Origin of the sequence: Streptomyces sp. NPDC058872, from assembly GCF_042743065.1 — a bacterium.
GTDB lineage: Bacteria > Actinomycetota > Actinomycetes > Streptomycetales > Streptomycetaceae > Streptomyces.
The window spans coordinates 1-57,509 of sequence record NZ_JBHYMK010000016.1 but is presented as its reverse complement, the minus strand read 5'-3'; the positions used below and the strand labels follow the sequence as shown (position 1 = coordinate 57,509).

Below are 57,509 nucleotides of genomic sequence, written 5' to 3'. Positions count from 1 at the left end.
ACGCTCGCGCGGTGGAACCGCCGCGGTGGGCGCGGTCGGTGGTGGTGGGGGAACTGTGCCGGGCGGCGTTCATGGCTTGCTCCTCAGTGGGAAGGCCAGCGTCACCACGAACATCACGCAAAACGCTGCGCTATTCAATTCGCATCGAATCTGCATTGAAATATGAGGAAAGGTGCGGCTCCGGCATCCCCCCGGGCGGAGTCCGAGGAAGAACAGGAAGAACAGGGGCGGCCCACCTGCGGGGGAGCGGGCGGACCGAAGCGATGCACGAACGATCCGTGACGACATCCACCCCCATCCCTCACCCCTCCTGCGCGCGGAACCGCCCCGCGACCGTCACCCCTTCGCCCGGTCACCCCTTCGCCCGGTCACACGTGCGATCCCGTCCTGCGCATCCGACCGGGCGGCCGGCGCGGTAACCAGAAGGTGGCTCAGTGGTCGGCCGGCTGAGTCCCCTCGTACGCCCGCCGGCCGAAACCCAGGAGTACTGCCATGACCGTTTCCGTGGTCCTGTTCACGTCGGACCTCCGCGTGCACGACCATCCGCCCCTGCGGGCCGCCCTGGAAGGCGCACACGAGGTCGTTCCGCTGTTCGTGCGCGACCCCGCCGTCGACCGGGCCGGATTCGCGGCTCCCAACAGGTTGGCCTTCCTCGCGGACTGCCTGGCCGACCTCGATCGGGCGCTCAGGGACAGGGGCGGTCGGCTGGTCGTGCGCAGCGGTGACACGGTCGCCGAGGTGTGTGCCGTGGTCCGCCAGGTGCAGGCCGACGAGGTCCACGTAGCAGCCGGCTATTCGACCTTCGCCCGCGTCCGCCAAGAGCGGCTCCGCAGCGCGCTCGAGCCGGACGGCTGCCGCTTCTACGTGCACGATGCCGTGACCACGGTCGTGCCGCCCGGTGACCTCACCCCTCAGGGATCCGACCACTATGCGGTCTTCACCCCCTACTACCGCCGTTGGGTCGGGGAACCCCTGCGCAAACCGCTTCCGGCCCCCCGGGCCGTGCAGGTGCCGCATGCGGTCCGATCGGAGGAGGTTCCCCTGCGGTCCGCGGTCGAAGGGGTGTCCGCGGGCCTCGCCGCCGGTGGCGAGAGCCGGGGCCGCAAGCAGCTCGCGGCCTGGATGTCGCACCACGGCGACTCCTACGCGGACCGGCACGACGACCTTGCCGGCGACGTCACGTCGCGCTTGTCCCCCTACCTCCACTTCGGGGCCCTCTCGCCCTTCGAAGCGGTCCACCGGGCGCGGGCGCGCGGTGGGGCGGGGGCCGAGGCGTTCGTCCGCCAGCTGTGCTGGCGCGACTTCTACCACCAGGTCCTGGCCGCCCGGCCGGAAGTCGCGGCCCGGGAGTACCGCTCCCGTCGCGACGGCTGGAGGCGGGGCGAGGACGCCGAGGCCGACTTCCGGGCATGGCGCGAGGGCAGGACCGGTTACCCCGTGGTGGACGCTGCGATGCGTCAGCTCGCCCACGAGGGGTGGATGCACAACCGCGCCCGCCTGATCACGGCCTCCTTCCTGACGAAGACCCTCTATGTCGACTGGCGCGAGGGCGCCCGCCACTTCCTCGACCTCCTGGTGGACGGCGACGTGGCGAACAACCAGTTGAACTGGCAATGGGTCGCGGGGACCGGCACGGACACCCGCCCCAACCGGGTCCTCAACCCGATCCGCCAAGCCCAGCGCTACGACCCCGAAGGCCGTTACGTCCACCGGTGGGTGCCCGAACTCGCGGGTCTGTCGGTGCCCGCGCTCCACCAACCGTGGACCCTCACGGGCCTCGACCGGGCCGGCTACGACTATCCCGACCCCCTCATCGCCCTCGCGGACGGGCTGGCGCGCTTCCGCCGGGCCCGCGAGGCCGACTGACGGTACCGCCCACCGAGCGCCGGAGCCGGCACGGTCGAGGGGGCGACCGTGCCGGCGGTCCGTCCGACGGCGGCCCGGAAACCGAGGCCGAGGCCCGCCGCGGTGCCTGCGGACGGGGAACGCTGCAGCGTTGTTATTCGACGCGGAAACGATGCAGCTTGTTGCGTTCCTCCTCGTCGGAAGAACCTTGAGCAGCAGGCACGAAGAACAGCATCAGCAGCGCGCCCGACCCGTCAGGAAAGGGACACCACGTGGGAACCACCTGAAACCCGCCCCTCCCCGGGGCCCAGTGCCGCTCGAAGCACCGGAATCCGGGGAAGGCGACCGGCGGCCCGAAGCTCCCGTACCACCGGGACCGGGCGGACCGGGGCGCAGCGATGAAAAGCGCGCTCCTGCACGGTGCACCGGGCACGAACCCGATGCGGCCCCGGGAGGGAGTCCGGGGCGGGACCGGTCGAGAACCACGGCCGATCCTGCGGAGCTGCGCTCGAACCGCCCCCATCCGATGGGGGAGCGGCTACGAACAACCCATGACGTGAACGACGGGCACCACGCGCCGAGGCCCGTGGAATGAGGGGCGGAGAACATGAACCGGCGAAGCGTTGCGGTGGTGGGGGCTGGAGTGGCCGGTCTGACGGCAGCCCACGTCCTGTCCCGCATCCACGACGTGGTCCTGTACGAGGCGGACGAACGGCTGGGGGGCCACGCCCACACCCATGAACTACCCACCCGCGAAGGCGGAACCGTCCGGGTCGACACGGGATTCATCGTTCACAACGAGCGCACCTACCCCCATCTCGTCGGACTCTTCCGCGAACTGGAGGTGCAGACCCAGGACTCGGAAATGAGCATGTCCGTCCGGTGCGACGGCTGCGGACTGGAGTACGCCGGAGCCCGTGGCGCACGCGGGCTCCTGGGCGGGGGGAACCTCCTGCGCGGACGCCACCTGCGCATGCTCGCGGACGTTCCCCGCTTCCACCGGTCCGCCCGCGCACTCCTGGAAGCCGGGGACGAGACCATGACGCTCGGCGACTTCCTCCGGGAGCGCCGCTTCACCCCCTACTTCATCGCGCACTTCGCGATTCCGCTCGTCTCGGCCGTCTGGTCCTGCCCCGCGGAGACGTCGCTCCGCTATCCCGCCGCGTACCTCTTCCGCTTCCTCGACCACCACGGCCTGCTCTCGGTGACCGGGTCGCCCCAGTGGAAGACCGTCACGGGCGGATCCGCCGTCTACGTGGAGCGGGTGGCCAAGAGGCTCACGGCCGTCCGCACCTCCACCCCGGTCCGCAGCGTCACGCGCGGAGCACAGCACGCCCGCGTCACCACCGAGGACGGCGAGTCCACCACGCACTCCGCCGTCGTCCTGGCGGTCCACCCCGACCAGGCACTGCGCCTGCTCGCCGACCCCACCGAGCAGGAACGGCGCGTACTCGGCGCGTTCACCTACTCGCGCAACCCGACGGTGCTGCACCGGGACACCTCACTGCTGCCCCGCTCTCCGCACGCTCGGGCGTCCTGGAACTATTGGCTGCCCTCCTGCACCGCACGCCCCGAAGCGGTCCAGGTCAGCTACGACATGAACCGCCTCCAGCGACTGGGCTCCGCCGAACCCCACGTCGTCACGCTCAACCCCGGCGACCGGGTCGACGAATCCAGCGTCCTCGCCCGCATGGTCTACGAACACCCCGTCTACACGCCCGAATCCGTTGCCGCCCAGCGCATGCTCCCCGAGCTGAACACCACCGTCACCGCCTACGCGGGCGCCTACCACGGCTGGGGGTTCCACGAGGACGGCTGCCGCTCGGGAGTCGAGGCGGCCCGTTCCCTGGGGGTGGACTGGTGAGCGGCACACGGAGCACGACCACCGCCCCCGACACCAGTGCCCCACCGGCCGCGGCCCCCGGACCGCCGCACCTCCCCGCGCTCTACCCGAGCGAGGTCGTGCACACCAGGGTCACCCCGATCTCCCACCGGCTCCGCCACCGCACGTACTTCTGGCTCGTCGACATCGACGACCTGCCCGTGCTCCCCCCGCTGCTGCGCCCGCTGGCCCGCTTCGACCCCCGAGACCACTTCGGCGGCGCGGCACCCACCCTGCGCGCCGGCCTGGAGGCCTTCCTCGCCGACCACGACGTCCCCGACGTCGACGGCCGGATCCTGATGCTGGGCCACGCACGGGTGCTGGGACACGTCTTCAACCCGCTCACCCTGTACTGGTGCCACGACCGAGCCGGCCGCCTCGTCTGCGTCGTCGCGGAGGTGCACAACACGTACGGCCAACGCCACTGCTACCTCCTCCATCCCGACGCCCGGGGACGCGACCAGGTCCCGAAGGAGTTCTACGTCTCGCCCTTCCTCGATCTGGAGGGGACCTACCGGATGCGCCTGCCGCTGCCCGGAGACCGACTCGACCTCACGGTCCAACTCCGTCAAGCCCACGGAACCCGCCCCCTGACGGCCACCGTCCGCGGCACCCACCGGCCCGCGGGGACACGCACCCTCCTCGCCGCCGCGGTGCGCCACCCGTGGTCGACCGCAGCGGTCTCGCTCGGGATCCGCTTCCACGGGATCCGCCTGTACCTCAAGGGCTTGAAGATCCGACCCCGGCCCGTCACCTCCATCCAGGAAGACAAGCTGTGACCCTCTCGTTGCCCCCGGTGTCCACGTCCGACCCCGACCTCGACCGTCCCACCACGATCGACCTCGCACGGTGGCCGGACGTCGCCCGACGGCCCCCGGCCTCCGCGCTGCGCACGGCCGTGGCGCGTACCCTCCTGGAACGTGCGTTCACCCGTCTTCCGCTGCGCATAACCACGTCCCTCGTCCCCCGGCCGGCCGCCACCACGGCCCAAGGAGTCGACACCGCCCCCACCCTGACGCTCCACGACCCGGACGCCTTCCACCAGAGGATCGGCGCCGACGGCCTCATCGGCTTCGGCGAGTCCTACATGGCCGGCGAATGGGACAGCGACGACCTCGTCGGTCTCCTCACCGTCCTCGCCCGCCAGGTGGACGACCTCGTCCCCGCTCCGCTCCGCCGACTGCGCGGCGCCTGGGTGCGCAGCAGGCCCCACCTCGACCGCAACTCGATCGACGGAGCCCGCCAGAACATCCACCGCCACTACGACCTCTCCAACGAGCTCTTCGCGCTCTTCCTCGACCCCAGCCTCAGCTACTCGTCGGCGGTCTTCGACGCCCTACCGGCAGACGGCGCGGGCTTCACCGCAGCCCAGCACCGCAAGATCGACCGGCTCCTGGACCTCGCCGAGGTGGGCCCCGGCACACGGCTCCTGGAGATCGGCACCGGTTGGGGCGAGCTCGCCCTGCGCGCCGCGGCCCGCGGAGCCCGCGTCCACACCATCACCCTCTCCGCGGAGCAACGGGCCCTGGCGACGGACCGGATCGCCGCCGCGGGACACGCCGACCGCGTCACCGTCGAACTCTGCGACTACCGCCAGGTGGAGGGTCGCTACGACGCCGTCATCAGCGTGGAGATGATCGAGGCCGTCGGCGCCGAATACTGGCCCGCCTACTTCGGTGCGCTGCGCCGGTCCCTGTCCCCCGGCGGTCGCATCGCGCTCCAGGCGATCACCATGCCGCACGAGAGGATGCTCGCCACCGCCCGCACCCACACCTGGATCAGCAAGTACGTCTTTCCCGGCGGCCTGATCCCCTCCCGGGAAGCGATCGCCGAGCACAGCGCCGCTGCCGGCCTCGACATCGTCCACGACACCGGCTACGGGCAGCACTACGCCGAAACCCTCCGGCTGTGGCGCGAACGGTTCCTGCGCGAGCACGAAGCCGTCGCCGGGCTCGGCTTCGACCAGGTCTTCCGCCGCATGTGGGAGCTCTACCTCGCCTACTCGGAGGCCGGGTTCCGAGCCCGGTACCTCGACGTCCGCCAGCTCCTGCTCACCGAGGCCAGCCAGCCGGAGGCAACCCGATGACCACGAAGCGACCCACTTCCCCGGGGGCCGCTCCGCTCCTCGCGGCAGCCCTCGCCCCCTTCCTGCCCCCCGGCCCCCTGCCCGTACGGCTGGTCGCCTGGGACGGCAGCACCGCCGGGCCGAACGACGCCCCCACCGTCGTCGTCCGCACCCCACGAGCGCTGCGCCGCATGCTCTGGCAACCCGGTGAACTCGGCCTCGCCGAGGCCTACATCGCCGGCGACATCGACACGGAGGACGACCTCCGCACCAGCCTCGGACACGTACGGCAGAGCCTGGGCGAGCAGGCTGCGGCACGGCCCCGCCCCAAGGACCTGGCACGGGCCGGACTGACCGCACTCACCCTCGGAGCGGCCGGGCTCCGCCCCGCGCAACCGGGGGCACCCCGGGCGTCCCTGCGCGGGCGGCTCCACACCGATGCACGGGACCGCGCCGCCATCAGCCACCACTACGACCTGTCGAACGCCTTCTACGCACTCCTCCTCGACGAGTCCATGGCCTACTCCTGCGCCTACTGGACGCGACCGGAGGACCCCGACTACACCCTCGCCGACGCCCAGCACGACAAGCTCGAACTCATCTGCCGCAAGCTCGGACTGCAGAAGGGCATGCGCCTGCTCGACATCGGCTGCGGATGGGGCGCACTCGCCGTGCATGCCGCCCGCGTCCACGGCGTGCACGTCACCGCCGTCACCCTCTCCAGGGAACAGGCCGCACACGTGCGGGCCAGGGTGCGCAGCGAAGGCCTGGACGACCTCGTCGAGGTCGAACAGCGCCACTACCGCCAGATCAGTGGCGGCGGCTATGACGCGGTGACCGCCATCGAAATGGGGGAGCACGTCGGTGACACCGACTATCCCCTCTTCGCGACCCGCCTCCACCAACTGCTCCGGCCGCGCGGCAGGCTCCTCGTCCAGCAGATGTCCCGCGGAGCGGTGGCACCGGGAGGGGGCCCCTTCATCGAGAAGTACATCGTCCCCGACATGCACATGCGTCCACTCGCCGACACCCTCTCCCTCCTGGAGGCCGCGGGCTTCGAGACGCGCTCCACGGAGTCCCTGCGCGAGCACTACGTCAGGACCATCGACGCCTGGCACCGCACGCTGGAGGAACGCTGGAGCGAGTTCACCTCCCTCGTCGGCGAGCCCACCGCACGCGTCTGGCGCCTCTACCTGGTGGGAAGCAGCCTCGCCTTCGCCCAGCACCGCATGGGCGTCGACCAGATCCTCGCCGTACACACCGACCGGCTCGGCCGGGCGGCCATGCCCGCCACGCCTGCCCACTGGTACGCAGGAAGGACCGGCGCATGACCGCCGTCGACGCACAAGGCCTCGTGCTCGTCCTGGGCGCCTCGGCCGGTACGGCCCTGGCGGTCATGCTGGTCACCTTCGCCATCGGCCGCGCCAAGGGCCTCCACCGGATCGTCGACATCGCCTGGGGCGTGGCCTTCGCCGCAGTCGCCGCCGTCTCCTGGGCACTGTCCAGCGGCTACGGCGACGGCGCCCGAAGGACGGCCGTCGCGCTCGCCACCGTCGTCTGGGGGCTCCGGCTCGCCCTTCACATCGCGCGCCGGGGCCGCGGCCACGGCGAGGACCCCCGGTACGCCCGCATGTTGGCCCGGGCCCGGGGCAATCCGACCCTCTACGCCCTGCGCACCGTCTACCTCCTCCAAGGCGCCCTCGTCTGGCTGGTCTCGCTACCGGTCCAGGTGGCGGTGCTGCTGCCCGACCCCTTGGACGGGGTGGCGATCCTGGGCCTCGTCCTGTGGGCCTGCGGCGTGTTCTTCGAAGCGACCGGCGACCACCAGCTCGCCCGTTTCAAGGCTGACCCCGCGAACAAGGGGCGCATCATGGACCAGGGCTTGTGGAGCTGGACCAGGCACCCCAACTACTTCGGCGACTTCCTCGTCTGGTGGGGGCTGTACCTCACCGCGTGCGCCACGTGGCAGACCGCCGCACTCACCCTCGTCTCACCGATCGTGATGAGCGGCCTGCTGATCTTCGGCAGCGGCAAGCGACTGCTGGAGAACCACATGGCACAACGCCCCGGCTACGCCGAGTACCGGGAACGGACCAGTGGTTTCTTCCCCAGGCCACCGCGCCGCCCCGCCACCACCCCGCGCGCCGCTCGGCGATGACGGTGCACGGGGAGGCCCGCCGAGGAGGACAGGGGGCGCCGTCGAAGAGGAACGGTCCGAAGCGCCCCCGCCCCGCGATCCGATGACGTTTCGCACGCGTCACGGAACGGAGGCGGTCAGGCGCGGACGGCGCTCCGCCAACGCGGGTGGCGCGTGGTCCACGGAGCCCGCCCGGCTGCTTCCCACGACGGGAACGCGGACGGGCGGGCGCCTCGTTGGTGGCCGCCCCTGGACGACGGCACGGCCCGCAGGCGTTCTCAGCCGGAGGACCGGCCACCGGATCGGAGGGTGAAGGAGGTCGCGCAGGCGGGTGGTCTCCTGTACACCACTGCGCCCAGTTCACAGCTTCGTCCCACTGCCTCGGCGAAGTGCCGAAGGGGCCGGTGTCCCGGGTGCCCAGGTGTCTCCTCGCGCGGTCGTCGGGGGGATCGTGGCACTCCGGCCACATCGCGGTGCGGTCTGGGACGGAGCGGTCGGGAACGGGTACCGCGACGAACTGCAGCCCAGCTGCCGTGGCTGCCCGGGGTTCGTCTGCGAGGCCGAGTTCGTTGAGTTCCGGTACCGGTGAGCGCGCAGACCAGGATGTCGACGCCGTAGTTCTTCAGCGCGGTCATCTCGTCTTCACGCCAGTCGTTGCCGCGGGGTCGGGCCATGGTGCTCAGTCGTCCGGGACCGGGGAGATCGAGGGCGAAGAGGGCGGGTCGCATGGCAGCGGCACTTTCGGTCGGCGGAGTCGGATGGTGACCGACGGTCAAGGGCAGGGGCCGAGCGGGTTCGGCCAGGAGCTCGCTCGGATTCGGGTCGGCCGGGGTGGCCACCCCGGCGAGGCGCCCGAAGGGACGGCCGACGCCGTCGGCCGCCCCTTCGATTCGCACACGGCCCTTTCAGGGCGCGGCAGACCGGATCACTGATAGGCCGGAACGGCCCAGGTCGCCTTGTAGTGTCGGTCCGACGGCGAGGCCGCCTTGATCGACGCAGTGCCGTTCTCGGCGATGAACCGGATGTACGCCGATGTCCAGAGCGCCTTGGGGTCGGACATCTGGGTCTCCGGGCAAGCGTCGAGGTTGCCCGAACAAGTGGAGAGGACGACGCCGGACGTCGGGTCGTCACCCACGCTCTTGACCAGGCTGCGGCTGTTGATCGCCAATTCGGCGGCATAGTCTTTGCACCAACGGTTCTCCGCGCCCTGAACGAACGAGGCCTTCGGCCAGCGGCTGTCGTTCGTACCGAAGTGGCAGCGAACGGAGCCGCTCTTGGAGAACTGGGTGATGCCCCCGTTGCTCGCCACCCAGAGACGGTCGGAGTTTCCGTACACGGGACTGACGTCGTGCCCCCAGGCATCTCCCGTGGCGCTCTGCTTGGGCAGGTCGAACACGTCGTTCTCCTGCGGGGGCGCGAGTTTCCCTCCGGCGTAGGGGTACTTCACGAGCTGTTTTCCGCCGACGGCCCACAGGGCACCGGAGGCCGGGTCGTACGAGACCTCGTGCGCGTCCTCCAACTCGAAGATCTGGGATGGCGCGGCGTTCCAGGATCCGGGTGCACCCTGGGCCTTGGTGTAGACGGCGACGCCGCCTTGGGGTGCTCCGGGGACGGCCTCGGAGAACGCGACGACGATGCTGCCGTTCGGCAGCATCTCGACGCCGTGGAGGTTTCCGGTGGTGCCCACGTTGATGGCCCAGTGATAGCCGGCGAGCGACGGATAGGGGACCACGCCGACGAAGCCGCTGGCGCCGTCGCCGGTGACCAGCACCGTGCCGCCGTACGGACCGCCGGGGCGCAGCTTGTGCGAGGTTCCCCCCTTCCAGGCGTCGCCCTTTAGGCTCGCGTCGAAGACGGAGTGGTAGGCGTCGGGGATCCAGCGTTGGTACGGCCCGGAGCTCAGCCAGACGGAAGGGGCGGTCGAGTCGAAGAACTCAAGTGCCGAGTGCGTGGTGGGATAGTTGTTCGGGTATGCCGGGCCGAACTCGTTGCCCGAGATGATCGGAGTGTGCCCCTCGTTGAATTCGACCTCGAGGGTGGGAGTGTTGTACGCGGCGTGGCACGCGTAGTCGGACCCCACCGGGTTCATGGAGCAAAAGTCCTTGTAGCCGGACGTGCCGCTCTCGGCGGCGCTGAACCTGATGCCGTAGTTCGGCAGGCTCGTGTCCGCCCAGCCCTTGACCCAGTCGGTGACGTCGATGCGCTTGATGCCGTTGGACGCGGCGGGGTTGGTCTTGTTCGGCACGTCGGGGCACTTCGGGTTGCCGACGCCGAACCAGGTGCCTCTGCCCGCGCCGACAGCGGGCTGGTTGGCCCAGTTGATGGTGGCCTGGTCCCACGCCGAGGTCACCGGGTAGACGCCCATCCACGCGTTGGCCGTGCAGTCGGAGACGAAGGAGTTGTAGACGCGCAGGGTGGCTTGCTTGATCGGCGCGCCGCGGAGCTTGGACACGTCAAAGCGCATGAAGCTCCGGTACTTCGTCGCTCCGTTGTCGGGCGTGCCGACATGCAGGAGGTGCCCCTGCGAGTGGTCTGCGTCGTCGGTGCTGCTGATGTAGGTGTCCTGCAGACGCTTGATGATGTTTCGAGGTCCGGTCTGCACCATGGGGGTGACGGTGGGGACTGCCCCCGTGGCGACCGGTTCGGTCCTCAGCTCCGGAACGTCCGGTGTCTTCGACGCTGCGGCCGGCACGAGCAGCGAAGCGGCAATCGCCAGGCCACCACTCGCGGCGAGGATGCTTCTCTTCCCGAGAAGTCGTATCAGACTGCGACGCACGTGCGCGCCCCCTGTGTGTTCGATTTTTATGGATGCGTCATGGTGTCAGAGGCCACGGCCGTTGCAGGTTCCGGGGCGTGCGGGAGTCGGGTCATGAAGCAGGTAGGGGGTCCGACTGCTGAACGACCGATGCGACATCACCGTCTTGGACGTCTCGCCCGCCGATCCGACCGTCGCCGGCGCATCGGCCGAGGGCCGTCTTCGTGGCATCTGCGGCGGGTGACGACGGTCGAGGATCCGTTTCGATTCCTTCGCTCCTTTCTGCTCCCAATGCGCCTCCTGTCGCGCCTGTTTGTGCCCTGGAACGGAACAGCCGACATCAGCACTGCGGAAACGTGCCTCGCAGGCCGCGACCGTATCCGAGCGACTTGTCCGATGCCCGTTGGAAACTGTTGGAACCGACTCTGACGGCCTGGCGGGCCGCGCGAAGAGGAAAGGGTCAAGACCTCGGCCAACGTGCCTGCGGCCGGCCAGGGCGTCGACGCGGGCAAGAAGAACGCAGGCCGCAAACGGCACATCGGCGTCGACGCACTCGGCCCCCTCCTGGCCGTGCTGGTCACCGCGGCCAGTGCCTCCGACGGCGCCGGCGGCATTCAGGTGCTCTCACCGGTCGCACAGGCTCACCCGCAGGCGACGAAGGCCTGGGCCGACACCGGCTACCGCACTACAGCCATCGACCACGGCGCCCGCCTCGGCACCGACGTCGAAGTCATCCGCCGCCACCCCGGCGAGAAGGGCTTCAAGGTCCTCACATAGCGCCCGAACGGGCCGCGACGAGCAAGCGTCAGCCCTCGCCAAAGCCGCGGAAGGTCCCTGATTCATCAGCGGCATCGGCGAACTCCGCAAAGTCCATGTTGGCGATGCTGAGGTTGGCCGAGACGTCAGGAAACCACCGAGCGGGGACCCTGAACGTTCGCCCGGGCTCGTCTGAGAGATCTACGGCCAGGAGCGGGTGAACCGGATCCTTCATCGTGACTGCGTCCGCCAGAAACACGTAAACGACCTGCTCGTCTTCGTCCGCAGCAACCTCTTCAGCCATCAATGCCTGGGCCCTCACGTCGGCGAAGCGGAGCTCGCTGACATATGTGGCATGGGGGTACTCGTCAGCCGCGTCAAGTGCGAATCGAACCGATTCCCAGGCCCCCTCGTCACCGAAGTCGGTACGCAGGACCAGCGAGGTCAGATCATCGGGCTGAGGCAGGGACATCTCGTGATCCTCTCACCTGCCGCTGACACCGACGGCCCGGACCAGGCCCCCGCATCGGCAGAACTCCTCAAGCAACCCGGCGATACCAAGCACCCCCGCCAGGACAAAACGCTCTTTCGATCACGCCGCCGGCGGTTCCAGGGCGACCCCGTCACGGAACCGGAACCCCAAGGCGTGAACGAGCGCGAAGACCAAGTCCTCCGCCAGCGGATCACACTCAGCCACCAGGGCAGCCCTGAGTGCCACCAGGTCCGGCTGAAGGCCGGCCCCCCGAGCCCAGGCTGCAGCTCGCTCACTCACTTCGGCCGAATCACCGATCCACTCACCGGGGAAGCCGTAATCCCGCGCCATCTCCGGCGACAAAGCACATTGCCATGACATGCCATCGGGACTCGCTGCCTGAACTGTCGCGAAGTCGCTGTCGACCACATGAGAGACCAGGACGGAAGCACGCGTCTCGTCGATGATCGAAGGGTCCGGATCCGCGACAGGGCACGCTTGCAGGATCTGCCACTCGCCATCACGTGCCCACCAGAACGGCAGACAGTCCGTGGCCCGCATCGCGGCCAACTCCGCCAGTGGCCGCCCGGCTCGCGCCACGACGAAAGACCCCGAGAACCCCATGACCGGAAACCATAGCCGCGATCACTGACACCGTTGATGGCCCGGCCAAGGCCGCGTGACGAGCCACTAGCCGTCCGGTACATCGCGCGTGGTCATAATGCGCGGGTGAGCAGACCTCCCGTGCCGTTGCCCGCCGAACACATACCGCCGGCACCGCCGAGTGGCGGACTCCGAACGCCGAGCGTTGGCTCGCTGCCGTGCCCGCCCGGTGAGCGCACCCTCTGTGGGCGCTGCTGGCGCTGGTCACCTCGCTGGCGTGGGACATCGTGGAGGCTCCCGTCGCCCCCTGCACGTCCGCCGACCCGTGCGGCACCGACTGGCTCGGTCTCGGGATAGCCGTCGTGTTGCTGCTGACCCTGTACGGGGTGTGGCGGCAGCCGCGGCTCGCGCTCGCGGGGCTCGCGGCCACGCTGACGGGGTTCGCCGTGGAAGGCGGCTTCACGGCGGTGCTCGGTGAGCCGTCCGCGCTCGCGTTCCTGATGGTCACCGCGTTCACCGCTGCCGGGCTCATCCACCGGCTGGCCGTCGCGGGGCGGCAGTGGGCGCGGGCCCTGGTGGCGGCCGGGCCGGTCGCACGGCCGCTGCCCGCCGCCGCGCGGACGTTCCGCCGGGGCCGGCTCTCCTTCGTCCTGGCCGCGTTGCTGCTGGGCGTCGCCGGGTTCGGCTGCTGGCAGGTGCAGCAGGTCGTCGACGCGTACGAGGAACGGGCCGCGGGGGCCGCGCACCTGCCCGGACGGGTCACGGCCTTGGAGCAGGACGACGACATCGGCATCGTCAAAGTGGAGGCCGACGGGCGTACCCATCGCTTCGAGACGGTCTACCCCGAGGACTTCCCTGTGGGAAACCGGGTTGACGTCGTCGTGGACGGCGACTGGGCGGCGCTGGTCGCGGAGCCGTACGACGTCTTCGGCTGGGAGCTGCTGACGCTGGCCGGCTCCGTCGCAGGGCTGGCGTTCCTCGCGAACGGTGCGGAGGGGCGGACGCGTTCGCAGCGGCTGCGGCGCGGGCCGCTGTCGGTGCTGCGCGTGCTGGTGCGCGAGGGGCACGACGACGGCCGCACCTGGGTGTTCGCGGCCGACGACCGGGAGGGCCTTCGGCCGATCCTGCACTTCCCTTCGCTGTACGCCTTCGAGAAAGAAGAAGAGGCGGACGAGGACGGGGACGGCGCCGAAGTCGCCTTCGTCGCGTGCGACGACGAAGACGACGTCGAGGTGTCGGTGCAGTGCAGTGTCACCGCGGTGAAGCCGGCCGGCCCGGGGCTGGTGGAGCGCGGGCAGTGGCGCCGTGAGCGGGAGAACCTGCCGGTCGGACCGCCACTCGTGGCACTGTCAGTGCTGTGGGGTGTGGCGGTGCTGCTCCTCCTGTGACCGGGCCGCAGGTCTCGCTTGGCCCGTGCCCTGCGGCGGGCGGGCTGAGTCCCCGGGTACCGGTTCCGCCGGCGCTCGGCCGGTAGCCGAGCGCCGCCCGGCTCGTTCGAGGGCGATGACATCGGCCGGTGGCTCCAGTGGCAGAAGAACCCGGGCACCTGGGCGCAGCTGCCGACCGAGCAGCAGCTGACCACGCTGGGTGTTACAGCCCGCTCAGGCCCCGTCCCTCGCCCAGGCGGCGCCCCGTGCGGCGAAAAGGGGCCCGAGCAAGGCGCAGCAGGCGTTCCAGCGCGGCCTGGTGGCCCTGGCGCAGTGGGTGGAACGGGAAGGCGACGGGCCGGTCCCGCGCGGCGCGGTCGTCGAGATCGAGGCCGACGGGGAGACGGAGCCGGTGACCACCAAGCTGGGCGCATGGATCTCGAACACGAAATCCAGGGGGGACCGACTGGACGCCGACCAGCTCGCCGTCCTCGCGCAGCTAGGCATCGATCGGGCGCACCCGGTGACGATCCCCTAGGCCGGCCCGGACGGCCCCTGATCCGGCGTGACCAGCGCTCCCGCGCATCGGTACACCTTCGGTGAGACGGGCCGGCTGCGCGCCCATGCCGAGGGGATCGGCTGCGGACCGGGCATCACTCCTGGGCGGAGGAGGTCAACTCCATCATCGCTTGGGCATAGGTCGCGCCGTCAATCTCCTTCTCGTCGTACTGGCGCATCAGCTCGTCGATCTTGGCCTTGAGCTCTGTCCGGTCCATCGTGATCTCCCCACGTGTCAGTGCCGCATGGTGAGGACAGTAGCGCGACACGTACCGCACGGACGGTGCTTTCCCCAGAGGGAGGGTACTTGGCCCTTTCACCGGGGAGTTGGTTGACCCGTCTCAACGAAGTTTGGCGGTTCTCAGTGGAGTTTGACCGATCGACGTTCGTCTCATCGAAGTCTGACCGCGCACGGGACGCTGTTGTGCCGTCTCGCTCGCCCTGGTCCCGAACCCGGATGTCCGGTCCGATGCGACGGCGACGGCGACGGACCGGGCCACGTGAGACGCGCAGGCCACCGCGGCGAGTTCCGGTTCGGCCGTGTTCCTCACAACCCTGCCGAGGAGCAGATCACCCGAGACACCGCCGGCGCCGACGTCTCGATCGATTCGGTCGCCCCTGGTGAGAGCTGGCGGCTCGGACCAGGTCGTCTGCGACGGGACGACTCTCTGGGACCGTGTGGTCCCGGCAGCCACCCCGGAGGGAAATCGCGGTCAGCTCGGCGATCGCTGCGGCACAATCCCAGCATGATCGGCAACCGAATCACCCATCGCACAGCGGACGGCGTCCGCATACCCGGAACCTGGCGGCACGCCTTCATTCGCAACGGCGGCCAGTACTTCCTCACCGACCTGTTCATCTACGCCGACGGACTCATCGACTGCTGGGGCCTGGTCACCGTTGAGGAGTTCGAGGAGAAGCTGCGCAGCGGCTGGGTGGCCACCAGCTTTCCGGAGGGCGGCGAGGCCTCCGCCCACGAGCTGGCGATGTGGAAGTTCAGCGAGCCGGAGAGCTGGCTCACGCCCGAACTGCTGGTTGCCGAAGTCCGCGACAGCATCGACCAGCTGAACGGGCGCCCCGACTCGACCGGCCGCTGCCTGGCCGCCGTCGACGTCTTCCTCGCCGACCGGACCGAGGAGAACCGTGCCGCGGCCCGTGCCGCGTTCCTGGCCGTCCCGGAGTCGCAGCGCCGCTTCGCGCTGGGCGACATGGACAGCAAGGACTGGCCGTTGCGCGTACTGGTGGCAGGGCCCGGCGGTCGGACCTACCTGTCGTTCGACGGAACGGTCACGCAGGAAAAGTACGACAGGGCCCTCGCGTACTTCGAGGAGCGGGCCCGCTGGAGAGCGGAGAGGGCCACCCCCGTCCCCGCGGACGGACCGGCGACACCGCACGCCCCGGCCGTCCAGCTCTACCACGCGTATCCGAACAAGCCGGTGGCCGATCCCGGCAAGCTCGGCCTGCGCCACGACTACCCCGCCCCGATCACGGTCGCAGGCACCACCTACTCCTCCGTCGCCCACGCCTACTGGGCCCTGTCGGTCGCCGAGCCCGAGAGCCGGCACACGATCGCGGCAGCGGAGACCGCCGCAGCGGCGCGGACGCTCGCGACCGAGGCCCCCCGCCGCGAGGGCTGGGAACACGCCCGGACCGCCGTCATGACCACTCTGCTGCGCGCCAAGTACGACCAGCATCCCGAGCTGGCCGAGATCCTGCTGGCGACGGACGACGCCACCGTGATCTACGACGACATGAACTCGACCTTCTGGGGCGACAACGCCGGCCGAGGCCGCAACTGGTCGGGGCGTCTTCTCGAACTCGTCCGATCCGAAGTACAGATGCGGCGCGCAGGGATCTTCCGGATGTGAGCGGGCCGGGTGCCCCATTGTCCCGTCCCATGAGATCTGGCGGAGGCGGGGCCGTTGACCTGCGGGGTGACAGGTTGAACCGCGGCCTACGGGGGACAGTGGTCAGGCGTCGCGAAGACGCGTGGCCGCTGCGGTTGGCGTGTCTCACGGATCACGGCGAGGGCGGTGCCGCCTGAGCAGGACCTTGTCAGGATGGCGAGGGGCCTCCTTCTGGAGTTTTCATGGGAAGTGGCGGTTTCCTGCTCAGACGCGGCGTTGGGGTCACGGGCTGTCGAGGAAGTTCCGGGCCACGGCCCTGAACCCGGCCGGATCGCTTTCGTGAACGGTGTGGCCGGTGGCAAGCTCAACGAGCCGAGTGTCGGGACGCCGGTCTGCCGTGTCCCGGGCGTGGTGCGTGCTGAGAATCACTTCGCGTGCCGCGGATCAGGAGTGCGGGGCAGTCGCTGGACAGCCAGTCGTCCCAGTGGTTCCCCTTGAGCTGTTGCTGCGAGGCGACCATGTCCTGCGGCTGGAAGGCGAGGCCCCAGCCGTCGTGGTGCTCGCGGAAGGCGTCCGCAAGGTAGCGGGCTGATCCCGCCAGTTCTTCGATCAGCGCCGTTCTGCTGGGGGCTCGTTCCGGCCAGGACGGGCAGAAGGACAGGTCGTCGTCGACCTCGGCGCCGATGTCCTCGATGATGAGAGCTCTCACGAGGTTCGGATGCCGTGCCGCGAGTTGGTAGGCGTTGACACCTCCGAGGGAATGTCCCCGCACCACGGCGTCCGTGGTGCCGAGGTGATCGAGGAAGGCCGCAGCGTCCCCGATGTAACCGTCGCGAGAGAAGTCTGCTGGTCGCTCCGAGTGGCCGTGGCCCCGCTGATCGAGAGCGATCACCCGCCAGTCTGGGGAGAGTCCGCGTGCCAAGCCGGCGAAGGCCCGGGCCTCTCCGAAGTGGCCGTGCAGGGCGAGTAGCGGCTGACCGTGACCGCCGTAGTCGAGGTAGGACAGATGACGACCGTCGACGTTCACGATGTGCCGGGTTGGTTCCTCCATGTCGATCGCTCTGACAGGTGGTGCTGGAGTCCAGGGAACCGTACGACCGCCTGCTGGGGTGGCGGAGGACGGGCGTCTCGTGCGTCACGGCACGGCCAGTTGGATCTGAGCCGAGGTTGGTCGGCTCGATCGAGACGGCGGATGCCGCATTCTCGGCGTCGACGGGATCTTCAGCGTCACATCGGGTGGGAGATCATCCGGGCCGTCCGGGTCGAGACGGCGTGCGGTCTCGACGCGGAAGTGCTCGTTGTCGCGCCAGTGCGGTGAGATGAGCATCGGAGTGAGGATCTCCGTCTTGGGATAGGAGATCAGCTCGATCCGTCGAACAGGGGCCTCGACGATGCACGCCCGCCGACATGCGCGCCTACGAACGGCTCGTCCAACACTCCGAAACCTTGATCGACCGAACCGTGATCACTCTCATGACCAGACGTCTCACTCGGGGAACAAGAGCCTGAACCGCCTCTGCCCGACATCCCGATCCGATCGCACAGTGGGGTCGGCGTCGCCTGGCGCTGAAGCCGGGGGCAAGGCCCAGCACCCGGTAGTCACGGAGCCTTGCGGCAGCCGGCCTGAGTGCTGAGCCATTCCGTAGCCGTCGTCAACACTTTGTCGTGTCCGTGCGCCACCGGGACGTTCACGTCGGGGGCGATGGGCCCGTTGTACAGGTGCCCGTTCCTGTCAGCTTCGCGGGCCACGGTCAGGATGACCAGAGCGCCGTCGGAGAGCCGGTAGGGGGCGTTCGCGGTAGGGACACCGGCGGTCGGCTGCCCGAAGGTGCGGGTGTTGGGCCGTCCTCGGAACGCGATGGTGACCGCCTCCGCGGCGCTCGCAGTCCTCCGGCTGGTCAGCACGGCGACCGGCGGCATCGGCCGTGCGAGAGACGGAGCGGCGCCCCATTCGTCAATGTACTGGCGGGGTGTGCCGTTCTTGATCGTCCATGGAGCCTTCTCGCCGTCCGCGTAGACGGCTTCGCCGACCGTCCCGTCGCCGAGGATGGGCCCCACGGCGGCGAGCGGCCCCCACATGTCTCCGCCGCTGTTGCTCCGCATGTCGATGACCCAGCCGCAGGTGCCCTGTTCGTCGAGCGCGCTGACGGTCGAACGTGCCGCGCGGACGTACGGGGCTGCCACACGGTCGGACGGGACTGGCGGGAGCGCCAGATAGCCGATGGCGCCCGCGAGACGGCGGCCTTCGGGGAGCATGAGGTCGTCAGCTGGTGCATTCAGGGCTTGGGACGCTTCCTGGGGGTCGAAAAAGGTGCTGTGCCGGTCGTCCAGGTCTCTCAGCGCCTGTCGGATCGCTCCGTACGTCTCGGCGGGTGTCTGTGCTTTCCGGGCACGGGCAACGGCGTTCTGACGGACCTTCGGCCAGTCCACGTCTGCTGTGACGAGGGAGTGCTTCTCCATCACATCCAGAGCGGAAGTCAGATAGGCGCTTGCCTTCGGCGTCATTCCGCTTGCCGGCTCGACATCACCTTTCGCGGTGCATCCCGCCACCGCCAGTGCGGCGCAAATGAGCGCGGATTTGGTCAAACCAGATATTCGGCCTCTTGTCGGCACTCTCATGGCACGTTCCTGATCTGGTAGTGGTGATGCACGCCCGATCCGTCCCACCCGCTAGAGACCCTTGCCGCAGGACCACGGGGTGAGCTATTGCGCCCGGTGGCGATGCAAGAGTCCCTGCACCCGTTCCAGGTTCCACGGCATCACGCCAAGTGATAGGCCGCCGGCCGAGGACTGGCACTCGATGATGACGGCCTGCGGATTCATGGTCCACATCTCGGCCACTCGCGGGCGCCGCTGTCCGACGGGGTTCAGGTCTACGGGGAGCGGGAGCGCCGAGCCGACTCGCAACCAGGGTTGCCACGTCAGATGTTCCGTCGTCGTTCGTACTCTGCCGTGTCGCCAGCGCTGCTTTCCTGCCAATCCCTTGACTGCCATCGCGATGACGTCCGGGACTTCAGTCGCCGACCGGGCTTTGGAGCGTCGCAGCTTGGCCTGGAACACGAGGGCTACCCCGCCCCCGCCGAGCAGTACCCACAACACCGCTTCAATCATGCGTCGTACTCAACCAGAAGGGACGGGATTCAACCACGTTTCCACTGAAGGGGCGTGTGAGAGGTGATCTTGACGTGGCTGGTGCGATCACGGCGTCGGAGTCGTCCTGGACGGCTCCGCTCTCCGGGCTGCCCCGCGTGCCTTCGGGAAGCTGGTGACGGTGTTGCGGCGCGACGGTGCGGGCGCGGTCCGCAGGGGGCGGCCGTGGACTTCCGCTCGAGGACCGTGCCCTGCTGGTCGCGGCGTACTGGCGCACGAACCTGACGATGCGGCAGCACGGGGCGATTCGCCCTGCAGCTGTCGCCAGCGTGGCGACGACCTCCAGCACGAGGCCCAGGGCCGTCGCCCACATGCACGACCTCGCCCTCACCGCATCACCAGAACGACACCACACCAGGTCGTGACCTGCCCGAACACACCTGCTTCCCACCAGTCGCCGTGGGATTCCCCGTCGGAGCGGCGACGGATCGCCGAGCCGTTGAGCCAGGCGATCCGGCTCGAGGCGCGGGTGATCGACGATGTGTCGTTTCCCCCGTGCGGCACAGCGACATCGCGGCCGGCGCGGCACTTCGCGCGCGAAGCGGACACCGACCTCGTCCGAGAACCGCGGGCCGGGCCTGAGGCCCGGACCGGACGTGTGGTCGGCGCTCCCGCCTCAACCGACGAACCATTGTGATCATGGTCTTGACCTGCGGATTTCGTACGCGTCCCCAGCATGAACAGTGAGCGAACCCCTGACGTGACGGGTTTTGGAGGCGCTGTACCGCGTCATAGCCTCCCCGCCATGTCCGACTTCTCACGCCGTAAGGTCCTCGGCACCCTCGCCGCGGGCTCCGCGCTCTCCGTCCTGCCGCCCTCCCTCCTGACGGCCATGGCCGCCCCCATGCCGCGCGGTGGCCTCCGGGCCATCGAGCACGTCATCGTGCTGATGCAGGAGAATCGTTCCTTCGACAACTACTTCGGCACGCTCAGGGGTGTCCGCGGCTTCGGCGACCGGAGGGTGCTCCGACTGCCCGGCGGCGCCAGCGTGTTCGAGCAGCCCCGCTCCGGCGGGCCCGCAGTCCTTCCCTTCTCCGCGCGGCAGGCGGCCGTCGACGCCGGACGGCCCGAGAGCGACATCCAGTACCTCGGTTCCCTGCCGCACGGCTTCACCGACGGAGTGCAGGCCCGCGCGAACGGCTGGTGGAACGATTGGATTGCCGCCAAGGGCCAGAGCACCATGGCCCACTACGACCGGCGCGACATCCCCCTCCAGTACGAACTCGCCGACCGCTTCACCATCTGCGACGCCTACCACTGCTCCGTCTTCGGCTCCACCAATCCCAACCGCAACTTCCTGTGGACCGGCACCACCGGGTTCGAACCCAACGGCGGGGGCCGGGCCGTCACCAACGCCGCGTACTCCTACGGTCACGCCGGCTACGACTGGACCACCTATCCGGAGCGCCTGGAGGCCGCCGGGGTGTCCTGGCAGATCTACCAGGAATGGGACAACTTCACCGACAATGCGGTGGAGTACTTCAAGCCGTGGAAGCGGATCGGCCGGAAGATCCTCACCGCCGCCGGGTTCGCCCACGCCACGACCGAGGAGTTCTACGACAAGCTGTGGGCGAAGAGCGCCAGTGAGCGGCGGGCCGATCTGGCCCGGTTCCGCACCGCGGTCGACGCCCTCCCCGAGGACGAGCGTCGGCTGTTCCTCCGCGGCGCCCACCGCTCGGAACCGGGCACCCTGCTCGCCCGGATCAAGGCCGACATCAAGGCCGGCACCCTCCCGAAGGTCAGTTGGGTGGTGCCCACGGCCGCACTGTCCGAGCACCCCAGCTCCTCCACGCCCGTCGGCAGCGCCGGCCTCGTCTACGACCTGCTGGACGCCCTCGCCGCGGACCCCAAGACCTGGGCGAAGACGGCGCTGTTCATCAACTTCGACGAGAACGACGGCTACTTCGACCACGTCCCCGCCCCCACCGCCCCCAGGCCGGACTCCGGTGACGGCGACGACTGGGTGGGCGGCCGCCCCCTGGGCCCCGGACCCCGCGTCCCGATGACCGTCGTGTCCCCCTGGACGGTCGGTGGGTTCGTGAACTCCGAGCTGTTCGACCACACCTCGGTGATCCGGTTCCTGGAGAAGTGGACCGGGGTCCAGGAACCGAACATCAGCGCCTGGCGGCGCAGCGTCTTCGGTGACCTGACCTCCGTGTTCGACTTCGACCGTGCCTACCGGCAGCCCGAGGTGGAGCAGCCCGGTGCGGTCCCTTCGCCCATCGGCCGTTGGAACCCGGTCCCGCCCGCGACGCAGGAGCGGCCCGTCCAGGAGCCCGGCGTCCGTCCCACCCGCCCCTCCCCGTACCGGCTCTCGCTGCGCGCCACCGTCACCGATGCCGAGGTGCGACTGGGGCTCGGCAACGAGGGGCGGCGCACCGCCGTGATCACCGCGTACCCGGGGGACGGGCGCGCTCCGCGGACCTGGACCGTCGCCGGCCGGGACGGCGCCACCGGCAGCCTGCCGTACGGTCCCGAGGGCTACGACCTCCAGGTGCACGGGCCCGGCTGGGCGCTGTGGGAGCTGCGCGGCGCCGGTGTCGGTGCCGAGGCGCACGTGGTGGAGCGAGCCCACGCCCGCAGCGTCCACGTGGAGTGCAGCAACCCCTCAGGGCGTACCCGGACACTCCTGGTGGGCGAATCCACCCATCTGCGGCGCGGCGAGAACAGGGTGCAGACCGTCCGGCTGGCGCCCGGCCGGAAGCGGACCGTGTCCGTACCGCTCGCCCGGCACGGCTGGTACGACATCGTGGTGCTCGACGAGGACGACCCGCGCTTCCTGCGGCGGATGTCCGGCCGGCCTGCGGACGACGGACCGGGCGGCACCGACCCGGCGATCGGGACCGGGCCCGCGCTGAGTGCGGAGGTCACCCTGCCGGAGCCATTGCATCCGCTTACTGCCCCGCTCGTGCAGGGCAGCCCCGCCGAGGTGGTGGTACGCGTACGCAATGAGCAGACGAGCCGGTTGCGGGACCTCACGGTGTCGATGCTGGTGCCGACCGGCTGGACGGTGAAGTCCTCCGGGCCGGTCCCGCGGAGCCTGCCCGGAGGCGGCTCGGCGGACCTGCGGTTCACCGTCACCCCCGCGGCGGACGCCACCGCCGCCACCCTCACCGTGGCCGCCCGCGCCGAAGGAGACGGCCTGCTGCGGGTCGCGGACGCCCGGGTCCGGGCGGAGGTCGCCCGCGCGGTGAGCCTCACCCTGACCGCGCCGGCGAGCTCTCCCGACACGGACGGCTGTGTGCTGTATCCGGAGAAGCCGCTGGCCGTGACCGCGACCGTCACCAACGCGGGGAACGCTCCGCTCACCGCCCTGTCGGCGGCGCTGGCCGTACCGGACGGGTGGCGTGCCGAGACGACCGCCGGCACCCCGGCCTCGGTTCCGGCCCGTACGTCGGTGAAGGTGACCTGGGAGGTCACGGCGCCCGCGTCGGCGGCCCGCAACTCGGCGACGCTGAAGGCGACCGTCGGCGGGCGCACCGCAGGCGGCGCGGCGGTGGAGCAGACCGGGGCGCTGGCCACGCGGGTGGGGCCGGTGATGACCGGATACCTGCTCGCCGAGGACTTCGAGTCCCTCGCCGACCGGCTGGCCCCGGCCACCGACCTGAGCCGCCCGGGGCTGCGGGGCTGGACGCGGACCGCGCCCGAGGGGTGGACGGTCACCAACGCGGCCGGGATGCCGCAGGGCACGGAGGAACTCAACGGCTGGTCGTTCCTGTCCCGGCAGTTCTGGTTCCCGGCCGGCCAGGAACGCGCCGCGTTCAGCCGGTCCTTGGGGGTCGTCGCCGTCGCCGACCCGGACGACTGGGACGACACGGGCAACCCGGCCAGCCGTGGCACCTTCGACTCGACGCTGATGACGCCCGCGGTCGTGATCCCGGCGGGGGCTCCGATGCTGTACCTGGGATTCGACTCCCACTACCGGCAGGAGAGCCCCCAGGAGGCGGAGGTGACGGTGGTCTTCGACACCGGCGCCACCTCTCGGGTGCTGCACTACTCCAGCGCGACATCGGGGAACACCAACGGCGGCCGCGACCAGCGGAATCGTCTCGTCACCTGCTCCTTCCCGGTGCCGGCCGACGCGCACTCGGTGAAGGTGGGCTTCCGGGTCCACCACGCGGGCAACAACTGGTTCTGGGCCGTGGACAACATCAGGCTGGGCACCTCGCCCGTCGCCGACGCCTGACCGGCTTCGGGTCGGTCCCGGACGCGGCCCCGGTCCTCCGGCCCCGCCGGGGCGGAGGACCGGATGCTCCGGGCCGCCCAGGCGGAAGCCGATGCGGTCGGCGACGTCGACTGGTTCGTCGCGGTCGACCCGACCGTCGTGCGTGCCCATCGGCACGCTGCCGGGGCCCGAAGAACGGGGCTCCGCAACCCGGCTCTCGGACGGTCCTGGGGCGGGTTGACCAGCAAGACCCTTGCACTCCCGTGCTCGGGCTCATTGCTGGGCCGTGGGATTCACCTCGCCTGCGACGGCCAGGGCCGTCCTCCTCGCCTTCGTCGTCGCCGGCGGCAACACCAACGACTGCACCCGCTTCACCGCCGGCATGGAACAGACCCTGGTACCCCGGATCGGCTTCCTTCACGAGAACGGGCTCTGGCTCACTTTCCGTGGAGGGCTGACTGAATGTGATGGCAATGGCTCCCCAGGCCGTGAGCAACGGACAGTCGAAGTCACGTGCCCACGGTCTCGCTGCGACGTCTGATGGTCGTTCTCCTGGTGACGTCGCGACGGCAGACTACGAAGGTGGACTCTGACCTTTACCCTGATCTGGCTGCTGCGGGCAGCCTGGCCGCAGCGCTGGAACAGAGGGCGGCCGAACTCGGTACCGACCTCACGGTGGTACCAGGCGAATGGGGCCCGCTCGTTTCGGCGGGCATCGCCTCGTCGGTCCCGGAACGCAAGCCGCTATCCGTTCACATCGGGGCGGAGAGCCGTTGGTTCGGTGTCTCCGGCTGGATCCACGGAGTCGAACTCATCACCGGAACCACGTCCGACCTGGCGGATGTCGTCAGGGCCGGGGTGGCATGGGGGCAGGGCAGGAGCCTGCGGGAGCTGCGGGCGGGGCTGTCGTTTCTGCGCTCCAGTAAGAGCGCCGAAGCTTACGAACGGGGGCCGGCCGCGGTGGTGGAGCTGCAGTGGCGCACAATGCGGGAGCAGGCGGCAGAGGAACCGGGTTTCACAGGGTTCGGCGAACTCGTGGAAGCAGCTCATGCCGAATCACGGCTACGACAGCTCTACGTATTCTCCAGCCACTGGACGCTCGGCTTCAGCTCCTGTACTGGATTTCCGTTCCACAATGAGGTGGCCATCGTCCCGTCACACAGGGGCAGCCCATTCCGGGTGAAGAGGCATCCGCTCTCCGATGGCGTTCTCGGCGAGGCTTCCACAGCCGAGGAAGCCGTTGCCCTGGCAGTGCGCCACCTCCCCACCGATCTCGGTCCGGCAGTCGCGGGAACTGCCGAACAAGATGAATGACGAGTGCAGCTGAATCACTGACCGTCACCGCTCCCGTGGTCCACTGACTCCCCATCAGACGGTTACGGATGGGGAAATCCAACTGGCCGCCCGACAACGGCCTGACCTGCGGTTCATGAGTAGAGCAGGACGCGCTTGCGGAGGAGGTGAAAGCCGGCGCGGCCGAACACCTGTGGACAGCGGACGTTCGTCGAGCAGACGTCAGGGCTGACCCGGCGGCACAGCAGGCGGACCGAGCGGTTGCGTTCGACGCTTGCCGTGGTCGGTCTCGCCCTCGCCGGCCGGGCCGGCGCCCGGATGGCCCGGGTCTTCGGGGTGTCCGTCAGCCGCAGCGCGGTGCTGCGATTGCTCGACGCATTGCCTGACCCGGAGATGCCGGCCCCGCGGGTGGTCGGCGTCGATGAGTACGCCATGCGCGAGGGCCGCGTCTACGGGACGGTTCTGGTCGATGCCGAAACCCGAAGGCCGGTTGATCTGTTGCCCGACCGAGAGGCATCCACCCTGGCCAAGTGGCTGGCGAAGCGCCCCGGAATCGAGGTCGTCTGCCGGGGGCGAGCTCCGTTCTTCGCGGAAGGTGCCACAGCCGGGGCGCGTCAGATGGTCCAGGTTGCTGACCGGTGGCATCTGTGGCACAACCTCGACAAGGCCGCTGAGCGGTGCGTCGTCGATCACCGAGCTTGCCTACGGGGAACAGCGCTCGAGCCGCCCCGCCCGGTTGAGGAGCCCGATGCCCCACCAACACCCCGGGCGCCCGGCTCGGGCGCCTTGAACACGAGGACAAGTGGGTATGCACCTCTGACGAGGCGTTCAGCCCGATGAACGCCGCACGGTCCCCTTCCTCCGGGCCGCCCCTCCACACCGTGCACCTGACCGAGCCCCGGCCCTGGCGGCGCCGGCGCGCCCCCCCGACGCAGGCGTGCGGGCGGCGCGCCAGCGCCGGGGTGAGGGGAGCGGACGGTCCCCTCAGCGGGCCCCGGTCGGACGGTCCCCGGGTCGGGAGGGGGAGAGGGGGAGCGATACGGGTCGGGGGCCGGCTTCGGGCCCGCCGTACGGGTCTCCGTAGCCGTTCCCGGTCACCCCGTACGGGCTTGCGCCATCAGGACCGCCCGTGCTCTGGCCCTCCGCGTCCGGACCCCACGCGCCCCCGCCGCGGCCCGTTCCGTCCTCGTCGCTCACCGGGCGGCGCAGGACCGGCCACCACAGGGAGCGGCCGAGGAGGGCGGCCAGCGCCGGGACCAGGGCGATGGAGAGGACGAAGGCGGAGAGCAGGATGCCCAGGGCCGTCGCGAAACCGACCTGCTGCGTGGCCGGGGCCGGGTTCACCGCGAGGCTCGCGAAGGAGGCGGCCAGGACCAGGCCCGCCGATGCGATCGCCGGGGCGGTGTGCCGGACGGCACGCGCCACGGCCGCCCGGGCCGGGCCCGGGCGGGCCATCTCCTCACGGATCCGGTCCGTCACCAGGATGTTGTAGTCGGTGCCCAGGGCCACTACGAACAGGAACAGCACCAGCGGCAGCGTGAAGTCCACGCCGGGCCGCCCCAGTCCGTGCTGGAAGACCAGCGCCGAGGCCCCCAGGGTGGCCGCGAAGCCCAGACCCACCGCCAGCATCAGCACCACGGGCGCCAGCAGGCTGCGCAGCAGCAGGAACAGGATCACCGCGATGAGCACCGCCGCCACCGGGAACACCACCTTCAGGTCCTTGCCGACGGCCACCGCCACGTCGGCGAAAACCGCCGCCGTACCGCCGACATGCGCCTCCGTACCCGCCGGCCGGTTGGCCACGACCGCGTCCCGCACCGGACCCGACACCAGATCACGGGCCTCCTGCCCCAGCGGGTCCGCGTCGAGGAAGAGGTCGATGCGCGCGGCCCGCCCGTCCCCGCTCAGCACGGGCGGGGCCACCTGCCCGACGCCCTCCACCGCGCCGAGCGCCCGGACCATCCCGTTGAGCCCGGCTGCGTCCACCGGCCCGCCGCCGACCGCGGTGACGAACACCCCGGCCGGGTCGGACACGCCCGCGGGCAGGCTCTCGGCGATCTCCGCGGCGGTTTGCGCGGCGGCCGTCCGCTCTTCTCCGGCGGCCCGGCCGCCGTAGTCCATCCGCATTCCGGCCGTTCCCGCGGCCAGTGCCCCCAGCACCGCCAAGCACACCAGGACCAGTGCCGCGGGCCGCCGCACCGTCCACGCACCGGTCCGGGCCGCGGCCCCGCCCCGGGCCGACCGGTCCAGGGAACGCGAGGGCCAGAACATCCGCCGCCCGCAGACCGCCAGCAGCGCCGGCAGCAGCGTCAGGCTGCCCCACAGCATCACCAGCACCGAGACCGCGATCGCCGGGCCCAGTACCCGGAACTGGCCGAAGGTGGCCACACCGAGCGTCGCGAACGCCGCGACGATCGTCAGCGCCGCCGAGGTGATCGCCGTACCCACCCGGCCCGCGACCACCGCGGCCGCCTCCCGCCCCGACTGCTCCGGATGCGCGCGCAACTGCTCACGGAACCGGAAGAGGAGGAACAGGAAGTAGTCCACACCGATCCCGACCAGCACGACGTTGATCAGCCCGGGGGTGGAGGGCGCCAGCCGGATCCCACTCAGCAGGGCTCCGAGCACCACCGTTCCCATGGCGGCCCCGCCGATCACCGTGACCGCGACCAGCGGCAGCAGCGCGGCCAGCACGCTCCGGAAGACCAGCACGTGCAGCAGCACGATCACCCCGACCACCACGAGGCCCACCACCATGGAGCGGGTCTTCTCCGCGTCCTGGTCGTCCACCATCGACGCCAGCCCCCCGGTGAATCCGGTCCGCAGCCCTGCCACCTCGAACTCCGACCGGGCCTGGTCACGGAACGCCCGGTACGTGGACTGCACCCCCGGGTCGGCGGGGTTGCCCTTCAATTCCACGGACAACAGGCGCAGCTTGCGGTCCGGCGACGTCAGCGCGGGCGTCACGCGCGGGCGCTGTGAATGGTCCTCGGTCAGCACCGGAGGGGTTTTCTCGTCCCGCGGCATCGTGATCCACCGGCGGGACAACGCCGCCGCCCGGTCGTCGATGCGGCGCTCGTCGGCGGCGGTCAGCGCGGCCCCGTCCCGACGGGCCACGAGCACGGTCAGCGGCTCCACGTCCGGCCGCGCCCCGAAGTGCCGTTCGGCCACCCCCAGGGCCGCCGCCGAGTCGTACCGCTCGGGCAGGAAGCCGCCCGTGCCGGGCTGCGAGGCCCGGAAGACGAACGCCTGTCCCAGGATCGTCAGGGCGATGCCGAGCACCGCCCACAGGGCGATGACCTTCCACGGACTTCGTGTCGAGAAGCCGGTCAGGGCGCGGATCACGAGACCTCCGTACGCATGTTCCGCCCACCGGACCGGCAGGCGGTTCCGGGCACTTCCCGGACTGCTCCCAGACCATCAGCGGGCGGGCCCCGGATCATCGGCGCGCAGGAGGATCCCGGGTACGGGACCCCGGTCCGCGCCACGGCTCCCGACCAGGACCGGAGTACTGGTCGGCCCTCCGCCCCCGGGAGGACGCCCCCCTCGCCCCGCCGGGGAGAATGGAAGCTTCCGCCCCCGCCGCGCGTCCCTCCGGGCACCCGCGAGGGGCCGGGACGACGGGTGGACAAGAGCGCGGGACGGAACGGACGGGCATGCCGATGCGGGGCGGGAGCATGAGCAGGGACGCGAGCGGGGACGCGGACGCCAGCGGAGGTACGGGAACGGGCCGGGCAACGGGATCGGGCAGCGGCAGCGGCACCGGCAGGGAGACCGACGACGCCCCCGCCCCCGGCTCCGTTCCCGCCCCCGAGCGGCTGGCCTGGGACCGCGGGGACGCCCTGGTCGCCATCGGCGCGGCGGCCGTCGACCTGGTCGGCTACTCGCTGGGCGCCGCCGACCAGGGGCGGCCCCTGACCCTGGTCGGCTGCGCCCTGCTGGTCCTGGCGGCCCTGTGCCTCGTCCTCCGCCGTACCCGCCCGCTCACCGCCCTGGTCGGAGTGCTCGGCCTCGGCGCGGTGCTCAACTTCGTGACGCCCCTCCAGGGCCACTTCACCGCCGCCCTCGTCGTCGCCCTGTACACCGTGGCCCGGCAGCTCCCGCTGCGCCGGTCGCTCCCTGCCGCGGCCGTGACCGTACCCGCCTCCCTGGTCGGCCTGTCGGGCGGGCTCTTCGAACCGGCGACCCTCGGCAATCCGGCGGCGGCGGCCCTGGTCACCGGCGCGGGCGTGCTGATGCGCCGCCGGGCGCAGGAGGCCGCCGCGCACCGGCTGCTGCTGGCCGAGGCCGCCGTGGCCGCCGAACGCCGCCGCATCGCCCGCGAGCTGCACGACATCGTGGCCCACCACATCACCACCATGCAGCTGATGGCCGGCGGCGCCCGCGTCAACCTCGCCCGGGACCCGCAGGCCGCCCACGAGGCCCTGGTCACCCTGGAGGGATCGGGCCGGATGGCGCTGCGCGAGATGCGGCAGCTCCTGGACGTCCTGCGCGCCGGGGAGGAGCCCGAGACCGGCCCGCCCGCCGCGCCCCAGCCCGGCACCGCCGACCTCGAACGCCTCGTTGCGGAGGCCCGACAGTCCGGTACGGACACGGAACTCACCGTCGACGGGACGGTCCGCGCCCTGCCGCCGAGCGTCGGCCTGACCGCCTTCCGCGTGGTCCAGGAAGCCCTCACCAACACCCGCAAGCACGCGGTGGGCGGCGCCCGCGCCCGGGTCCGACTGGCCTACGGGGCCGGACACCTCACCGTCGAGGTCCACGACGACGGAGCCGGACGCACCACCGCCCACGCCGTCGACCGCGACGCCGCTTCCGCCGCCTCCGGCCCCTCCGTCCGCCCTTCCAAGTCCCCGGGATACGGTCTGATCGGAATGCGCGAACGCGTCGTCCTGCTCGGCGGCACCCTGGAGACGGGCCCGGACGGCACCGGCGGCTACCGGGTCACCGCCCGCCTACCGGCCGCCGCCGACGAGGACGGCGCGGGCCCCAGGGCCGCATGAGCCCGCCCGGGGCAGGACCCGCACCGCGACGCCCACCGCATCCGACCATTCCACCGGAACCGGAAGGACTCCCCGATGATCCGCGTGCTGATCGCCGACGACCAGCCGCTGGTCCGCCGCGGCCTGGCCCTGATCCTCGCCCCCGAACCGGACGTCGAGGTCGTCGGCGAGGCCGGGGACGGCGCCGAGGCCGTCGCCGTCGCCCGCGAGCTCCGCCCCGACGTGGTCGTCATGGACATCCGGATGCCCGTCCTCGACGGCGTCGGCGCCACCGCCGCGCTCTCCGAGGACCTTCCCGGCTGCCGGGTCCTGGCGCTGAGCACCTTCGACATGGACGAGTACGTGGTGGCGGCCCTGCGCGCCGGCGCCTGCGGCTTCCTCCCCAAGGACTCCTCCCCGGAGGAACTGCTCGCGGCCGTCCGCACCGTCCACACCGGCGAGGCGGCCGTCGCCCCGCGCCTCCTCACCCGCCTGATCTCCACGTACGTCCGCACCCCCCGGCCCGCCGCGGCCCCGCCCCCCACCGGTCCGGGAGCCCGGGACCTCACCCCCCGCGAACAGGAGATCTGGCGCCTCATCGCCGGCGGTCTCGACAACGCCGAAATCGCCGCCGCCCTCGGTCTCAGCATCTCCACGGTCAAGAACCACATCACCGGACTCTTCACCAAGCTGACCGTCCGCGACCGTGCCCAAGCCGTCATCGCCGCCTACGAATCCGGCCTGATCACCCCCGCCCCACCCTCCTCCCCCTCCTGAACGAACCGGTGCCGATGGCCACCCCCGGCCTGACCCGGGACGGCCGAAGTGCTCGGGGACCGCGGTGCGGTCCTGTTCGGTGACTGGAACCAAGGCCCGCCGTCATCGACACCATCGGCCGGCACCTGACTACCCGAGGCCTTTGCGACAACGCCTGTGGGCTGTCGGGCCTGCTGGAACGGCTGCGCTCCCACGGCCGGGTACTGAGTGCGGGCGTGGAAGGCACAGGTTCCTTTCGGCGCCGAACCGTCCCGCGACCTCCATCTGAGAGCTTCGGGGGAACGCGTCTTCGCGCAGCCGAAGCCACGGCGCCTGCTACGACGGGCACGATGCTCCACCCGATGCGTCAGCACGATCATCCAAGCCGTTCACACCCTGCCGACCGGTAAACCATTCAGGGTGAAAGAGGTTCAGTGCCACACCGATGCACGACTGGCTGCTGGACGGCAGCAACGACCCCGAGGCCGAGCGGGCCCCGACCCGGAGGAAGAACAGGGGGCTGCAGTCCGTGATCGAGCATCGGGGAACGCTGGGACGCACCGAGTTCAGCGTCGTCCGCACCGACGGGGTAAGGAAGTTGACCATTGGCGACTGGTCGACCACGCTCACCCCCGAAACCAAACGGTGCCACCGCAACCGGTGGCTTTACATGGTGAGGTGACCCCTGGGGTGTGGACACTCTGACCAATGGATCTTGGTGGTCCGAGGAAGGGTGTCCTGGTGGGACGTAGGTCTCGGTATCCGGAGGAGTTCAGGAACGACGCGGTCGCGCTGTGGCGTGCGGCTACCGGCCGACGCACGTATGCGGCGGTCGCGGCGGATGCCGGGGGTGACCGGCGAGACGCTGCGGAGCTGGGTGCGTCAGGCCGATGAACAGGCCGGCCGTGCTGGTGGCCGTGACAGCGAGGCGGCCGAGAGTCTGAACGAGGAGCTCGTGCGGCTGCGCGCCGAGCTCGGCCGGCTGCGCAGGGCCGAGAGGGAGTGGGAGTTCGAGCGGGAGATCCTGCGGCGGGCGGCCCAGTATTTCGCGAAGGAGATGCGGGCATGACCGGCCGCTGGACCTTCATCTCCGTCCACCGCGCCGACTTCGGCGTGCAGCGGATATGCCGGGTCCTTCGGGTTTCGCGCTCGGGCTTCTACCGGTGGCTGGCCGGCGCCGAGGCCCGTGCGGTCCGCCGGGCGGCCGACGACGCCCAGGTCGCGGAGATCCGCGCAATCCACGCCGGCCACCGGGGAACCTACGGGGTCCGCCGCGTCCACGCGGAACTGCGCGGGTTCGGGCACACGGTCAACCGCAAGCGCGTCGAGCGGCTCATGCGCCGCGAGGGGATCGAGGGCCGGCACCTGCGCAGGCGCAAGCGCACCACCGTCCCCGACCGGCTTGCCCCGCCCGTCCCGGCGGACCTCGAAGCCAACCGCCGTGCCCACGGGTCAACGCGCTCTCCGGGGATCGGCCAGTTGGCGGGGGAGGCGCACCGGTGCATCGTCACCCGCGGAAGCCGCTCCGAGGTCATGACGCATCACCGTCCTCAGGGTCCGCAGCAGACCCCAGACCTCCGCTTGGGACCGGAAGGCAGTGCTCATCGTCTCCCCGGGTTCGGGCTCTTCCCGTTCCAGGCGTTTGATCTGGCCGTACACCCCGTTCAGGGCCTTGTTGACCTCGCTCGCAGATGCGAGCACTTCGTCCGGGGCGATCATCTGCGCGCGGGAGTACGCATCGCGATGGGCTCTTTTGGCCTCGTCCAGTTCCGCCCGGTCGGTCTCCTCGACCCTGCGTTCCTGCATGGCGTGCAGGAACTGCCCGAGTGCCGTGGTGAACTGACGTGCGTCCCGATTGAGCTCCACGTAGCAGGTGCGTCGGAGGAGGAGGTTCTCGCGGACCTCCGCATGGTCCCGAAGCAGTTCTATCTCCCGACGTTTCGCCCGTTCAGAGGCGCGTTGAGTCAGCAGGGATCCTCCCAGGGTTCCTGCCACGCCTGCCACCGCGATGATCACAGAGCCGAGATCCACAGCACCCCCGAAGCCGTTCTGCAGTCCACCGGTCATGTCTTGGTCGTGCTCCACACCAGACGTTAGGCGACGGGAGGACGGACGATCCACACCGCAGACTGCCGGCCACGACCAGTGCGGGCACACCGGGAGGCCGTTGCGCCTCGTCTCCACCCCCCGGAAGGCCGGGCTCCTCCCGCACGTTCCCGTCGACGTCTCCACCGGCGGCGGGCCGGCTGGTCCCGTTCGGCCGGGTGCGTCATGCCCTGACCCCGCCCCACCGCCACCTCCCGATCGATCTGACCGCCATGGAGTCGAGCCGCGGGCCGCCCCCTGCATCCCGATACGGGTACGGCCCCTGGAAATCAGGTGATTTCCAGGGGCCGTACCCGTGCCGTTCCGGCCGGGGGGCTACTTCTTCGGCAGCCAGGCCTTCCAGGTGGACTCGTTCTCCTTGACCCACTTCTCGGCCGCCTTCTCGGGGGTCATCTTGTCGGCGGCGACGTACTTGGCGACCAGGTTCTGCTGCTCGGTGGTCCAGTTGAAGTTCTTCAGGAACTTGGCCGCGTCACTGTCCTCCTTCGCGAAGTCCGCGTTCATCCACTTCTTCAGCGGCACCTCGGGGTAGGCACAGGCCACGGCGTTCTTGTCCGCGTCGCAGCCGTCCTTGTAGGGCGGCAGCTTCACCTCGACCAGGTCCATGGTGGCGTTCATCCACTGGGGGGTCCACCAGTAGGTGAGGAAGGGCTTCTCGTTCTTGTACAGCTGCTCCAGCTGCGCGAGGTGCGTGGCCTCGGCGCCCGCCTCGATCGGCTTGTAGTTCAGGTCGAGGTTCTTGATCAGCGCGTTGTCGTGCGAGACGTACGAGGGGTCGCCCTTGATGAACTGGCCCTGGGAGCCGCTCTCGGGCGTCTTGAGGACGTCGGCGTACTTGTTGAGGTTCTTGTAGTCCGTGATGTCCGGGTGCTGGTCCGCGAGGTACTTCGGGACGAACCAGCCGATGTGGCCGGTCACGCCGAGGCCGCCGGCGGAGACGATGGTCTTGTTGCCCTCGACGTAGCGCTTCTCCTCCTGGGGGTGGCCCCAGTCCTCGAGGATGGCGTCGATCTTGCCCTGGCTCATGGCGTCCCAGGCGGGGGTCTCGTCCATCTGCTGGGTCTTGACCTCGTAGCCGAGCTCGTGCTCCAGCAGATAGCTGGCAACGGCGGTGTTGACCTCGGCGCCCACCCACGAGGGGGTGTGCAGGCTGATGGACTTGGAGTCCCCGCTGCCGGTGTCGGCTGCGCCGCAAGCGCTGACGGCGAGCAGGCCGATCACACCGGCGGCGGCGAGAGCCGCCCGACCGGCGAGGCTCCGGGTGCGCCGGTCGGTGCGGAGGGGCTGGGTGGGGGCGTGCATGGGCATGGGGAACTGCCTTTCGGACGAGAGGACGAGAGGACGGGAGACGGTCAGTGCCGGGCGTCGGCGGAGGGGTTTCCACCGGCCGGTTGGGTGAGCTTGTCGAGGGTCAGGCCGAGGCAGACGATGCCTGCACCGGCGACCAGGCCGGTGCCGAGTTCGCCCGCGGTGAGGCCCTTGACGACGTCGAAACCGAGGGCTCCGCCGCCGACCAGGCCGCCGATGACGACGACGGCGAGCACCAGGACGACGCCCTGGTTCGCCGCGACCAGCAGTGCCGGCCGTGCCAGCGGCCACTGCACGCCGCGGATCTGCTGCCAGGTGGTGGCCCCCAGGGAACGGGACACCTCCATGGTGGCGGGGCTGACCTGCTGGAGGCCCTGGGTGGTGACCCGCACCACGGCGGGCAGCGCGTACACGGCTGCCGCGGTGATCGCGGCGACCCGACCGGCGTTGAAGAGCTGGACGACCGGAATGAGGTAGATGAACTGTGGAAGCGTCTGCATGGCGTCGAACAACGGGCGCAGCAGGCGTTCCACCACCGGCACGCGAGCCGCGAGGATCCCGATGGCGAATCCCAGCAGGAGGGTGAGGCCGACGGCCACGAGGACCTGGGACAAGGTGTACAGGGACTTGTCCCAGATGCCCAGCACACCGGTGCATCCGAGGGCGAGCACGGCGGTCAGCGCTCCCCGCCAGGTGCCCACCAGCCACGCCAGGGCACCCGCCAGGAACAGCAGGCTCCACCACGGCAGCGCCTGCAGCCCGTCGTTCAGCGGGTTCAACACCCAACTGGTGAAGTTGCCCGCCCACACCGACGTACCGCCGACAAGGGGGACGTCCTGGTAGACGTTGCCGACCACCCAGTCGATGGCCGAGTTCAGCGGCCCCGCGATGTCCACCGTGACGCCCTCGGGCCACGCACGGCCCGCGCCGGATCCCAGCAGCAGGCCGAGCCCGGCCACCACGAGGGCGATTCCGGTGCCCCGGCGCCCGACGGGGGTGCCGTTGCGGGCGCCGGCTGCCGCGGTGGTGCGGTCCAGCCAGACGGCGAGGAGCACGATGGCCAGGCCCGCGGTCACTCCCTGGCCGAAGTCCCTGGTCTTGAGTGCCTGGTAGACGCTCTCGCCGAGGCCGCCGGCACCGACGACGGACGCGATGACCACCATGGACAGGGCCATCATGATGGTCTGGTTCAGACCGAGGAAGAGCTGGGGCCGCGCCATGGGCAACCGCGCCGCCCACAGCCGCTGCCAGGGGGTCGAGCCGAGTGACCGGGACGCCTCCAGGACGGCGGGGTCCGCACCGCGCAGGCCCAGGGCGGTCATCCGGACCATCGGGGGCGCGGCATAGATCACCGTGGTGATCAGCGCCGACGGGGTGCCGATGCCGAAGATCAGGACGAGCGGGAGCAGGTAGGCGAAGGCGGGCAGCACCTGCATGGTGTCCAGCACCGGTCGCAGCACGCGCTGCGCGGTGTCCGAGAGGCCGCCGGCCAGGCCGAGCAACAGTCCGAGCACGACGGCGACGGCGACGGACACCAGCATCAGGGCGAGCGTCTCGGTTGCCGCGTCCCACAGCCCGAGGAGGCCGCAGCCGGCCAGGGAGCCCACGGCGACGAGCGCCGGCTTGACGCCCCGCCGACCCGCGCCCCCCGCGTACCAGGCCAGCGCCGTGGCCACGGTGAGCACTCCGAGCCAACCCACCGAGGCGAGCACGTCGTGCGTCCAGGCGACGGAGTCGGTGGCCGTGTTGGACAGGTGCAGCAGGAAGTACAGGAAGACGGGGTGGGTGTCGCGGTTGTCGACCACCCAGTCGGCGAAGGAGTCCAGGGTGGGGATCAGGTCCACCCGCAGGGCCTGCGGCCAACCACCGTCCGCCAGCAGGGCGGCGGTGGGCAGCAGCAGCGCGAGGAACAGCAGCACCACCGGGGCGGACGGCAGGGAGAGCCGCCGGGCACGGGTGCGCAGGGACTTCTCGGCATCGTCTCGGGAGCGGTCGCCGCTGACCGGCGGGCGGGAGGCGGTGGCGGTACTCATGCGGTCACCGCATCCTTGTCCGGGTCCGGGTCCGGGTCCGGGTCCGGGCCCTTGCCCGGGGCGGGAACCGACGGCCGGACACCGTCCCCGGTCTGGGCGCCTGCGGCATCGCGGACGTTCTGGTGCTCCGAGTCGTCGTCGTGGCCGCCCGGCGTCAAACCGGCCACCACGGAGAGCAGCCGCACGTGGTCCACGACGCCGAGGAGCTTTCCGTCCGCAACGACCCGGGCGGGCACCCCGTCCCGGGCGACGGCTGCGATGCCCTCGGCGACCGTGGCGGACGGCGGGAGCTCCGCACCCTGCCGCGCCTCGTCGCCGACGGCCGGGCGCATCGCCCGGGACACCGGGACGATCTGCTCGTGCGGCACGTCACGGACGAAGTCCCGCACGTAGTCGTCGGCCGGACGGGTGACGATCTCCTCGGGCGTGCCGAGCTGGACGATGGCGCCGTCCCTCATCAGGGCGATCCGGTCGCCGAGCTTGAGCGCTTCGGCGAGGTCGTGCGTGATGAAGACCATGGTGCGGCCCTCCTCCTGGTGGAGGCGGGCCACCTCCTCCTGCATGTCACGGCGGATCAGCGGATCCAGCGCGCTGAACGGCTCGTCGAACAGCAGCACCTCGGGGTCGGCCGCGAGCGCGCGGGCCAGTCCCACCCGCTGCTGCTGGCCGCCGGAGAGCTGGTGGGGGCGGCGCTCCTCCAGGCCGGCGAGGCCGACCTTCTCGATGACCTCGTGAGCCCGCGCCCGCCGTTCCTCCTTGCCGATGCCCTGGATCTCCAGGCCGTACGCCACGTTGTCGAGGACGGTGCGGTGCGGGAGCAGCCCGAAGTGCTGGAAGACCATGGCGGCGCGATGCCGGCGCAGTTCGCGCAGTCGGGAGCGGTCCATCGCCAGGACGTCCTCGCCGTCCATGGCGAGCTCCCCGGAGGTGGGCTCGATCAGTCGGGTCAGACAGCGCACCAGGGTGGACTTGCCGGAGCCGGAGAGGCCCATGACCACGAAGACCTCGCCGCGGTGGACGTCGAAGGAGACGTCGCGGACGGCTGCCGTGCAGCCGGTGCGTTCGCGGATCTCGGCCGTGGAGAGGCCGGCGTTGTCGGGGTCCCCGGGGACGCGGTCGGCCTTCGGGCCGAAGACCTTCCACAGACCACGGACCGAGAACACGGGATCGTGACCGTCCATCAGGCGGCCTCCTTCGGGTTGTTGTCCGACACGAGCAGGTCGGCGCACTTCTCACCCACCATCAGGACGGCGATCATGGGATTCACGGCGGTCATGGCGGGGAAGACCGAGGCGTCGGCGATCCGAATGCCCTGCAGACCGCGGACGGTCAGGTCGGGCGCGACGACGGCCAGGTCGTCGTCCTGGGCCCCGATCCGGCAGGTGCCGGCCGGGTGGTACACGGTGTGGGCGACCTTGCGGGCGTACTCGCTGAGCTCCTCGTCCCCGGTCACCTCGGGACCGGGACAGACCTCGCGGCCCAGCCACGACGCGAGCGGTTCGGACGCCGCGATGCGGCGGGCGATCCGGATCCCGTCGACGAGGGTGCGGGCGTCGTAGTCGTCCTCATCGGTGAAGTAGCGGAAGTCGAGGGCCGGCTTTACCTCGGGGTCGGCGCTGGTCAGGTAGAGCCGACCGCGGCTGCGCGGTTTGGGGATGTTCGGCGTCATCGACACGCCGTGCTCAGGCCTCTCGTAGCCCAGGCGTTCCGGGTTGTCGGTGAAGGGGATCTGGTAGAAGTGGAACATCAGGTCCGGTCCCTCGGACTCCGGGTCGCGGCGCACGAACAGTCCGGCGTCGCTGTCCATCGCGGAGTTCTCGGGTATCGGTCCGTTCGTTTCCCAGACGATCACCGATTCCGGGTGGTCGAGCAGGTTCTCACCGACGCCCGGAAGGTCGTGGCGCACCTCGATGCCGAGCGCGGCTAGGTCCTCGCGCGGCCCGATGCCGGAATGCATGAGCAGCCGCGGGGTGTCCACCGCACCGGCGCAGACGACCACCTCGCGGGACGCCCGGAGCAGAACCTCCTCGCCGTCCTTGGTGCGGACGTGCACGCCCGCGGCGCGGGTGCCCTCGAATTCCAGGCGGTACGCCCAGGTCTCCAGGAGCAGGTGGAGGTTGGGGCGGTCCAGGAACGGGTGCAGATAGGCCACCGAGGCGGAGGAGCGCTTGTTGTCCTCGGGGTGGTACGCGAGGTCGAAGAAGCCGGCTCCCTCGTCGAAGGGCTTCCGGTTGAAGCCCTCGACCAGCGGGACGCCGAGCGCGTCGCGGGCCGCGTCGACGAAGTCGCGGGCGATGGCGTTCCGGTCCTTCTCGGCGACCGGGACGATGTTGTTGCGGAGCTTTCCGAAGTACGGCTCCATCGAGGCGGCGTCCCAGCCGCTGGCCCCCAGGCCGGCCCATTCGTCCCAGTCGGAAGGCAGGGGCTTGAACGCGATGAGGGTGTTGTGCGACGAGCAGCCGCCGAGGACGCGGGCCCTGCTGTGCCGAATGTGCGAGTTGCCGCGCGGCTGTTCCGTGGTCGGGTAGTCGTAGTCCAGTTCGCCGCCGAGCAGACCCATCCAGCGGCGCAGGGTGAGGACCTCGGGGCGGTCGACGTCGGAAGGGCCGCCCTCGATGACGGCGACGGTGACGTCCGGGTCTTCGGTGAGGCGCGAGGCGATCACCGAACCGGCGGTGCCGCCGCCGACGATCACGTAGTCGTAGGTGCGGTCGGACATGGTGCGTTCACTCCAAGGGGCGTGGGGGTGTTCTGGGTGCCTGTCGAGGCGCCGGCGACGGGCGTGTGCGTCGCCGGGCCGTTCGAGGGTCAGCCGGAGAACCACCGCACGGGACGGGGCGCCAGGTTCTGGTAGATGTGCTTGGTCTCGCGGTACTCGGCGAGGCCCGTGGGGCCGAGTTCGCGCCCGACGCCCGACTTGCCGAAGCCACCCCACTCGGCCTGCGGAAGGTAGGGGTGGAAGTCGTTGATCCACACGGTGCCGTGGCGCATCCGGCCGGCCACCCGACGGGCGCGTGCCGCGTCCGCGGTCCAGACGGCTCCGGCCAGGCCGTACTCGGTGTCATTGGCGAGGGCCACGGCCTCGTCCTCGGTGCGGAAGGTCTCGACCGTCAGGACGGGGCCGAAGATTTCCTCGCGGATCACCCGCATGCGACGGTGACAGCGGTCGAGGACCGTCGGCTCGTAGAAGTAGCCGCCCGCGGGACGGGTGTCAGAGGGCTCGGGACGCGCACCACCGGAGCGGAGCACAGCGCCCTCGGCGAGCGCGGAGGCGACGTACTCCTCCGTGCGCTCCAACTGGTTGCGCGAGACGAGGGGGCCGCATTCGACGCCCTTCTCGGTACCGCGCCCCAGCCGGATGCGGCCGGCCCGGCGGCTCAGCTCGGCCACGAACCGCTCGCGAATCGATTCCTCGATGATCAGGCGGGAGCCTGCCGAGCAGACCTGGCCGCTGTGGATGAACGCGGCGTTCAGGGCCTGGTCCACCGCGGTGTCGAAGGACTGCGCGGTGTCACAGGCATCGGCGAAGACCACGTTGGGGTTCTTGCCGCCGAGTTCCAGTGCCACCTTCTTGACGCCCGGAGCGGCCGCCTGGGCCACCTTCACCCCGCTGGTCAGACCGCCGGTGAAGGAGACGAGGTCGACGTCGGGGTGCTCGGAGAGGCGTGCGCCGACGGTGTGGCCGGGGCCGGTGACCAGGTTCGCGACACCGGCGGGGAGCCCGGCCTCCGTCAGCAGCGCGATGAGCGTCACGGTGGTGAGGGGGGTGATCTCACTGGGCTTGATCACCAGGGTGTTTCCGGCAGCAAGAGCCGGAGCGATCTTCCAACTCGCTTGCAGAAGAGGGTAGTTCCAAGGCGTAATCATGGCGCACACGCCGACCGGCTCATGCACGACAACGCTGTGCACGGTGTCACTGCCCGCGTCGACGAGGCGACCCCCGCCCTCGGCCAGGACGAGGTCGGCGAAGTAACGGAAGGCGTCGGCCACGCAGTCGACGTCGATCCGTCCTTCCTCGACGGTCTTTCCCGCGTCGCGGCTTTCCAGCAGGGCGATGTCCTCGCGGTCGCGGACCAGCAGGTCGGCGACGCGTCGCAGCAGTGCGGCCCGTTCGCTCACGGGCGTTCCCGGCCAGGTGCCGGAGTCGAAGGCGGAGCGTGCCGAGGCGACGGCGGCGTCGGCGTCGGCGGTGCCGCCCTCGGCTACCACGGCGAAGGGCTGGCCGTCTGCCGGATCGATGATCTCGCGCGTTTCACCACTGTGCGCGCCGCGCCAAGTGCCGTCCGTGTAGATGGTCGTTCGTGTCAACAAGAGTCAAGTGGCTTTCTTCTTCGAGCGGATCGGCACCGTCGTTCCATCGCGCCTGCTTCTTCCCGGCGCGGCCGGACGGCAGGGCGAACGGAGTCCGCGAGGCTGGATGCGGACCCGGAGGGCCGGCCTGAAGGCGGCCACCGGTGGGCGGGAACGTGGGGCGGACCGTCGGTGCGGCACGGCCGCGGGCCACGGGGTTCACCAGTGAGGGTCCCGACCCGGGGCCGCCGCGACCGGCGGGCGGCCGGGGTGCAGGTGGTGGTCATGCGGGCCGAAGTTACCCAGCAGAAGTCGAAAGTGCATGAGGCGAAAGCCTTGCGCCGGACATTTCGGAGTGTTATTGCCCGAGCTGTCTTTGATCCCCAGGGAGTGGCAAGGGCCACAAGATGTTTGAAGAAACTGGTGCAAAATTAGACAAAAGGTCACTTGATAACGAAGCTGCAACACCTTTGCGCTATGCCACGTTCGCAATCTGAACGTTATGGCATTGACGGCGACCTGGTGGTTTGGCCTGCTCAGGACTGGTTATGAACGCGCAGGGCGGGGGAAAGTTCCGCAAGTCCGGTGCAGGCGCACTTCGAGCCGCATGCCGGGCCAATCGGGCTGGCGCCTGCCCGGCCCACGGCCTGCCGGCCGGACACGAACCGTGAGGGCGGGGTGGCGGCGCAGCGGGCGGCATGTAGGGGAGCGTGCGCGGCGATGCGCGCTGGTCGCCGTCCGAGGCCCCGTTCTCCGCACGCCCCCGCGCTGTGCACCGCTTTCACGGCACCGGACCCCCCGAGCCGTCCGGGAGTTCCACTCCCACCGCGCCCACCGCGCCCTGCGCGCCGGGCGTGCGACACGACCGCATGCCGCGGCAGGCAGCGTTCGCCCTGCTGCCGCCGCCTCCTCCGCACGACCGAGGTCCCGCAGCCGTTCGTGTCTCCAGCGGCTGACGGGGACCAGGGATCGTCGTCCAGGAATCGGCGGTGCTGCCCGCCGGCGTCGCCGAACGTCCGGATCCGCGGTGGACGGGGTCGTTGCGGCGACTTCGGAGAGAGGCTGTGGGGCACTGCCCAGCGGTCGGTCCGCGCTCGGCGCGCCTACCCGGTCGGGGCGTCCTGCTGCGGGAACAGCTGAGAGACCTTGTCGACTGCGCGATAGCCGTCGTGCACCCCCTCGACCAGTGCGACCATCGAGGTCGAGTGCGCGGTGCGCAGCGGCAGGATCGCCTGGTAGTCCGGAGACTCGTACCACTCCTGGGCGCTGGCCACATCGGGGAACTCCAGCATCACGATGTCGCCGTCCCAGGCTCCCTCGTGCACGACGAGTTGTCCGCCGTGCACCAGGAAGCGACCGCCGTACGGCGTCATCGTGGCCTCGATCCGCTCGATGTACTCCGCGATCTCCGGGCCGAGCTCGACATCCTTCAGGTAGCCGATCACGTATGCGCGCGGCGCCGTCATGCCGGCACCTCGTCCAGGAAGCCGCGTACGTCCTGGATCCGGCCCGATCCGTCCAGCACCAGGACGTCGAATCCGATCACCAGCGGCTCTGCTCCCTCCGGGCCCAGGCCCCAGCGGAAGCGCACCTGACGATGGTGGGCGTCGATCTCGCCAACCCGGGTGAAAACGAACCCGGGAAACTGCGCCTGGACGCCGTCGACGACCACGGCGATCCCCTCATGGCCGGAGACCTCGGCCATCGGATCGGTGTAGGTGACCTCGGGCGACCAGTGCTCGGAGATCAACCTCGCCCGCTCGTCGCCGGTCGCGTTCCAGGTGGCCAGGTACTGCTGGACGATGTTCTTCATGATCAGTTCCTCCCGTTCGTTTCGATCGGCCGGTGTCCAACATCCTGGCCCGGGTCCGGTCATCCGAGCCATGACCTCTCAGGTCATGGCTGCCAGGACACGGCTCCGTAGACTCATGGCATGAGCGTTGAAGCCGAAGTCCCCCCGGTCGGTGTGCTGTTGCGGACCTGGCGCGAGCGACGCCGGTTCAGCCAGCAGGAGCTGTCCAACCGATCGCGGGTCTCCACCCGGCATCTCAGCCGGGTGGAGACGGGCAAGGCGCACCCGACCCCGGAGATGCTCATGCACCTCTCCGACAACCTGGACGTGCCGCTGCGGGATCGCAACCGCATCCTGTTGGCTGCCGGCTACGCACCGCGCTATCAGGATCGTCCATGGGACGACGCGTCGATCGCGGTAGTGATGGACGGTCTGCGTCAACTCCTCGACGCACACCTGCCCTACCCCGCACTGCTGCTGGACGACCACTGGGACATCGTCGACACCAATGCTGCGGTCGACCAGTTGTTGAGCGGTTGCGCGCCGGAATTGCTGGAGCCGCCGATCAATGTGGTCCGGGCGTGCCTCCATCCGGACGGGCTGGCCGATCGGATCGGCAACCTCGCGGAGTGGGGCAGCCATCTGCTGCGGCAGATGAGACACCGCGCGGAGCGCACCCAAGACCGACGCCACCACGAGCTCGTCACAGAGATCGCCGGATACCTCGACACATCCGATACCGCCCCTCCCTCCGCGGGGCCAGTGGTCACCCTCGAAATCGATGTGGACGGCATCCCGCTCCGGTTCTTCAGTACCTCCGCCACGCTCAGCACCGCCACCGATGCCGCCCTGGAAGGGCTGCATCTGGAGACGTTCCTGCCGGCCGACGACGCGACCCGACGTCGGCTCGACCGGCGGTAGACCGTGCCCGAAGGATCCCGTCGAAGACCCGGCTCCGCGAGGTCGAGCCACTCTTCTCAGACTTCGCGGTGGGTGAGGAGGAGGACCTCGCCTTCCTTCTGGGACGGGGGCACGTCTTCGTCGTGGACCGAGTGCTCGGGGAACACGGGCAGCGCATCCGCGACCTCCCGGGAACTGTCGCTGGTGCCCGCGGCGGCTGTCCCGGCAGCCTTTTTGCGCCGTTTCGCACCAGGGAGCTCCTGGAACGATGCCCCACGCAGGCTGCGGCCGTCAGCGCGAAGCAGCTCGTCGTCGACGGACGTCCTCCGCTGGGTCGACGGTCCTGATGGCTCCCCACGGTGCAACGGCCCCGTGCAGGCCATGCCGAACCTCACAGCAAAACGCCCGCGCCCAGTTCCTCACGCCCCAAGGCCGCGACTTCTTCCCCGACGGGGAAACCGGTGTCAACACCACCGTCGCCCTCCGGCGGACCGAAGCCGGACGCTCCCCGCACGACACCGACCCGCCAGGCGCAGACGGACTCCCCAGCATGTCGTCAACCGACATCACTTCCGACCGCCGCTGATCACGCCAATCCGGCAGCCCGCGCTGCCCGGAACCACGAGCTGGTCAATTCCTGCAGCGAGTCGAGTACTGCCCGAACTCGGTTCTCGTGAACAGCACCACAGCGGCTTTGTCCACGGTTGCGAGCAGCACGTGTTCACGACTCCGGGTTCTGACTCCCTTTCCGTGAGTCGGGACGTACGAACCCGAGTACCGCCCCGCACGACGTCTTGACGGCAGAAGACGTCGTGCGGGCGGACGAAGCGTCCCCGGGCACCACGACGGAGTCACGCTGCACGGGGAGCGGCCTGCTTCACTGCGGTGACGAACCTGCTGATCCGCTGATGGTCCTTGACCCCGGGGGCGGACTCGACGCCGCTGGAGACGTCGACGCCCCAGGGGCGCGCCCGAGAGATCGCCTCGCCGACGTTCTCCGGAGTGAGCCCGCCGGCGAGCAGCCAGTTTCCCCGGGGGCGGGACGTCGCGAGCAGCGACAGGTCCCACGGCTCACCGGATCCCGCGTGGGGGGAGTCGAGGAGGAGCACCTCCTCGCCGAAGGCGCCGACCCGGGTGTCGGGCCGGTCGCTCAAAGAGGTGGCCCTCCACAGTCGCGGGAAGATCGCGGCCGCAGCGGTGAAGTCCTCCTCCTGGTAGGCGGGGCCGTGCAACTGGAGCGCCCCGAAGCCAAGTTCATTGGCCGTACGGGCAGCTTCGGCAGCGGGCGTGTCATTGACCACCAGAACGGACAGGACGTTCGCCGGCACGTGTGAGGCGAGCCGCGCTGCCCGCTCCCGGTCGAGCCCGCGCACGCTGGTCCCGCTGATCACCAGACCGATGGCGTCCACCCCGGCCGTGGCCGCCACGTCGATGTCGGCGGTCGTCCCGAGCCCGCACACCTTGACGAACATCTGTCTCTCCTCTGCTGACCTTCGACACGGCTCCCCGAGCCTACTCACCCGTGACCGCCTGCGGACGCGGACTGTTGCCGGGGCAGCGGGGCAGCGGGGCAGCGGGGCAGCGGGGCAGCGGGGCAGCCGTTGCGGTTCGGCGCACGCCCGTTGGACCGCGAGGAACGCTCCTCTGACCCGATCCCGTGGCAGGACGGGAGGACGTCGACTGCGGCTCCGAAACGCGCCCTCTCAGATAACCGCTTGTTTTCCTCCGACTTGCGGGCGAACCTCGTCTGACACTTCACGAGGGCAGAGACAATGAGTACGCAGCAGCACACCGTCGACCACGAACTCATCGAGGCGGCGGCGCACGTCGCCCGCACGCGTTGCCGGGGCGACAACCACACCATGGCCGCCGCGGCACGCGCCCGGGACGGACGGATCGTCACGGCGGTCAACGCCTACCACTTCACCGGTGGTCCCTGTGCCGAGCTGGTCCTCATCGGTGCGGCGGCAGCCCAGGGAGCCCATGAACTCACCACGATCGTTGCGGTGGGCGACAGGGACCGAGGAGTGGTTCCTCCGTGCGGGCGGTGTCGTCAGGTCCTCCTCGACTACTTCCCGTCCCTCAAGGTCATCGTGGGGGAAGGCGACCGCCTCCGAACCGTCCGCATCGTCGACCTGCTGCCCGAAACCTACGTATGGGCCGATCACCAGATCGACGAGGGATAGCTGGCACCACACGGTCGGCCCCCACCGGGACGAGCGCTGCCCGGGCCGGATGGGCGGCCACAGGCCCATCGCGGCGTCACGATGCAGACCGGTCGGCGCTCCACGACACACTCCGCCGTTGCCGTCCGGGTCCGCCCGGGGACGGTGCTGCCGTGGGCGAGCCGCAGGAGTCGGTGTCCCCTTGCCTCCTCGGCAACGGAACGGGGCTTCACGCGCCGGGCGATGCCACCGGCTCTCCGTACACGCTCGAGATCAGGTCGAGCGCCTCACGCAGTCCGCCGGGACGCAGCAGCCCCCCGGCGGGGGCCGGCCCTGCCCACCCTGGCCCGGCCAGCAGGACGAGCGGCGTGGTGCGGGCGCCCCTGAGCCCGAACGAGGTGCCGGCCACGTGCCGTGCGAGGGCATGACTCGCCGTCGAGCGGGCCTGCGACCACAGGACGACCACGGCGGGCCCCGACCTGCGCACGGCGGCGTCCAGGGCCTCGGCGGGCACCGCCCCGCCGAACATCCTGGTCGGCAGCCTGCGTTCGGCCAGGCCCGCAGCGAGCGCTTCCAAGGGAAGGGTGTGGGATTCGGCCGGCACGCACGCCAGCAGCACCGGAGGCGCCTTCGCGGTCGAGGGCGTGCTCACCGCTGCTCGCCGCAGGGCCGTGGACACCTGCCACGACAGCAAGTGCTCGACCTCGACGTAGCGGTCGTCCGACGACTCCCACTTGCGGCCCACCGCATGGAGGGTCGGGACCATCACCTCTTCCCAGGCCGCGACGAGGCCGTAGTCGGAGATGACCTGTTCGAGCAGGGCCTCCATCGCCGGACTGTCCAGCCGCACCGCCGCCCTCGCCAGGCCGCGACACTCCTGCCGCACGTCACCGAGGGGCAGCCCGTTTCCCGAGCCCGGCTCGTGTCCCTCGGCGCCCGGTGCGTCCTCCGCCCCCGACGGAACCGGAGCCAGCGCCCCTTCCGCGACCGGGACCGACGTCTCTTCGCGGGGTGCGTCGGACTGCCCGAGGACGACCCGCGCGGCCTCCCCCGGAGGGATGCCGGTCGCCGTCAGACGACACATCTCCTCCAGCATCGCGATGTCCCGGGGCATCCAACGGCGATGCCTTCCCTGTGCGCGAACCGCGGGCCCGATGCCGTACCGCTGCTCCCAGGAGCGCACGGTCGTCGGTGACACGCCGAGGCGCCTGGCGACGGCCCCGGTGGTGACCCCGTGCATTGCTTCGGACATGCAGTCACTCTACGGCGCAAGAACGATGCGAGCGGGCCGTGGTCGTGCCCCTCCTGTCCGGGGCCAGGCGGTTCGAAGGGCTTGTGGGCCCGGCCGGTCTCGACGGTCCGCCGTGGGGTCCGCTTGTGGTCCGGGCGGCGCCTCAGGAGGGGGCGAGCCCGGCCAGGAGCGCCGTGATGGCGCGATCGGTGGAGTCCGCCATGTCCACGTGGTCCGGTGACAGGAGCCATTGCACCTGTAGCCCGTCCATGACGGCGATGATCGCGTTGGCCGTGTCCTCCACCGACCTGCGGTCCTGGATCTCGCCGAGCTCGCACGCCTCGTGGAGCGCCTCCACGATCGACGCGCGCAGACCCTCGTAGCGCGCACGGAAGTACTCCTGAGCGGGATGGCCCTCGGTGACGCTCTCCGCGGACAGGACCGCGTAGAGGCGTACGATTCCCTCGCGTTCGGCATTCCGGGCCACGGTGTCGACCAGGTGCCGCAGGAACGCGAGGCCGCGGGGGCGTTCGGTGCCGAACCGGTCGATGTCGCTCGCGTCGCGCAGCTCCAACACGCTGGTCAGCAACTGGGCCTTGGTGCGGAAGTAGTGCAGGACGCCGGCCTGGGTGAGCCCGGCCCGGTCGGCGATCTCCTGGAGCGAGGCGTTGTTGTAGCCGCGGTCGGCGAACGTGTCCATGGCGATCTGCAGGATGTCCCGTTGCCGCTGCTTGGCCTCCGCGCTGCGTGGCGTTCGAGGAGCCGCCTTGCGATGCGTTCTGCTTGCCGACTGGTTGCCCACCCGCGAAGCATAAGCCCCCGGTGTGGCCGGTGATCCACTTTCAAAAGGTGGGGGGAAGCCACGCTCCACATCACTTACTGAGTACTTAGTAAGTGTGCTTTCATGTGATCGTCGTCACTCCGACGCGCTGCCGTCACGGTCCGAAGGAGCCCCCGTGCCCGTTCAGCCGCCCACCCCTGCCGGTCTCCCGGGCCGTTCGGAACACGGGGGTGAAGGCCGCTGGGCAGAGCTGATCGAGGGGCTTGACCTGGCCGACAAGGTGCGCCTGTTGACCGGGGCGTCGCTGTGGGTGCTGCCGGGGGAACCGCGACTCGGACTGCATCCGGTCGTGACCTCCGACGGGCCCCAGGGGGTGAGGGGCACCGGTGAGAAGCCGAACGAAACCGGACTGCTCGCACCGGCCCCGAGCGCAACGGCCGCCACCTGGGACCCGGAGACGGCCCGTCGACTTGGCCGCCTGTTCGCCACCGAGGCCCGCCGCAAGAACGTGGACGTCGTCCTCGCACCACTGGTCACCCTGCAACGCACCCCGGTCGCCGGCCGTCACTTCGAATGCCTCTCCGAGGACCCGCTGCTGTCCGGAGTCCTCGGCGCCGCGCTCGTACGGGGCCTGCAGGAGGGCGGCGTCGCAGCCTGCCCGAAGCACTTCGTCGCCAACGACTCCGAGACGGACCGCACGCGCTACCGGGCGCGGGTCGACGCCCGCACCCTCCGCGAGGCCCATCTCGCCCCGTTCGAGCACATCCTGACCGACGCCGGGCCGTGGAGCGTCATGGGCGCCTACTCCGGACTGGACGACGGCACCGAATCCGCACCGGTCCTGGAGCACCGCCGCATCCTGCGAGGCGTCCTGAAGGACGAATGGGGCTTCGACGGGGCCGTGATCAGCGACTGGGCCGCCACACGGAGCGTCGCACCCGCGGCCAACGCCGGTCTCGACCTCGTGATGCCCGGCCCCGACGGCCCCTGGGGTGCCGCGCTCGTCGAAGCCGTCCGCCGCGGAGAAGTGGACGAGGCAACCATCGACGACAAGGTCCTGAGGCTGATGCGGCTGGCGGCCCGGGTCGGCAAGCTCACCGAGCCGTGGGGCTCCGGAGAACCGGCCCCGCCCAGGGCCGCCATCCCGACGGCGCCGATCGGAGAGGGCGACTTCGCCACCCTGCGGGAGACCCTCAACCGGGGCACCGTCCTGCTGCGCAACGAGCGGCACCTCCTGCCGCTGGACCCCTGCCGGCTCGGCACCGTCGCCCTGGTGGGGCCGAACGCAGTCCAGCCCTACCTCCAGGGCGGCGGCAGCGCCCACGTCCCCGCCGTACGCACCATCGGCTACGAGGACGGCCTGCGGGCCGCACTGCCCGAAGGGGTGACGCTCACCGTGCACCGCGGCGGCTCCTCGCGACGGCACGCCCCCTTCATCGACCCCGTCCGGCTCACCGGGCTGCACGCCGCCCATCTGGCGGCGGACGGCACGCAGCTCGGAGAGGAGGTCCGTCCCACGGGCGACTGGGGGGTCTTCCCCGTACCAGACGGAGTGACCGACGTGGTCCTGACCGGCCGCGTCACCCTGACCGAGCGGGGCACCCACACCCTGGAACTCGGCTGCTCCGGACGCTTCACCGTCGCCCTGGACCACCAGGTCGTGCACTCGGGCGAGGACGACCGGGGCGTCGAAATCGTCCTGGAGTCCCGCCACAACCACCCCGAGACCGTTCGCCACGGCGTGCGGGTCGGTTCCACACCGGTGGAGCTACACCTGAGGATCGACCTGCGGGTCATCGACGGCGAGGGCTACGGCCGCTTCGTCACGGCCCACCTGCGACACCAGCCACCCGGTCCGACGATCGAGGACGAGATCGACGAAGCCGTCCGGGCCGCACGCACGGCCGATGCCGCGATCGTGGTCATCGGCACCAACGAGGAGGTCGAATCAGAGGGTTGGGACCGTCCCGACCTGGAGCTCAGCCCCCAACAACACCGACTGGTGCGCGCGGTCTCCGCCGCCAACCCCCGTACGGTCGTCGTCGTCAACGCCGGCGCCCCGGTCCTGTTGCCCTGGGCCTCCGAAGTTCCCGCCCTGCTCTGGCACTGGCTGCCCGGTCAGGAAGCGGGGCACGCCCTGGCCGACGTGCTGTTCGGCCGTGCCGAACCCTCCGGCCGCCTGCCGTGGACACTGCCCGCCCGCGCCGCCGACGTCCCCGTCCCCGATGCCGTCCCCCTGAACGGAGTCGTCGATTACCATGAGGGGCTCCACATCGGCCACCGCGGCTACGACCACGCCGGCATCGAGCCCGCCTTTCCCTTCGGCCACGGGCTGGGGTGGACCACCTGGTCCTACGGACGGGTCGAGGCACCCGAACCGTCCGTCCCCGTTCCGTCTCCCTGCCCTGCGGGCGGGGACGGACCGTCGGTCAAGGTGACCCTGACCAACACCGGTTCCCGCCCCGGACGCGAGGTCGTCCAGGCCTACCTCGAAGCCCCCGCCGCGCCCGACGACCCGCTCAGGGTCCTGGCAGGGTTCGCCGTGGCCGAGATCGCGGCGGGCGACACCACGACGGTCACGCTGACCGTCCCGTGGCGCACCTTCCACCACTGGGACGAAGGCGCCGGGCGGTGGCGCCCGCGCGCCGGTCGCCACCGCTTGTTGATCGGTCGATCGAGCCGTGACCTGCACCTCGCCCTCGACTTCGACGTCGTGCCCGGCGCCGGGGGAGCGGGGCACGTCCTGCGTTTCATCCGCTGACGCCCGGGGCCCGTCCCCTTCCGCCCGCGCCGATCGCGCACGGGAGCCGAGCCGTTGAGCGCCGGGCCGCATGCGCCGCCGAGGCGGCCCGCCCGCCAGACGGCCGAGGCCGATCAGGCAGGAAGGAGCTGGACGATTCCCACCCACGGAAAGTTGCCCGTCCGGTGACATGCGCGAACGCTCCAGCGTCCCGCCGGCACGGGAACGTGGGCTTGCTCCGGCAGGCCTCCCTGGTCCGGGTACTCCACGGCCAGGTCGGCTCCGGCCACGGCGGAGTCCAGGAGGACCGATGCTCCACCGGTCTCCCAGACCCCACAGTCTTCCCAGTCGGCCGAGGGGTCCCCCAGGACGGCTTCGGCGGCTTCCAGGAGCTCGACGTCGGAGTCGGCGGCAAGCCATCGGAGGAAGGCGTTCTGCTCGGGGAGGTAGCAGGTCGTGGCGGGTTCGTCGGCCAACACCAACGCGGATCCCCCGGTGCCGACCTCGATGATCCCCGCCAGGCCCTCCACGTCGCATGCACGGTCGTAGTCGTCGGGAGCGTCGGTGCCGCCGACGATCACTCCTCCTTCCGTGCATCCGCCCCACTGCTCCAGTGCAGGGACCGGGACGACGATCAAGGGGCCACCCATCGACTGCACCCAAGCGAGATCGGCATGGGCGCGACGGGAAGTCTTGCGAGACGCAGGCATGTGAACACTCTGCCCCCGGCCCCCGGCGCCACCTGAAGCACCCACCCGCACGGTCCAACGTCCCAACCTCCCGGTGTTCGCCCCCGGCCCGGCCCGGCCCGGCCTTCCGGCCTTCTGCGTTTCGTGCGGAGGGGGCGCCCTTGCCTTCACACTGAACGATCGTTTAGTGTTTTGAACATGCGTTCAGCAATGAAGGGCGGCGACGACCGTACGAGTCGGGCCGTGATGCGTGACGAAGCACTGAGGCTCTTCGCGGAGTCGGGGCCGGAAGCGGTGTCCGTACGACAGATCGCCCAGGCCGCAGGAGTGTCGCCGGGACTCGTGCTGCACCACTTCGGTTCCAAGGACGGGCTGCGACAAGACGTCGACCAGTACGTGCTGACCGTCTTCGAAGCCGTGCTCGGAGAGGTCGCCGGGCCCGCTCCGGAAGCCGGAAGGACAGAGGGGGATCCACTGCGTTCGCTGGGGGAGTTGGTGCTGCGCCACCTGCCCGAGGACTCGCCCATCCCCGCCTATCTGGGGCGGCTGTTGCTGTCGGATTCCGAGGCGGGGCGGACCCTGTTCCGCCGGCTGCACGAACTCAGCCTGCACACGCTGGAGGAGATGGAGCGGGCCGGGCGGGCCGTGCAGGGCCGAGACCCACAGGTGCGGGCCGCGTTCCTGCTCGTCAACGACCTGGCGCTGCTGCTCCTGCGTCCACGTCTGACCGAAGTCCTCGGGACCGACCCGCTCTCCACGCCCGGCCTCGAACGCTGGGCGCCAGAAGTACTTGCCATCTACGGCGGGGGACTTGCCGCCGAGGAAACGGGTGATACGGCATGAAGGCAGTGATCTGTGGGGCGGGCATCGCAGGCCTTGCCCTCGCACACCGAATGGATGCCCTCGGATGGGACGTCGTGGTCTGGGAAAAGGCACCGGGCCCCCGCACCCAGGGGTACATGGTCGACTTCTTCGGGCCCGGGTACGACGCAGTCGAGGCCATGGGTCTCCTGCCGCGGCTGAAGCAACTGGCGTACCGGATCGACGAGGCGAGCTTCGTCGACGAGCGTGGGCACCGCCGCACGGGCCTCGACTACGTACAGTTCTCCCGGGCCGTCGGCGGCAGGCTGATGAGCATCATGCGGCCCGATCTGGAGAAGGTGCTGAGGGAGGCGCTCCCGCCGGCAGTGGACCTCCGTTTCGGCACCGGACCGAAGGCGGTGCAAGAGACGCCCGACGGAGTACGGGTGACCCTCGCCGACGGGACCGTCGAACGGGCCGACCTCCTGGTCGGTGCCGATGGTGTGCACTCCACCGTGCGCCGACTCGTCTTCGGCGGCGAAGCCGACTTCCTGAAGTACCGGGGGTTCCATACGACCGCATACGTCTTCGACGACCCGGAGGTCTTCGAGCAGGTGCGGGACCGCCTCTGCCTCACCGACACGGTCGACCGCCAGATGGGCCTCTACGGCCTGCGAGACGGACGGGTCGCCGCCTTCGGGGTGCACCGGGCCGGCCCCGGGAAACTTCCCCGCGACGCCCGGGAAGAGGTGCGACGTGCCTACGGAGGCCTCGGTTGGGTGGTCCCGCGGGCCCTGGAGAAGTGCCCCCCGTCCGAGGAGATGTACTACGACCAAGTGGCACAGGTCGTGACCGACCGATGGAGCCGGGGCCGTACCGTCCTGGTCGGGGACGCAGGCTACGCCGTGTCCCTGCTCGCGGGCCAGGGCGCATCGCTCGGGATCGCGGGGGCTTACGTACTGGCCGAGGAACTCGGTCGGGCGTCCTCCATCGAGGCAGGGCTCGCCGCGTACGAGGAACGCTGGCGTCCCGTGGCCGAGGAGAAGCAGGAAGCCGGGCGGGCGGCTGCCGAATGGTTCCTGCCCGCGTCCGCCGTGCGCCTGCACGTCAGGCGCACCGCCATGCGCCTGTCCGGGCTTCCAGGGGTGGGCAGGATCGTGGCCCGCTCGCTGTCCGGCAAGCCTGCGGTCCTGGCCCGGGAGGTCGAGGCAGCCGAAAAGCTCGGGACGTGACGGCGCCAAGGGCCGCGGTTCGGAGGCGCGGTGCCGGATCGGGAACCGACGGGCTCCGACCATGACGTGAGTGGACCTGACCGGTTCGGGGGTATCCGTCGAACACCGGATACCCCCGAACCGGGCGGCCTGGAGGGAACGTGGAGCGGAGGGCTTGCAGCAGCCCCCAGGACGCAGAGTGGCCGAGAAGGTCCCGCTCAGGAGCTCCTGGCGGCCAAGTCGAAGAAGTTCATCGTCCCACGTGCAGCCAACGCCTCCGAGTGGGAAGCGACTTGCTCAAAGAGCCACGGAGAGCCTTCTCGCGGCACTCTTTTCCGCACTGGCTGCGGGGAGCGAACAGCTCACACTCGTAGCGCCCCGTCTGCCCGCCTGGTCCCCGGCCTGCACAGTGTTCTCACAGGACGTAGCCACGTCATCATTCTCTGGGTCGTGTTGTCCTTGACGGGAACTGAGATGTTTCCATCGCTCGACATCTCCTGAGCCTGCTCAACCGATGTCGATACACCGGAGAGGTGGCAGTTGGTCGGGCATCGTAACGGGGGCTTGTCGCGTTTCGTGAGCGGCGTGTTTTGGTCGGACGGGCGACGTCATCTATAACCGTGCCGAGAGTGCAAGGGAGAGTTTTTTCTGCCTCGCTGTCGTTCTAGCTAGAGTCTTTGACTGCTGATTATTTGTTGGGTGGACTCTTTAATGGGTGGTGAAGAGGTCATAGGTGGAAGTGGGTTGGGTTGTGGTGAGAGTGTTGAGGGTGGGGTTGACGGTGAGGATGGCCTGGTGGAGTCGCTGTATTTGAGGGGAGGGCTCGACGCCGAGTTCGGTGATGAGGTGAGTGCGGAGCTGGTGATAGAGGGTGAGTGCGGTGGCGCGTCGCCCTGAGCGGTAGAGGGCGAGCATGGCCTGCGCGTGGAGCCCTTCGTGCTGGGGGTGGCGGGCGGTGAGTTGAGTGAGCTCGGCGAGGATTTCGGCGTGTCGGCCGAGGCGCAGATCGGCGTCGATGCGGCGTTCAGTGGTGACGAGGCGACTTTCTTCGAGGCGCATCGTTTCGATTTCCAAGATGGGGCCGACGTGGACGTCCACGAGGGCCGGTCCTTGCCAGAGGGCGAGCGCTTGTTGGAGAAGCGTGGCTGCTTTCTCGTCATTTCCTTCCTCGAACGCTTGGTGCCCTTGGCGGGCGAGCTGTTCGTAGGTGTGGACGTCGATGGAATCTGTGGGCAACTGAAGGAGGTAGCCGCCGTGTCGGGTGGCGAGTATTTCTTTGGCGAGGTTGGGGTTGTGGGGGCCGATGGCGGTGTTCAGCCTTCTTCGGACCTGGAGTATGTAGGACTGGAGGGTGGTGAGAGCGCTGTGGGGCGGTTGGGTCCCCCAGATCTCTTCCATGAGCGTGGTGACGGGCACGACACGTCCGGGGTAGAGCGCGAGGAGCGCCAGGATTTGTCGCGGCTTCCGGGCGGTTGGAACGATCGAGACGTCGTTGATTTCTGCGTTCAGCGGTCCTAGAACCTGAATCTTCATCGTGCTCTCCGTCGCCGTGATCGAGTTTTGCGGTTTTCTGTCTCGGTTCGTTCGAGGTGCAGGTCTAACGCTTCCCTTGGAGAGCCTTCGCGAATTTTGAAGGCTTATTGCGCGTTTTTCTGGAGCTCTCAAGCGGTGTGGTTCTCATGAAAACTATTTGGCGCCCCGCCGTGCGCGGCACCGCATGCTGATCGACCGGGGCTCACGAAAGGCCTCGTCCCCGTGAAAGAGGCCGCCTGCTGCCACCTACAGTGAACACAGACGGTTTGAACGGAAGTCGTTTTGGTGCGGCGGATTCTTCCCGTCCCGATTCGTTTCGGCTCGTACCGTCCCACGTAGCCCAGCCCCGGCTGGCCCCGACTCGACACGCCCTGGTCTTGCCCGTCCAGGTGGGTGCCGTTCCGTATCGGTCCTCTCCGGACCGCAGGCGTGCTCTGCTTTAGACGTGAGCGAGTTGATGGGGTTTGACCGGAGGCGTGGTGAGGATGGCTCGTTGGAGCCGCTGGAGGGGGGCGGAAGGTTCGAGGCCCAGGTCGCGTACGAGCGTGTTGCGTAGGTGCTGGTAGGCGGCAAGTGCTTCTTGGCGTCGGCCCGAGCGGTGCAGTGCGATCATGAACTGACCGTGGAGGCTCTCGTGGGTCCGATAGCGGTTGGTGAGCACGCCGAGTTCGGCCAGTAGTTCTCGGTGGCGCCCCAGCGCGAGGTCAGCCTCGATGCGCTGGTCCAGAGCGCAGAGTCGATTCTCTTCCAACCGGCGTTTTTCTGGATCGAGTTGCGTGCCGCTGTGGACGTCGGCGAAGGCGGGGCCGGTCCATAGGGCGAGTGCTTGTCTCAGGATGCGCGCGGCGGTGGGGAAATCTCCGGCGTCCATTGCCCGGTAGCCTCGCCCGGCGATTCGGTCGAACTCCCTCGCATCGCTGGAGCCTTGACTTCCGTTGAGCAGGTAGCCCCCGGGCAGGGTGACCAAGACGTCCTTCGCGGTGCGCGGAAAGGCGCCCCGACTCCCCTCGTCACGTCGGCCCGCTGCGTCTTCTTGCTGCAGGGCGGCGGAGATGAGCGCGCGGATCTGGAGCACGTACGTCTGCAGGGTGGTGCGGGCACTGCGCGGCGGCTTGGTGGCCCATAGCTCGTCGATCAGCGAGGGTACGGAGACGGGCTGGTCTACGTGGAGGGCTAAGAGGGCTAGGACCTGTCGGGGTTTGGGCGCGGTGGGGGTGATGGACCGCCCGTTCTCCCGTACCGACAGTGGGCCCAGTACCTCAATGTCCACGCTGAACTCCCCCTGGTACCCGGTTGGTTTGGTCCTTGCGCTCGGGCCCCGCTAGTAAAAAACAGGACCGATGGTTTGTCAATAGAAGACCAACTGTGCTGTTTTGGCTTCTCTGTGCCTTCGTGTCGTTAGAGGAAAAAGCTGCTCTGAGCTGGTCTTTTCTTCGATCAGGCAGGGCTGACCCAGCCCCTGCGGGGCGCTTCTGCTGCGCTTGCTGTCTTACAGGGTGGTAGCGCGGGAGCGAAGAGGGTCTTAAACAGACCAGTCGGTTTGGTGTCGGAGCGCCCTCCGGGTCATGGTGGTGGCTTGTTCTGTGCCGTCGTCTGGTGTCTCGGTGGGTGCAGGGGCGTGGGTCGCCCTGATGGCATGGGTGGCGCCGGACCGTGCTGGCGAGGGCAGCCACCCTGCCGAATGCCTCGAGACACCCGTGGTCTGGTGGGGTGGCTGTCCGGTACTGCCGGGCAAGGCTCGTGTGAACCACGTGAACACCAGAGTCAGGTCGGGCGGGACGGGCCATCCGTTGATGACTGAGGGCATGCGCCAGTAGCCCCCCGCAGGTGTAGCCGGCGGTCTCCAGGCGTCTCGGCAGCCAATGGCGCAGGCCGGCCGTCGTCGGCCCGGATGAAGGTCTGCGCATGGCGGGCGGCGAGCGCGTCGGCGAGGGGTCGTAGTAGGACCGGATCGTCTTGACCCTCAGTCCGGTCTGTCGGGCCAAGTCGCCGACAGCGAAGAGCGAGTTGCCGTCCGTGCCGGTCCCCTTGCGTGTCCCTTAAGAGGACCCAACACAATGAGGCGGTCACCAGCAGGCGACGCACTGGGTGAGGTCTTCGGACAGGAAGATCGTGAAACGTCTCCGTGTTCCGGTGACGGTCGCCAGGTAGACCGGAGCGGTTCCTGCGGCTTGGAGTCCGGCGATGGCTTCGACAAGTCCGGGCCGAGGTGTGACGCCCGTGTCGAGCATGACTTCGTGCCGCCAGGACCAGATATTCCAGAGCCGTTGCGCAGAAGCCGTTTGGTTCGAGAAGACCTCGCAGTCCGCGCCTGCCTCCAGCTCGGCCAGGGCTGTGCGTGCAGAGACGCTGCCATGCTGGGACAGCGCGGATTGCAGGGCGTCTCGGTTCATGCGATCAGTTTGCCGGGCCGGTCTGTCGACGTGGAGTGAGTGCCGGTCAGGTCAAGAACAGCACGTGGCGGCGGATGATCAGGCAGCAGGCGAGCTTGAGGAAGGCTTCGTGGAGGTCGGCCCGTCGTTCCTGGCGGATGCGGAGCCGGGGCTTGACCCAAGGCCGGGAAGTTGACGAACACCCATTTCACACAAGGGGTGTTGATGTAGAACAACGGACCTCGTTGGTACAGGCAGTCGACCAAGACAGCTTGTACGTGAGGAGCTCCGTTGCAGGTTCGTCTTGCCTTGCCGTCCGCGCTGACGGCCATCACCCGTACCGTGGCCGCGGGCCGGTTCGCGCCGGGCCATCCGGGAGAGCCGACCGTCGTGGTGCCGTTCGAGCTCGTCGACGCGGTGCTGGCCGAGACGTGGACGGTGCAGCGGCGGCTGAGTGATCTACCGTTCCGGGTCGGGGTGCACTTCCTGCTCGCGATGTGTCTGTTCCCCGAGGTCGGCTACCGGCTGGTCTGGGACAAGCTGACCGGCGGCCTGGCCGGGATACCGGTGGCCTCGCCGAGCGCGAAGGCCCTGCGTAACCCGCGCCGCAGGCTGGGGCTGCGCCGCTGTGGGCTCTGTCCGAGGTACTTGCAGGTCCGCTGGCCCGCCCGACGCCGCCGGGGGTGCGGTTCGGTGCCTACCGCACGGTGTCGCTCCACGGCTGCAGCTCGGCGCGGGTGCCCGACTCGCCGCGCAACCGGGCCCGACTTCGGGTGCTTGGGGAGGGTGTTGTTGCCCTGTTGAAGTCTTGGTGGTTGCTCCGGTGGGCTAGTACTCCAGTGCGGTTTTGTGATCTACCCGGTGGGTTCGTTGGCGGACCGTCGTTGGTAGTGGCTTTGTCGGGCTGTTGCCTGGTGGCGTCTG

General features: G+C 70.0%; 45 protein-coding genes and 6 pseudogenes (1 of these 51 running past the window's edge). 27 read left to right on the top strand and 24 right to left on the bottom strand.

Going from position 1 to position 57,509, the window contains the following annotated elements; all coding sequences use genetic code 11:
• On the bottom strand, positions 1–73 hold the start of the coding sequence (locus ACFW22_RS12865; protein ID WP_386402349.1) for an RNA polymerase sigma factor. The gene continues 551 nt to the left of window position 1, outside the view; 73 of the gene's 624 nt are visible here — the first part of the coding sequence; it begins with the start codon at positions 71–73; its stop codon lies off the left edge, out of view.
• A 419-nt stretch (positions 74–492) separates the two neighbouring features.
• Between ACFW22_RS12865 and ACFW22_RS12860 the strand changes: the two genes are divergently transcribed.
• From ACFW22_RS12860 to ACFW22_RS12835, 6 genes are all read left to right on the top strand, one after another.
• Positions 493–1,866, top strand: a complete 1,374-nt coding sequence (locus ACFW22_RS12860; protein WP_386402346.1) for a cryptochrome/photolyase family protein — start codon at positions 493–495, stop codon at positions 1,864–1,866.
• 586 nt (positions 1,867–2,452) lie between these two features.
• Positions 2,453–3,709: an NAD(P)/FAD-dependent oxidoreductase gene (locus ACFW22_RS12855; RefSeq protein WP_386402343.1), complete on the top strand. Its 1,257-nt coding sequence runs from the start codon at positions 2,453–2,455 to the stop codon at positions 3,707–3,709.
• The gene (locus ACFW22_RS12850) at positions 3,706–4,506 is read left to right on the top strand and encodes a DUF1365 domain-containing protein (RefSeq protein WP_386402340.1); all 801 of its coding nucleotides are present in this window, start codon (positions 3,706–3,708) and stop codon (positions 4,504–4,506) included. The genes ACFW22_RS12855 and ACFW22_RS12850 overlap by 4 nt, the downstream gene beginning before the upstream one ends.
• The gene (locus ACFW22_RS12845) at positions 4,503–5,813 is read left to right on the top strand and encodes a class I SAM-dependent methyltransferase (RefSeq protein ID WP_386402337.1); all 1,311 of its coding nucleotides are present in this window, start codon (positions 4,503–4,505) and stop codon (positions 5,811–5,813) included. Before ACFW22_RS12850 ends, ACFW22_RS12845 begins: the two co-directional genes overlap by 4 nt.
• Positions 5,810–7,123, top strand: coding sequence for a class I SAM-dependent methyltransferase (locus ACFW22_RS12840; RefSeq protein ID WP_386402334.1), 1,314 nt, complete (start codon positions 5,810–5,812; stop codon positions 7,121–7,123). The genes ACFW22_RS12845 and ACFW22_RS12840 overlap by 4 nt, the downstream gene beginning before the upstream one ends.
• Entirely contained in the window at positions 7,120–7,950 is an 831-nt protein-coding gene (locus ACFW22_RS12835; RefSeq protein WP_386402331.1) for a DUF1295 domain-containing protein, read from the top strand. The genes ACFW22_RS12840 and ACFW22_RS12835 overlap by 4 nt, the downstream gene beginning before the upstream one ends.
• 904 nt (positions 7,951–8,854) lie before the next feature.
• On the opposite strand, the gene ACFW22_RS12830 is transcribed toward ACFW22_RS12835, so the two are convergent.
• Positions 8,855–10,534: a DNRLRE domain-containing protein gene (locus ACFW22_RS12830; protein ID WP_386402328.1), complete on the bottom strand. Its 1,680-nt coding sequence runs from the start codon at positions 10,532–10,534 to the stop codon at positions 8,855–8,857.
• A gap of 506 nt (positions 10,535–11,040) precedes the next feature.
• Here ACFW22_RS12830 and ACFW22_RS12825 point away from each other — a divergent pair.
• Positions 11,041–11,455, top strand: a pseudogene (locus ACFW22_RS12825) (transposase); the annotation flags it as partial.
• A 34-nt stretch (positions 11,456–11,489) separates the two neighbouring features.
• Here the strand turns inward: ACFW22_RS12825 and ACFW22_RS12820 are convergent.
• Both ACFW22_RS12820 and ACFW22_RS12815 read right to left on the bottom strand, forming a co-directional pair.
• Positions 11,490–11,912: a DUF6924 domain-containing protein gene (locus tag ACFW22_RS12820; RefSeq protein WP_386402325.1), complete on the bottom strand. Its 423-nt coding sequence runs from the start codon at positions 11,910–11,912 to the stop codon at positions 11,490–11,492.
• A 120-nt stretch (positions 11,913–12,032) separates the two neighbouring features.
• A complete protein-coding gene (locus tag ACFW22_RS12815; RefSeq protein ID WP_386402322.1) occupies positions 12,033–12,536 on the bottom strand; it encodes a hypothetical protein in 504 nt (167 codons plus the stop codon).
• Positions 12,537–12,572: 36 nt separating this feature from the next.
• Here ACFW22_RS12815 and ACFW22_RS12810 point away from each other — a divergent pair.
• Both ACFW22_RS12810 and ACFW22_RS12805 read left to right on the top strand, forming a co-directional pair.
• Positions 12,573–13,834 (top strand): annotated as a pseudogene (locus ACFW22_RS12810) (hypothetical protein); the annotation flags it as partial.
• A gap of 268 nt (positions 13,835–14,102) precedes the next feature.
• On the top strand, positions 14,103–14,420 hold the full coding sequence (locus tag ACFW22_RS12805) for a helicase associated domain-containing protein (protein WP_386402319.1): 318 nt from the start codon (positions 14,103–14,105) through the stop codon (positions 14,418–14,420).
• Positions 14,421–14,535: 115 nt separating this feature from the next.
• Here the strand turns inward: ACFW22_RS12805 and ACFW22_RS12800 are convergent, their stop codons facing one another.
• Positions 14,536–14,658, bottom strand: coding sequence for a hypothetical protein (locus tag ACFW22_RS12800; RefSeq protein WP_386402316.1), 123 nt, complete (start codon positions 14,656–14,658; stop codon positions 14,536–14,538).
• A gap of 528 nt (positions 14,659–15,186) precedes the next feature.
• On the opposite strand from ACFW22_RS12800, the gene ACFW22_RS12795 reads away from it, so the two are divergent.
• Positions 15,187–16,308, top strand: a complete 1,122-nt coding sequence (locus tag ACFW22_RS12795) for an NADAR domain-containing protein (RefSeq protein ID WP_386402313.1) — start codon at positions 15,187–15,189, stop codon at positions 16,306–16,308.
• A gap of 343 nt (positions 16,309–16,651) precedes the next feature.
• Here ACFW22_RS12795 and ACFW22_RS12790 read toward each other — a convergent pair whose 3' ends face one another.
• Complete coding sequence (locus ACFW22_RS12790) at positions 16,652–17,338, bottom strand: alpha/beta fold hydrolase (protein ID WP_386402310.1); 687 nt, start codon at positions 17,336–17,338, stop codon at positions 16,652–16,654.
• An 84-nt stretch (positions 17,339–17,422) separates the two neighbouring features.
• Positions 17,423–17,614, bottom strand: a complete 192-nt coding sequence (locus tag ACFW22_RS12785; RefSeq protein WP_386402307.1) for a hypothetical protein — start codon at positions 17,612–17,614, stop codon at positions 17,423–17,425.
• Between the two features lie 61 nt (positions 17,615–17,675).
• Between ACFW22_RS12785 and ACFW22_RS12780 the strand changes: the two are divergent.
• A pseudogene (locus ACFW22_RS12780) lies at positions 17,676–17,781 on the top strand (IS5/IS1182 family transposase); the annotation flags it as partial.
• A gap of 105 nt (positions 17,782–17,886) precedes the next feature.
• On the opposite strand, the gene ACFW22_RS12775 reads toward ACFW22_RS12780, so the two are convergent.
• Together ACFW22_RS12775 and ACFW22_RS12770 are read right to left on the bottom strand one after the other, a co-directional pair.
• Complete coding sequence (locus tag ACFW22_RS12775; protein WP_386402304.1) at positions 17,887–18,792, bottom strand: S41 family peptidase; 906 nt, start codon at positions 18,790–18,792, stop codon at positions 17,887–17,889.
• A 198-nt stretch (positions 18,793–18,990) separates the two neighbouring features.
• Positions 18,991–19,398 carry a hypothetical protein gene (locus ACFW22_RS12770; RefSeq protein ID WP_386402301.1) on the bottom strand — a complete coding sequence of 136 codons (408 nt, stop codon included), beginning with the start codon at positions 19,396–19,398 and terminating at the stop codon, positions 18,991–18,993.
• A gap of 74 nt (positions 19,399–19,472) precedes the next feature.
• Here ACFW22_RS12770 and ACFW22_RS12765 point away from each other — a divergent pair.
• The 4 genes and pseudogenes from ACFW22_RS12765 to ACFW22_RS12750 form a co-directional block, all read left to right on the top strand.
• Positions 19,473–19,674, top strand: a pseudogene (locus ACFW22_RS12765) (IS5/IS1182 family transposase); the annotation flags it as partial.
• A gap of 508 nt (positions 19,675–20,182) precedes the next feature.
• Positions 20,183–23,623, top strand: a complete 3,441-nt coding sequence (locus ACFW22_RS12760) for a phosphocholine-specific phospholipase C (RefSeq protein WP_386402298.1) — start codon at positions 20,183–20,185, stop codon at positions 23,621–23,623.
• 561 nt (positions 23,624–24,184) lie between these two features.
• Entirely contained in the window at positions 24,185–24,916 is a 732-nt protein-coding gene (locus tag ACFW22_RS12755) for a DUF6193 family natural product biosynthesis protein (protein ID WP_386402295.1), read from the top strand.
• Between the two features lie 297 nt (positions 24,917–25,213).
• A complete protein-coding gene (locus ACFW22_RS12750; RefSeq protein ID WP_386402498.1) occupies positions 25,214–25,735 on the top strand; it encodes a transposase in 522 nt (173 codons plus the stop codon).
• 144 nt (positions 25,736–25,879) lie between these two features.
• Here the strand turns inward: ACFW22_RS12750 and ACFW22_RS12745 are convergent, their stop codons facing one another.
• Complete coding sequence (locus ACFW22_RS12745; RefSeq protein ID WP_386402292.1) at positions 25,880–28,240, bottom strand: MMPL family transporter; 2,361 nt, start codon at positions 28,238–28,240, stop codon at positions 25,880–25,882.
• A gap of 332 nt (positions 28,241–28,572) precedes the next feature.
• On the opposite strand from ACFW22_RS12745, the gene ACFW22_RS12740 reads away from it, so the two are divergent.
• The 6 genes and pseudogenes from ACFW22_RS12740 (at position 28,573) to ACFW22_RS12715 (ending at position 32,730) form a co-directional block, all read left to right on the top strand.
• Positions 28,573–29,898 carry a sensor histidine kinase gene (locus ACFW22_RS12740; RefSeq protein WP_386402289.1) on the top strand — a complete coding sequence of 442 codons (1,326 nt, stop codon included), beginning with the start codon at positions 28,573–28,575 and terminating at the stop codon, positions 29,896–29,898.
• 75 nt (positions 29,899–29,973) lie between these two features.
• On the top strand, positions 29,974–30,654 hold the full coding sequence (locus ACFW22_RS12735) for a response regulator (RefSeq protein ID WP_386402286.1): 681 nt from the start codon (positions 29,974–29,976) through the stop codon (positions 30,652–30,654).
• A gap of 255 nt (positions 30,655–30,909) precedes the next feature.
• Positions 30,910–31,032: pseudogene (locus ACFW22_RS12730) on the top strand (IS5/IS1182 family transposase); the annotation flags it as partial.
• A 46-nt stretch (positions 31,033–31,078) separates the two neighbouring features.
• Entirely contained in the window at positions 31,079–31,315 is a 237-nt protein-coding gene (locus tag ACFW22_RS12725) for a hypothetical protein (RefSeq protein ID WP_386402510.1), read from the top strand.
• 168 nt (positions 31,316–31,483) lie between these two features.
• The gene (locus ACFW22_RS12720) at positions 31,484–31,702 is read left to right on the top strand and encodes a hypothetical protein (protein WP_386402283.1); all 219 of its coding nucleotides are present in this window, start codon (positions 31,484–31,486) and stop codon (positions 31,700–31,702) included.
• Complete coding sequence (locus tag ACFW22_RS12715) at positions 31,699–32,730, top strand: IS3 family transposase (RefSeq protein WP_386402280.1); 1,032 nt, start codon at positions 31,699–31,701, stop codon at positions 32,728–32,730. The genes ACFW22_RS12720 and ACFW22_RS12715 overlap by 4 nt, the downstream gene beginning before the upstream one ends.
• 324 nt (positions 32,731–33,054) lie before the next feature.
• On the opposite strand, the gene ACFW22_RS12710 is transcribed toward ACFW22_RS12715, so the two are convergent.
• The 7 genes from ACFW22_RS12710 to ACFW22_RS12680 form a co-directional block, all read right to left on the bottom strand.
• Complete coding sequence (locus tag ACFW22_RS12710; protein WP_386402496.1) at positions 33,055–34,041, bottom strand: ABC transporter substrate-binding protein; 987 nt, start codon at positions 34,039–34,041, stop codon at positions 33,055–33,057.
• A gap of 50 nt (positions 34,042–34,091) precedes the next feature.
• Entirely contained in the window at positions 34,092–36,080 is a 1,989-nt protein-coding gene (locus ACFW22_RS12705) for an ABC transporter permease (protein WP_386402277.1), read from the bottom strand.
• Positions 36,077–37,261: a glycine betaine/L-proline ABC transporter ATP-binding protein gene (locus tag ACFW22_RS12700; protein WP_386402274.1), complete on the bottom strand. Its 1,185-nt coding sequence runs from the start codon at positions 37,259–37,261 to the stop codon at positions 36,077–36,079. Before ACFW22_RS12700 ends, ACFW22_RS12705 begins: the two co-directional genes overlap by 4 nt.
• Complete coding sequence (locus ACFW22_RS12695) at positions 37,261–38,799, bottom strand: GMC family oxidoreductase (RefSeq protein WP_386402271.1); 1,539 nt, start codon at positions 38,797–38,799, stop codon at positions 37,261–37,263. The genes ACFW22_RS12700 and ACFW22_RS12695 overlap by 1 nt, the downstream gene beginning before the upstream one ends.
• Before the next feature lie 89 nt (positions 38,800–38,888).
• Positions 38,889–40,391, bottom strand: coding sequence for an aldehyde dehydrogenase family protein (locus ACFW22_RS12690; RefSeq protein WP_386402268.1), 1,503 nt, complete (start codon positions 40,389–40,391; stop codon positions 38,889–38,891).
• Positions 40,392–41,473: 1,082 nt separating this feature from the next.
• Complete coding sequence (locus ACFW22_RS12685; protein WP_386402265.1) at positions 41,474–41,836, bottom strand: DUF1330 domain-containing protein; 363 nt, start codon at positions 41,834–41,836, stop codon at positions 41,474–41,476.
• A complete protein-coding gene (locus tag ACFW22_RS12680) occupies positions 41,833–42,183 on the bottom strand; it encodes a nuclear transport factor 2 family protein (RefSeq protein WP_386402262.1) in 351 nt (116 codons plus the stop codon). The genes ACFW22_RS12685 and ACFW22_RS12680 overlap by 4 nt, the downstream gene beginning before the upstream one ends.
• Positions 42,184–42,303: 120 nt before the next feature.
• On the opposite strand from ACFW22_RS12680, the gene ACFW22_RS12675 reads away from it, so the two are divergent.
• Positions 42,304–43,083 carry a helix-turn-helix domain-containing protein gene (locus ACFW22_RS12675; protein WP_386402259.1) on the top strand — a complete coding sequence of 260 codons (780 nt, stop codon included), beginning with the start codon at positions 42,304–42,306 and terminating at the stop codon, positions 43,081–43,083.
• A gap of 830 nt (positions 43,084–43,913) precedes the next feature.
• Here the strand turns inward: ACFW22_RS12675 and ACFW22_RS12670 are convergent.
• Positions 43,914–44,534 (bottom strand): phosphoribosylanthranilate isomerase, encoded by a 621-nt coding sequence (locus ACFW22_RS12670; protein ID WP_386402256.1) that lies wholly within the window; start codon positions 44,532–44,534, stop codon positions 43,914–43,916.
• A 300-nt stretch (positions 44,535–44,834) separates the two neighbouring features.
• Between ACFW22_RS12670 and ACFW22_RS12665 the strand changes: the two genes are divergently transcribed.
• A complete protein-coding gene (locus ACFW22_RS12665) occupies positions 44,835–45,248 on the top strand; it encodes a cytidine deaminase (protein ID WP_386402253.1) in 414 nt (137 codons plus the stop codon).
• A gap of 208 nt (positions 45,249–45,456) precedes the next feature.
• Here ACFW22_RS12665 and ACFW22_RS12660 read toward each other — a convergent pair whose 3' ends face one another.
• Complete coding sequence (locus ACFW22_RS12660; protein WP_386402250.1) at positions 45,457–46,479, bottom strand: MerR family transcriptional regulator; 1,023 nt, start codon at positions 46,477–46,479, stop codon at positions 45,457–45,459.
• A gap of 142 nt (positions 46,480–46,621) precedes the next feature.
• On the bottom strand, positions 46,622–47,260 hold the full coding sequence (locus ACFW22_RS12655) for a TetR family transcriptional regulator (RefSeq protein ID WP_386402247.1): 639 nt from the start codon (positions 47,258–47,260) through the stop codon (positions 46,622–46,624).
• Between the two features lie 154 nt (positions 47,261–47,414).
• Here ACFW22_RS12655 and ACFW22_RS12650 point away from each other — a divergent pair, with 154 nt between their 5' ends.
• On the top strand, positions 47,415–50,000 hold the full coding sequence (locus tag ACFW22_RS12650) for a beta-glucosidase (protein ID WP_386402244.1): 2,586 nt from the start codon (positions 47,415–47,417) through the stop codon (positions 49,998–50,000).
• A gap of 113 nt (positions 50,001–50,113) precedes the next feature.
• Here ACFW22_RS12650 and ACFW22_RS12645 read toward each other — a convergent pair whose 3' ends face one another.
• Positions 50,114–50,689, bottom strand: coding sequence for an Imm21 family immunity protein (locus tag ACFW22_RS12645; RefSeq protein ID WP_386402241.1), 576 nt, complete (start codon positions 50,687–50,689; stop codon positions 50,114–50,116).
• Positions 50,690–50,866: 177 nt separating this feature from the next.
• Here ACFW22_RS12645 and ACFW22_RS12640 point away from each other — a divergent pair, with 177 nt between their 5' ends.
• Positions 50,867–51,511, top strand: a complete 645-nt coding sequence (locus ACFW22_RS12640; protein WP_386402238.1) for a TetR/AcrR family transcriptional regulator — start codon at positions 50,867–50,869, stop codon at positions 51,509–51,511.
• Entirely contained in the window at positions 51,508–52,701 is a 1,194-nt protein-coding gene (locus ACFW22_RS12635; RefSeq protein ID WP_386402235.1) for an FAD-dependent monooxygenase, read from the top strand. Before ACFW22_RS12640 ends, ACFW22_RS12635 begins: the two co-directional genes overlap by 4 nt.
• A 687-nt stretch (positions 52,702–53,388) precedes the next feature.
• On the opposite strand, the gene ACFW22_RS12630 is transcribed toward ACFW22_RS12635, so the two are convergent.
• From ACFW22_RS12630 to ACFW22_RS12620, 3 genes are all read right to left on the bottom strand, one after another.
• On the bottom strand, positions 53,389–54,213 hold the full coding sequence (locus ACFW22_RS12630; RefSeq protein ID WP_386402232.1) for a BTAD domain-containing putative transcriptional regulator: 825 nt from the start codon (positions 54,211–54,213) through the stop codon (positions 53,389–53,391).
• Between the two features lie 439 nt (positions 54,214–54,652).
• Positions 54,653–55,483, bottom strand: coding sequence for a BTAD domain-containing putative transcriptional regulator (locus tag ACFW22_RS12625; RefSeq protein WP_386402229.1), 831 nt, complete (start codon positions 55,481–55,483; stop codon positions 54,653–54,655).
• A gap of 796 nt (positions 55,484–56,279) precedes the next feature.
• The gene (locus tag ACFW22_RS12620) at positions 56,280–56,606 is read right to left on the bottom strand and encodes a hypothetical protein (RefSeq protein WP_386402226.1); all 327 of its coding nucleotides are present in this window, start codon (positions 56,604–56,606) and stop codon (positions 56,280–56,282) included.
• Positions 56,607–56,894: 288 nt separating this feature from the next.
• Here ACFW22_RS12620 and ACFW22_RS12615 point away from each other — a divergent pair.
• Positions 56,895–57,340: pseudogene (locus tag ACFW22_RS12615) on the top strand (transposase domain-containing protein); the annotation flags it as partial.
• Positions 57,341–57,509 lie beyond the last annotated feature (169 nt).

Coding starts and splice junctions, on each gene's coding strand:
- ACFW22_RS12835 (WP_386402331.1), top strand. CDS start 7,120: ATGACCGCCGTCGACGCACAAGGCCTCGTGCTCGTCCTGGGCGCCTCG.
- ACFW22_RS12705 (WP_386402277.1), bottom strand. CDS start 36,080: ATGAGTACCGCCACCGCCTCCCGCCCGCCGGTCAGCGGCGACCGCTCC.
- ACFW22_RS12800 (WP_386402316.1), bottom strand. CDS start 14,658: ATGGACCGGACAGAGCTCAAGGCCAAGATCGACGAGCTGATGCGCCAG.
- ACFW22_RS12685 (WP_386402265.1), bottom strand. CDS start 41,836: ATGACGGCGCCGCGCGCATACGTGATCGGCTACCTGAAGGATGTCGAG.
- ACFW22_RS12735 (WP_386402286.1), top strand. CDS start 29,974: ATGATCCGCGTGCTGATCGCCGACGACCAGCCGCTGGTCCGCCGCGGC.
- ACFW22_RS12640 (WP_386402238.1), top strand. CDS start 50,867: ATGCGTTCAGCAATGAAGGGCGGCGACGACCGTACGAGTCGGGCCGTG.
- ACFW22_RS12790 (WP_386402310.1), bottom strand. CDS start 17,338: ATGGAGGAACCAACCCGGCACATCGTGAACGTCGACGGTCGTCATCTG.
- ACFW22_RS12620 (WP_386402226.1), bottom strand. CDS start 56,606: ATGAACCGAGACGCCCTGCAATCCGCGCTGTCCCAGCATGGCAGCGTC.
- ACFW22_RS12710 (WP_386402496.1), bottom strand. CDS start 34,041: ATGCACGCCCCCACCCAGCCCCTCCGCACCGACCGGCGCACCCGGAGC.
- ACFW22_RS12795 (WP_386402313.1), top strand. CDS start 15,187: ATGATCGGCAACCGAATCACCCATCGCACAGCGGACGGCGTCCGCATA.
- ACFW22_RS12740 (WP_386402289.1), top strand. CDS start 28,573: ATGAGCAGGGACGCGAGCGGGGACGCGGACGCCAGCGGAGGTACGGGA.
- ACFW22_RS12660 (WP_386402250.1), bottom strand. CDS start 46,479: ATGTCCGAAGCAATGCACGGGGTCACCACCGGGGCCGTCGCCAGGCGC.
- ACFW22_RS12770 (WP_386402301.1), bottom strand. CDS start 19,398: ATGATTGAAGCGGTGTTGTGGGTACTGCTCGGCGGGGGCGGGGTAGCC.
- ACFW22_RS12630 (WP_386402232.1), bottom strand. CDS start 54,213: ATGAAGATTCAGGTTCTAGGACCGCTGAACGCAGAAATCAACGACGTC.
- ACFW22_RS12675 (WP_386402259.1), top strand. CDS start 42,304: ATGAGCGTTGAAGCCGAAGTCCCCCCGGTCGGTGTGCTGTTGCGGACC.
- ACFW22_RS12670 (WP_386402256.1), bottom strand. CDS start 44,534: ATGTTCGTCAAGGTGTGCGGGCTCGGGACGACCGCCGACATCGACGTG.
- ACFW22_RS12695 (WP_386402271.1), bottom strand. CDS start 38,799: ATGTCCGACCGCACCTACGACTACGTGATCGTCGGCGGCGGCACCGCC.
- ACFW22_RS12855 (WP_386402343.1), top strand. CDS start 2,453: ATGAACCGGCGAAGCGTTGCGGTGGTGGGGGCTGGAGTGGCCGGTCTG.
- ACFW22_RS12815 (WP_386402322.1), bottom strand. CDS start 12,536: ATGGGGTTCTCGGGGTCTTTCGTCGTGGCGCGAGCCGGGCGGCCACTG.
- ACFW22_RS12785 (WP_386402307.1), bottom strand. CDS start 17,614: ATGCTCATCTCACCGCACTGGCGCGACAACGAGCACTTCCGCGTCGAG.
- ACFW22_RS12645 (WP_386402241.1), bottom strand. CDS start 50,689: ATGCCTGCGTCTCGCAAGACTTCCCGTCGCGCCCATGCCGATCTCGCT.
- ACFW22_RS12635 (WP_386402235.1), top strand. CDS start 51,508: ATGAAGGCAGTGATCTGTGGGGCGGGCATCGCAGGCCTTGCCCTCGCA.
- ACFW22_RS12760 (WP_386402298.1), top strand. CDS start 20,183: ATGTCCGACTTCTCACGCCGTAAGGTCCTCGGCACCCTCGCCGCGGGC.
- ACFW22_RS12775 (WP_386402304.1), bottom strand. CDS start 18,792: ATGACGCCGAAGGCAAGCGCCTATCTGACTTCCGCTCTGGATGTGATG.
- ACFW22_RS12820 (WP_386402325.1), bottom strand. CDS start 11,912: ATGTCCCTGCCTCAGCCCGATGATCTGACCTCGCTGGTCCTGCGTACC.
- ACFW22_RS12750 (WP_386402498.1), top strand. CDS start 25,214: ATGGCCCGGGTCTTCGGGGTGTCCGTCAGCCGCAGCGCGGTGCTGCGA.
- ACFW22_RS12830 (WP_386402328.1), bottom strand. CDS start 10,534: ATGGTGCAGACCGGACCTCGAAACATCATCAAGCGTCTGCAGGACACC.
- ACFW22_RS12725 (WP_386402510.1), top strand. CDS start 31,079: ATGCACGACTGGCTGCTGGACGGCAGCAACGACCCCGAGGCCGAGCGG.
- ACFW22_RS12860 (WP_386402346.1), top strand. CDS start 493: ATGACCGTTTCCGTGGTCCTGTTCACGTCGGACCTCCGCGTGCACGAC.
- ACFW22_RS12700 (WP_386402274.1), bottom strand. CDS start 37,261: ATGGACGGTCACGATCCCGTGTTCTCGGTCCGTGGTCTGTGGAAGGTC.
- ACFW22_RS12840 (WP_386402334.1), top strand. CDS start 5,810: ATGACCACGAAGCGACCCACTTCCCCGGGGGCCGCTCCGCTCCTCGCG.
- ACFW22_RS12680 (WP_386402262.1), bottom strand. CDS start 42,183: ATGAAGAACATCGTCCAGCAGTACCTGGCCACCTGGAACGCGACCGGC.
- ACFW22_RS12715 (WP_386402280.1), top strand. CDS start 31,699: ATGACCGGCCGCTGGACCTTCATCTCCGTCCACCGCGCCGACTTCGGC.
- ACFW22_RS12665 (WP_386402253.1), top strand. CDS start 44,835: ATGAGTACGCAGCAGCACACCGTCGACCACGAACTCATCGAGGCGGCG.